The sequence below is a fragment of the Nonomuraea sp. NPDC003804 genome, from assembly GCF_040610675.1.
Lineage (GTDB): Bacteria > Actinomycetota > Actinomycetes > Streptosporangiales > Streptosporangiaceae > Nonomuraea.
Genome location: NZ_JBEXMT010000012.1, coordinates 170107 through 226041 on the forward strand (window position 1 = coordinate 170107; position 55935 = coordinate 226041).

The window sequence follows — 55935 nt, forward strand, 5'->3', positions numbered from 1 at the left end:
ACGCGAACTTCGTGTTGTTCGGCCGGTTCGGCGACCGGCGCACGATCTGGGAGGGGCTGCTCCAGCGAGGCGTCCTGATCCGCGAGGTCGGGCCGCCCGAGTGGCTGCGGGTGTCGATCGGCACCACTGAGGAGATGACGGCATTCCGTGCAGCCCTGGAGGGGGTCCTGTGAGTGAGCGCAGCGAGCGAACCGATCGACACAGCTCGGCATCGAGGGTGGCCGACGAAGGCGGCCGCGCTCGAGTCGGACGTGTCGAGCGGGTGACGAAGGAGACGTCGGTCCTGGTCGAGGTGAACCTCGACGGCACCGGCGTGGTCGACGTCGCCACCGGGGTCGGGTTCTACGACCACATGCTTGCCCAGCTCGGCAAGCACGGTCTGTTCGACCTGACCGTCAAGACCGAGGGCGACCTGCACATCGACTCGCACCACACCATCGAGGACACCGCGCTGGCACTGGGCGCCGCCTTCCGCGAGGCGCTGGGCGACAAGTCCGGCATCAGGCGCTACGGCAACGCGTCCTGCCCGCTGGACGAGGCGCTCGCCGAGGTGACCGTCGACCTGTCCGGACGCCCCTACCTGGTGCACTCCGAGCCCGACGGCATGGCCCCCATGATCGGTCCCGAGTACGACACGACGATGACCCGGCACATTCTCGAGTCGTTCGTCGCCCAGGCGGCCGTCTGCCTGCACGTGCGCGTGCCGTACGGGCGCAACGCCCACCACATCGTCGAGGCCCAGTTCAAGGCGCTGGCCAGAGCGCTGCGCGAGGCCAGCGAGCGCGACCCGCGCGCCATCGGCGTCCCGAGCACCAAGGGCGTGCTGTGACCGAGTGCCGCCGGACGACCGGGCCGGCACGGGGGGAGGCCGCATGAGCGACAACTGGACGGCGATCGTGATGGTCTTCATCGGCCTGTTCCTGGTCGGCGGCGTGGTGTCGTTGATCAAGCAGGGCCTGCGGATCGGCGCGGTGGTCTGCGGCGTCGGCGCCGCGATGGCGCTGGTGGCGGGGGTGTTGTGGTGGTGAGCAAGAACGTCGTCGTCCTCGACTACGGCTCGGGCAACCTGCGCTCGGCCGAACGGGCGCTGGCCAGGACCGGCGCCCAGGTGACGGTCACCGCCGACTACGACGCCGCCATGGCCGCCGACGGCCTCGTCGTGCCGGGCGTGGGCGCGTTCGCGGCGTGCATGGCGGGGCTGAAGAGCGTCATCGGCGACAGGATCATCGGCCGCCGCCTGTCGGCCGGCCGTCCCGTGCTGGGGATCTGCGTCGGCATGCAGATCCTGTTCGAGCGCGGCGTGGAGCACGGCGTGGTCACCGAGGGGTGCGGCGAGTGGCCCGGCACGGTCGAGCACCTGGAGGCCCCCGTGCTGCCGCACATGGGCTGGAACACCGTCAAGGCGCCCGATGGCAGCGTGCTGTTCGCCGGGATCGACGCCGACACCCGCTTCTACTTCGTCCACTCCTACGGCGTGCGCGAATGGGAGCTGCATCCGGGCGAGGGCTTCGCCCCACCGCTGGTCACCTGGGCCGAGCACGGCGTGCCGTTCGTGGCCGCGGTGGAGAACGGCCCGCTGATGGCCACCCAGTTCCATCCGGAGAAGTCAGGCGACGCGGGTGCGGCCCTGCTGAAGAACTGGGTCGGCACGCTGTGAACGGGCCGCGGTGATGGCGCCCCCGCCCACCGGCAGGTCGGGGGCGGTGCCGTGAGCAAGGAACGGGCCCGGCGCCGGGCCGCCCGCGAGGCCGAGCGCGAGCGCGCCGCCCTGCTGAACGCCGAGCGGATGGCGCGCAGGTCGCGCCGCAGCGCCCTGCTCGCCCGGCTGGTCCCGCGCCCGGTCCGCTACGCCCGGCAGGGCGGGCTCATCGCCCGCCGCCAGCGGGCGCAGAACGGCCTCGTCGCTCTGCTCTTCCTCGTCGCCCAGCTGCTGGTCTGGCTGCTGTGGTCGTCGTGGCAGGTCAGCCTGGCCGTGTTCGTGCTCTCCCTGCTGTTCGTCCCTGTGATCGTCACGCTCGCCTTTGACCGGAGGACCTGAGGAACATGTCGTTCGTACTGCTGCCCGCCGTGGATGTCGTCGACGGCCAGGCCGTACGCCTCGTGCAGGGGGAGGCCGGCACCGAGACGGGCTACGGCGACCCGCTGACCGCGGCACTGGCCTGGCAGGAGGCGGGCGCCGAGTGGATCCATCTGGTCGACCTCGACGCCGCCTTCGGCCGCGGCTCCAACAGGGAGCTGCTGGCCGACGTGGTCGGCAAGCTCGACATCAACGTGGAGCTGACCGGCGGCATCCGCGACGACGCCTCGCTGGCGGCGGCGCTGTCCACCGGCTGCCGCAGGGTCAACATCGGCACCGCGGCGCTGGAGAACCCGGACTGGTGCCGGCGCGTCATCGCCGAGCACGGTGACAAGATCGCGGTCGGGCTCGACGTGCGCGGTACCACACTCGCCGCCCGCGGCTGGACCGAGGAGGGCGGCGATCTCTGGGAGGTGCTCGACCGGCTCGATGCCGACGGCTGCCCCCGGTACGTGGTGACGGACGTGACCAAGGACGGAACACTGCGCGGACCGAACCTGGACCTGCTGCGCCAGGTCTGCGATCGAACCGACAAGCCCGTCGTCGCCAGCGGAGGGGTCTCCTCCCTCGACGACCTCGTCGCCCTCTCCTCTCTCGCGCCCCACGGCGTGGAGGGCGCGATCGTGGGCAAGGCACTGTACGCGCAGGCTTTCACGCTGGAAGACGCCCTGGCCGCGGTACGCGGCTAGGACCTGAGGGAGGGACGCGTGATGGGCCAGGCAGGCTGCGTGCGCGAAGGGACGAGGATCTTCTCCGGCGGCGTCTGGGAGGACAGGTACGGCTACGCCCGCGCCGTCGTGGCGGGGCCGCGGGTCGTGGTCTCCGGCTGCACGGCCACCGTCGACGGCGAGGTGCAGCACGAGGGCGACCCCTACCGGCAGGCCATGACCGCCTTCGACATCGCGCTCGACGCGGTGGAGGCGGCCGGGCTGACCAGGGAGGACGTGGTCATGGTGCGCTACTACGTGGTCGACGACGGCCACTACGACGCGGTCGGCACCGCGCTGTCGGAGGTGCTGGGGCACGTCAGGCCCGCGTGCACGGGCGTCAGGGTGGCCGGGCTGATCGACAAGCGGATGCTGGTGGAGATCGAGATCGAGGCGTTTCGAGCATGACTGTCGCGGTTCGAGTCATCCCGTGTCTGGACGTGGACGCGGGACGGGTGGTCAAGGGCGTCAACTTCGAGAACCTGCGCGACGCGGGTGATCCGGTGGAGCTGGCCCGCCGCTACGACGAGGAGGGCGCCGACGAGCTGACCTTCCTCGACATCACCGCCTCGTCGGGGGAGCGGGAGACGATGTTCGACGTGGTCCGCAGGACCGCCGAGCAGGTCTTCATCCCGCTGACCGTGGGTGGCGGTGTCCGTTCGGTCGACGACGTCGACAGGCTGCTGCGCGCCGGCGCGGACAAGGTGTCGCTCAACACCGCGGCCATCGCCCGGCCGGAGCTGCTGACCGAGGCCTCCCGGCGGTTCGGCGCCCAGTGCGTCGTGCTGTCGGTCGACGCCCGCAGGGCGCCGGGCACGCCCTCGGGCTTCGAGGTCACCACGCACGGCGGGCGGCGCGGCACCGGCATCGACGCGGTCGAGTGGGCGGCGCGCGGCCAGGAGCTCGGTGTGGGGGAGATCCTGCTCAACTCCATGGACGGCGACGGCACCCTTGACGGCTACGACCTGGAGATGCTGCGCGCCGTGCGGGCCGCGGTCAGCGTGCCGGTGATCGCCAGCGGCGGCGCCGGGCGGCTGGAGCACTTCCCGCCGGCCGTCGCCGCGGGCGCCGACGCGGTGCTGGCCGCGTCGGTGTTCCACTTCGGCACGCTGAAGATCTCCGAAGTGAAGGACAGCCTGCGCCAGGCCGGCCACCCGGTCAGGTAGCCGGCCGTCCCACGGTCGCGGACGGCCGGCGCCCTGGCGGCCGGCCGTCCTAGAAGACGCCCATGTGCCGGGCGACCTCGAAGGCAGCGTCGCGCTCCTTGAACGCGGCCGCCTCTGAGCGCTTGACCGCCAGGTAGGCGCCAGCGCGCAGCGGTCCGAGCGCCGCCATGAGCAGCGGGTCGGCCTCGAGGGCGTCGAGCGCCTCGTCGAGGGTGGCGGGCAGCCGCGGGTAGGCCCCCGGCCTGGTGTCGGGGTCGACGAGCACGGGGTCGCCGGGGTCGAGCTCCCGCCGGATCCCGTCGAGGCCGGCGTGGATGACCGCGCCGAGCGACAGGTAGGGGTTGGCCGAGGAGTCGGAGGGCTTGAGCTCCAGGTTGGCCGTGCCCTCCTCGCCGACCGGCGAGCAGACCCGCACCGCGGCCTCCCTGTTGTCGGGCCCGTAGACGGCGTAGGCGCTGGACCACATGCGCGGCGCCAGCCGCCGGAAGCTGTTGACGCTTCCGCAGGTCAGCGCCGTGAGCGCGGGCATGTGGGCGAGCAGCCCGCCGACGAAGCGGCTCATCAGCTCGGGCCGCTCGTCGAACAGGTTGGTGTGCAGCGAGGGGTCCCACAGCGACATGTGCAGGTGGGCGCCGTTGCCGGCCTGGTCGGCGATGGGCTTGGGAGCCAGCGACGCCCACAGGGACATGCGCGTGGCCACGCCGCGCACCGTCTCGCGGTAGAGGACGTGGTTGTCGGCGGCCCTGAGCGCGGGGGCGTGCCTTATCGACAGCTCCTGCTGGCCGTGGCCGAGCTCGGGGTGGTAGTGCTCCACCCGCAGCCCCTGGGTCTCCAGCGCGCGGACCAGCGTGATGGCGTAGTCGTGGGCCAGGTCGAAGCCGGTGGTGGAGTAGCAGAGGCTGTCGTCGAGCGGGACCAGCCGGTCGCCCCCGCCCGCCGGGTCGGGCAGGCGGCGGCCGAGGGTGAACTCGGGTTCGAAGGCGGCCACGAGCGCGTAGCCCTCGCTGCCGAGCTCGGCGATCGCCTCCTTGAGGAAGGTGCGGGGGCAGGCGCCCCACGGCGTGCCGTCCAGCTGGACCAGATCGGACACCATGGCGGCGGCGCCAGGAGAGTAGGGGAGAAGAACGAACGTCGACGGGTCCGGCATGATCCGGACCTCACCGACCGGCCCGAACTGCTCGACCTCCTGGAGCTGGTCGAGCATGTTCATCGCCATCATGGCCACCGTGTGACCGATGCCGGAGGCGAGCCGCTCGCCCAGCCGGGTGCGGGACACCGCCTTGCCGCGGATCACCCCACCGTGGTCGGCATAGAGGAACCGGACGAGCTCGACGCCCTCGGTCTCGGCCCGCTCGATGACGCTTCGGCGATCTCTCATCGATCGACTCTACGCTCTTCGATCTCAGGTCGGTGGCAACACGCGCGACCCGTGGTCAAGACGGGTCAACACGTCTGTCAGGTCACGACGTTGGTGAAGAAGACGGCCAATTGATTGGCTCCGTTGACGATGCCGTCGAACACACTGTTGACCGCCGCCGCCGCGTTCCTCGGCTGGGTGAACAGATAGAAGACGACGAAGGCCACGGCGAGATACGTGAGGACCTTCTTGACCTGCATGGGGGGCCTCCTGCAGTCCATTCCCAGCCGTATATACCCGGATCTGGGCGATCACTGGCATCTTCTATGAAGATGTTCTTGATCATAACCGGGGGGCGTCTTTACCTGGCCATCGTACGGCCATCGGCCCCGATTCGGGCGGCGGACTCGCTGCCGGATACGGAAATCCAGCCCTGGGGACGGCCTCGTGTGGGATGGATCACCACGTGCGTCGCCGACTAAGATAGTCCCGCTATCCAACAAGGGGGCTGGAAGACGTGCGAATGGCGGAGCTGAGCGAGGCGACGGGGATCCCCGTCCCGACGATCAAGTTCTACGTGCGGGAGGGGTTGCTGCCGCCGGGCCGCCCGGTCGGTCGCCGGCAGGCCGACTACGACGGGGGGCACGTGCGCAGGCTCAGGCTCGTACGGGCGCTGGCCGACTACGGCGGGCTGCCGATCGCGACGATCCGTGAGCTGGTCGGCCACCTGGACGGCGGCGACCGCTCCGGCTACGACCTGCTCGCCCTCACGCAGATGGCCATGACCGGACGCCAGGAGCCCCGGGGCGGCCCGCACCTGGCCGCGGCCGAGCGGCTGATGGGCGAGATGATGACCAGGAGGGGATGGAGCGGGTCCCAGACCGCCCATCCCGCGGTGCGGATGGCCGTCGGGGTGCTGGCCGCGCTGGGGGAGCTCGGGCGGCAGGACATGATCGCCGCGCTCGACGCCTACGCCGCCGCGGCCGACCGGATCGCCGCGGTCGACCTCGGCGTGCTGGGGCCGGCCGACGACAGGGAGCGCGCGATGGAACTGGTCGTGGTGGCCACCTCGCTCGGGGACGCGCTGGTCGCGGCGTTGCGCAGAATCGCCCAGGTGGAGAGGTCGCAGCCGCTCCGGACGGCCGGGCCCGCCGCCTGCTGAGCCCGCCCCGCGCGCGCCGGGCCCGGTCAGATGCCGAGCGGGGCGCGGGTGAGGCGGGCGACGGCGTCGGCGTCGCCGGTCAGGTCGACCCGGGTGTGCTCCTGGCGCCCGAAGCAGAACAGCAGCAGCTCGCTGCCCTTGCCGGTGACCTCCACCTTGGGGCCTTCCTTGGCGCCGCCGAGGGCCACCCCGCCGCCCAGGCGGTGGAGGACCACCCCGACCGGCGACCGGCGCAGCATGATCCTGGCCCCCATCTCCAGGCGCCGCCACAGCAGGCGCTCCAGCTCGTCGGGCAGCTCACGCGGCTCCCATCCGGGCTGGGCGCGGCGCACGTCCTCGTGGTGGACGAAGTACTCCAGCGTGTTGACCGCCTCGTCGAGCGGGGGCAGCAGGCCGTACACGCCGCCCGGCCTGCGCACGAGGCCGACCAGCTCGGAGAAGGAGTGCTTGGTCTTGAGGCCCTCCTGGACCGAGGCGGTGTAGCCCGCCAGCGGCTTGAGCGCGATGCCGGGGTTGGCGTCGATCCTCCGCTCGCGCAGCACGAGGTGGGCGGCCAGGTCGCGGGTGCTCCAGCCCGTGCACAGCGTGGGGGCATCGGGGCCGAGCGTATCGAGCAGGTCGCACAGTGCGGCGCGTTCGCCGCGGGCGTGAGTCACCAGACGATTCTACTGGGGCGGGGAATAAGCAGATGATCGACCATGATAGGGACTTAAGTACAAATATCCCCAGCGGAAGGATCTCCCTCGAGTGGCGACCAAGGTCACCTCAGCCGTGATGCGCCAGGGACTCCGCGTTCTCGGGGTCGCCATCCGCACGGAGAAGACGGTGTTCGCCGCCGCCGTGCTGAGCAGCGCCCTGTACGGCGGCATGACCGTCGCCTCGGCCTGGGCGCTCGGCTGGGCCACGGAGAACGCCGTCCTGCCCGCCTTCGCCAAGGGCGAGGTCACCGCGGGCGCGCTGTGGATCTCGGTCCTTCTCATCGTCGGCACCGCGCTGCTCAAGGCGCTCGGCGTGGCCGGCCGGCGCATCCTGGCGGGCGTCCTGCAGTACCGCATGCAGGCCCGCTCGCGCAGGGACGTCACCAAGCAGTACCTGCGCCTGCCGCTGTCGTGGCACCAGCAGCACCCCACGGGACAGCTGCTGTCCAACGCCAGCGCCGACGCCGAGGCCGCCTGGGCGCCGCTGGCGCCGCTGCCCATGGCCGTGGGCGTGATCGTCATGCTGGTCACCGCCGCGGTCGCGATGGTGGTCACCGACCCGGTGCTCGCCCTCGTCGGCTTCCTGATCTTCCCGGCCATCGCCGTCCTGAACCTGGTCTACCAGCGCAGGCTCAGCCCCCTGGCCACGCGCGCCCAGCAGCTGCGCGCCGAGGTCAGCGAGATCGCCCACGAGAGCTTCGACGGCGCCCTGGTCGTCAAGACCCTCGGCCGCGAGGACCTGGAGACCGCGCGGTTCGAGCGCAGGGCGCGCGAGCTGCGCGACGCCAACATCGCCGTCGGCCGGGTGCGCGGCCTGTTCGACCCGATGCTGGAGGCGCTGCCGACGCTCGGCGTGCTCATCGTGCTGATGGTCGGCGCGATGCGGCTGTCGGCCGCCTCCATCACCTCGGGCGAACTGGTTCAGGTCGCCTACCTGTTCACGCTGCTGGCCTTCCCGATCCGCGCGCTCGGCTGGGTGCTGGCCGAGCTGCCCCGCAGCGTCGTCGGCTGGCAGCGGGTGCAGGCGGTGCTCGACGCGACGGGCTCGATGGACTACGGCCGCTCGAGCGTGCCCGGTTCGGGCGCCGTGGGGCTGGCGGTCTCCGGCCTGTCCTACTCCTACGGCACGGCCGAGGTGCTGCACGACGTCACCTTCGAGGTGGCGGCGGGCCGTACCGTGGCGCTGGTCGGGCCCACGGGCTCCGGCAAGTCCACGCTCGTGCAGGCGCTGGGCCGCCTGGTCGACCCGGACAAGGGCGAGGTGCGCCTGGACGGCGTCGACCTGCGCGAGATCGCCTACGGCGGCATCGCCGACACGGTCGCGCTGGTGCCGCAGCAGACGTTCCTGTTCGACGACACCGTGCGCGGCAACATCACGCTCGGCCTCGACGTCTCCGAGGACCAGGTCTGGGCCGCCCTGCGCCTGGCCCAGGCCGACGGCTTCGTCGCCAAGCTGCCCGCCGGGCTCGACACCAAGGTCGGCGAGCGCGGCACCACCCTGTCGGGCGGCCAGCGCCAGCGCATCGCGCTGGCCCGCGCGGTCGTCCGCCGCCCGCGCCTGCTCATCCTCGACGACGCCACCTCCAGCGTCGACCCCCAGGTCGAGTCCAAGATCCTGTACGGCCTGCGCCACCTGAACGCGGCCGGGACCGGCGAGCAGGACGCGGCCGGCCGGCCGGACGACGCCTCGACGGTGGTCGTCATCGCCTACCGGCTGGCCACGATCGCGCTGGCCGACGAGGTGGTCTATCTCGACAGGGGCAACGTCGTCGACCGCGGCAGCCACGAGCAGCTACTCGAGCGCTGCCCCGGCTACCGGAACCTGGTCACCGCCTACGAGCGCGAAGAGGCCGAGCGGGCCGCGATCACGGCGGAAGAGGAAGAGGAAGAGGTCGTGGCATGAGCGTCGCTTTCCAGGACTCGGGGCGGTCGGCGCTCGCCACCGTGCGCCACGGGCTCTCGCTGACGCCCGAGTTCCACAAGGGCCTCGCGGGCACGCTCGTCCTGGCCGTCGTCGCCACCATCGGCAAGGTCATCGTGCCGATCGCCGTGCAGCAGACGATCGACACCGGCCTCAAGACCGGCACGCCGGACATCTCCTACATCTCGCGCGCGGTCCTGCTGTGCGCCGCGGCGGTCGTCATCACCGCCCTGTGCGGCTACGTGATGAACGTCCGCCTCTACAAGGCCACCGAGGCCTCCCTCGCCACGCTCAGGGTCCGCGGGTTCCGGCACGTCCACGACCTGTCCGTGCTCACCCAGAACTCCGAGCGCCGCGGCGCGCTGGTCTCCCGCGTCACCAACGACATCGACCAGATCAGCAACTTCATGCAGTGGGGCGGCCTGATGATCATCGTGGCGTTCGGCCAGCTGCTGGTCGCCACGGTGCTGATGTTCGTCTACTCCTGGCAGCTGACCCTGCTGGTCTGGGTCTGCTTCATCCCGCTGATGATCGCCCTGCCGCGCTTCCAGCGCTGGCTGTCGAACGCCTACACCATCGTCCGCGAGCGCACGGGCGACATGCTCGCCGCCGTGAGCGAGTCGGTCGTCGGCGCGGCCGTCATCCGCGCCTACGGCGCCGAGCGCCGGACCTCCGACCGCATCGACATCGCGATCAACGCCAACCGGAGCGCGCAGGTCAGGGCGCAGAAGATCGTCGGCCTGGTCTTCCCGCTGACCGAGATCGTGGCGGCCGCGGCCATCGCAGGGATCGTCCTGGTCGGCGTCAGACTGGGCCTGTCGGGAGACATCACCGCGGGCCGGCTGGTCGCCTTCCTGTTCCTGGTCACCCTGTTCGTCTCGCCGCTGCAGATCGCCACCGAGGTGCTGAACGAGGCGCAGAACGCGGTCGCCGGCTGGCGGCGCGTCCTCGGCGTGCTCGACACCCCGCCCGACGTCGCCGACCCCGGCGAGGAGGGCGTCAGCCTGCCCCGCGGGCCGATCTCCGTGGCCTTCGAGGACGTCCACTTCGCCTACCCCGGCGGCGCGCCGGTCCTGCGCGAGCTGTCGGTCGCCATCCCCCCGAGCGCCCGCGTCGCGGTCGTCGGCGAGACCGGGTCCGGCAAGACCACCTTCGCCAAGCTGCTGACCAGGCTGATGGACCCGGTGGACGGGCGCGTCACCATCGACGGCCATGACCTGCGCGACGTGCGCTTCTCCTCGCTGCGGGAGCGGATCGTCATGGTGCCGCAGGACGGCTTCCTGTTCGACGGGACACTCGCCGACAACGTCCGCTTCGGCAGGCCGTCGGCCACCGACGAGGAGATCGCGCTGGCGCTGACCGAGCTGGGCCTCGCCGACTGGCTGGAGGGCCTGCCCGAGGGGCTGTCCACCACGGTGGGACAGCGCGGCGAGTCACTGTCGGCGGGCGAGCGCCAGCTGGTCGCCCTCGCCCGCGCCTACCTCGCCGACCCCGACCTGCTGCTGCTGGACGAGGCGACCTCCGCCGTCGACCCGGCCACCGAGGTACGGCTCGCCCGCGCCCTCGACGGGGTCACCAGGGGGCGGACCGCCATCTCGATCGCGCACCGGCTGTCGACGGCCGAGAACGCCGACGAGGTCTTCGTCTTCGACGCCGGACGCCTCGTCCAGCGCGGCCCGCACGCCGACCTGGTCCGCGAGCCCGGCGTCTACGCCGACCTGCACGCCTCCTGGGTCTCCGCCGCCCGCTCCTGACCCGCCCCTGCCCGCGAGGCGCAGGGGCGCCGGCCGCCGCCCGCGGACGATGGGCGGCGGCCGGTGCCGTCCGAGGGCGGAAGGACGGGCGGGCGCCGGTGCCGTATGAGGGCGGTGGGGCGGGCGGTCGCCCGTGCAGGTTCACCGGCGGTGGCGGTGCGCCGGGGTGAGGGACGGCATCGCCGCCCGTGCCTGGTTGAATGGCCGCATGTCCCTCGACCCGAAGGTCGCCTCGCGACTGAAGCGCAATCCCGACGGGCTCGTGCCCGCCATCGTCCAGCAGTACGACACGGGCGAGGTCCTCATGCTCGCCTGGATGGACGACGAGGCGCTGCATCGCACCCTGACCACGGGCAGGGCCACCTACTGGTCGCGCAGCCGCGCCTCCTACTGGGTCAAGGGCGACACCTCCGGCCACGTCCAGCACGTCAAGTCCGTCGCGCTCGACTGCGACGGCGACACGATCCTGGTCAAGGTCGACCAGGTGGGCGCCGCCTGCCACACCGGCGACCGCACCTGCTTCGACGCCGATCCGCTGCCCCTGTCGTGAAACGAGAGCTCACCCTCTGGCTGCTGCTGTGCGCGGCGGGCGCCGGCCTGCCGCTGCTGGCCGCCGGCCGCGTCTGGACCACCGTCACGTACGGCGCGGGCGCGCCGGTCGAGCTGACCGGCGGCGAGCTGGCGCCGGCCGCGCAGCCGCTGGCCCTGGCCGGGCTGGCGGCGGTCGTGGCGCTGTTCGCGACCAGGGGCGTGTGGCGCAGGGTCGTCGGCGCGGTGCTGGCGCTGTGCGGGCTGGGCGCGGCGCTGTCGGCCTGGGTGGCGACGGCGGGCTCGGCGGCCCTGGAGCTCGCCGCCCGGCGCAATCCCGTCGGGGCGGCCACGCAGGACGCCGTGGCGATCGCCCACACCGCCTGGCCGTACGTGGCGGTGGCGGGCGGCGTGCTGCTCTGCGCGGGCGGCGTGCTGGCCGTGCTGCGCGCCACGGGGTGGGCGGGCATGTCGGCCCGCTACGACCGTCCGGGGCCGGCCGCGGGGCCCCGCGACGACAGGTCGCTCTGGGAGGCGATCGACAGGGGAGACGACCCCACCGAGGAGCGCTGACGGGAGCCGGGCACCTTCCCGCGCGGATCCCGGTCCGGACCGCGGTGGGACGGCGGTGCGGATCGCCGTGAGAGCCCGGCGCGGATCGCCCGGCGGCTCGGTCCCCGTGGGTCTCGGCCTGGCGCCGGTCGCGGGGCTAGGCTGCTGGGGAGGGCTCGGCGAGACGGCAGGGGGTCACGGTCGGCACGATCACGTAACCGGTGGGGCTCGGCGAGCGGCACGCCTGATCGCAGGATTACAAAAGGCCCACAAAACAGCGGCTTCTGCGCGTGGCGGACGGCTTCTCGCTAAGCTCGGCGGGCAATTCGCTATTCATGAGGAGTCGTCGGTATGAGCTACGGAAACCAGGGCGGTAGCGGGGGCTACGGCGAACAGCCGCCCGGGGGTGGCGGTTACGGCCCGCCGGCGGGTGGTCAGGGCTCCGGTGGTTACGGCGCGGGTCAGGGCTCGGGAGGGTACGGGGCCGGTTCAGGCGGCTACGGCGCGGGCCAGGGTTCCGGTGGTTACGGCGCCGGCCAGGGCTCGGGCGGGTACCAGCAGGGTGGCTACGGCTCGGGTGGTTACGGATCGCAGCCCGCCGGCGGCTACCCGCCTCCTCCCGGTGGCGGCTACGACCCCTACGGCTACGGCGGCCCGCAGCCGACGAAGACCAACGGCATGGCGATCGCCGCGCTGATCAGCGGCATCGTGGGTCTGATCACCTGTGGTGTGGCCTCCATCGTCGGGGTGATCCTCGGCCACATCTCGCTCGGCCAGATCAAGAAGACCGGCGAGGAGGGCAGGGGCATGGCCCTGGCCGGTCTCATCCTGTCCTACGTCGGCATCGCGGGCTGGGTGCTCTTCCTGATCTTCTGGATCGGCCTGTTCGGCTGGGCGGCCTCGGTGAGCGCCACCTACTAGGAACGTGGGAAGCGTGTTCACCGGCACGCGCGGCCGGAAAGCCGTCCTCGCACCGCTGGGCGTGGCCCTGGTGGCGGGGGCGGCTTTCGCCTACGTGGGGCTGGTCGACCCCAACCGGCCCGGTCACTATCCGGCGTGTCCCTTCCTCGCGCTCACCGGCTGGTACTGCCCGGGTTGCGGCGGGCTGCGGGCCGCCCACGCGCTCGCGCACCTCGACCCGGTGGCCGCGCTCGGCCTCAACCCGCTGATCGTGCTCGCGGTGCCGGTCCTGGCCTACTTCTGGACCAGATGGCTGGTCGCCGGATGGCGAGGGCGGCCCTGGCGGCCGCCCGCGCCGCGGCCCCTCCTGATCTGGTCGCTGCTGGCGCTCATCCTGGTCTTCTGGGTCGTCCGTAACCTGCCTTTCGGCGCGTTTCTTGCCCCGTAGCAGGGGGGCTGTGGCGAGGTGACCTCGGCGCGGCCGATACCATCGCAAGACAAGAAGGGGAGCGGACGCCGGCGCGAACTCCTCGTCGCCCCCACCACAGCCGACCGGAGGGATCTTGATCGCGTGAACGAGCGGAGCCTGAGCGGGACCGTTCTCGACGACATCCTGGCCGGTGTGCGAGAAGATCTTGCCGAACGGCAGAAAGCGGTGTCGCTCGACGAGCTGAAGGAGCGCGCCAGGCGCGCCCCGGCCGCCAAGGACGCCTACGCGGCGCTCGGCGGCGACAAGGTCTCGGTCATCGCTGAGGTCAAGCGGTCGAGCCCGTCCAAGGGCGCGCTGGCCGCCATCGCCGACCCCGCGGCGCTCGCCGCCGACTACGAAGAGGGCGGCGCCCACGTCATCAGCGTCCTGACCGAACGGCGCCGCTTCGGCGGCAGCCTCGAGGACCTGGCCTCGGTCCGCGCCAGGGTCGACATCCCGATCCTGCGCAAGGACTTCATCGTCACCTCCTACCAGCTGTGGGAGGCGCGGGCCCACGGCGCCGACCTGGTCCTGCTCATGGTGGTCTCGCTGGAGCAGCCCGCGCTGGTCTCCCTCATCGAGCGCGCCGAGTCGATCGGCCTGACGCCGCTCGTCGAGGTCCACACCGAGGAGGAGGTGGAGCGGGCGGTCGCGGCGGGCGCCAGGATCATCGGCGTCAACGCGCGCAACCTCAAGACCCTGGAGGTCGACCGTGACGTCTTCGCCAAGCTCGCGCCCAAGATTCCCGACGGGATCATCAAGATCGCCGAGTCGGGCGTTCGCGGCCCGCACGACCTGCTAGCGTACGCGCGGGCGGGGGCTGACGCGGTCCTGGTCGGCGAGAGCCTGGTGACCGGCAAGGACCCGCGCAAGGCGGTCGAGGCCCTGGTGACGGCCGGCGCCCACCCCGCCACGCGACCCGACCACGGATCAGAGGGATGAGATGACTGTCCTGACCGCCGCCGACCTGGCTGGCAACGGAGCCCGCGGCGACGACCCCGACGCCGCCGGCAAGTTCGGCATCTTCGGCGGCAGATTCGTCCCCGAGGCGCTGATCCCGGCCCTCGACGAGGTCGCCGCCGTCTACGCCGCGGCCAGGACCGACCCGGCCTTCATCGCCGAGTTCGACCAGCTGCTGCGCACCTACGCGGGCCGCCCCACGACGCTGACCGAGGTGCCGCGCTTCGCCGAGCACGCCGGCGGCGCCAGGATCGTGCTCAAGCGTGAGGACCTCACCCACACCGGCGCCCACAAGATCAACAACGTGCTCGGCCAGGCGCTGCTCACCAAGCGGCTCGGCAAGAGCCGGGTGATCGCCGAGACCGGCGCGGGCCAGCACGGCGTGGCCACGGCCACGGCCGCCGCCCTCATGGGCCTGGAGTGCGTGATCTACATGGGCGCCGTCGACTGCGAGCGCCAGGCGCTCAACGTCGCCAGGATGAAGCTGCTCGGCGCCAGGGTCGTGCCCGTCACCAACGGCAGCCAGACCCTCAAGGACGCCATCAACGAGGCCTTCCGCGACTGGGTCACCAACGTCGACACCACGCACTACCTGTTCGGCACCATCGCGGGCCCGCACCCCTTCCCCGAGATCGTCCGCGACTTCGCGCGGATCATCGGCGTCGAGGCCCGCCGCCAGATGCTCGAGCTGACCGGTGGGCTGCCCGACGCGATCTGCGCCGCGGTGGGCGGCGGGAGCAACGCCATCGGCATCTTCCACGCCTTCCTCGACGACCACGACGTGGCCCTGCACGGCTACGAGGCCGCCGGCCGGGGGCTGGAGACCGGCGAGCACGCGCTCACGCTCACCGCCGGCTCGGTCGGCGTGCTGCACGGCTCGCGCACCTACGTGCTGCAGGACGACGAGGGCCAGACCATCGAGTCCCACTCCATCTCGGCGGGGCTCGACTATCCCGGCGTCGGCCCCGAGCACGCCTGGCTCAAGGACACCGGCCGCGCGACCTACCACGGCATCACCGACGCCGAGGCCATGGACGCCTTCGCCCTGCTGGCCAGGACCGAGGGCATCATCCCGGCCATCGAGTCCTCCCACGCCCTGGCGGGCGCGCTGCAGCTCGGCCGCGAGCTCGGCCCCGAGGCCACGATCCTGGTCAACCTGTCCGGCCGCGGTGACAAGGACATGGGCACCGCCATGAAGTACTTTGGGCTGTGAGATGACGACTCTTCAGACGGTGTTCGCCAAGGCCAAGGCCGACAACAGGGCGGCGCTCGTCGGCTACCTGCCCGCGGGGTTCCCGACCAAGGAAGGCGCGGTCGAGGCCGCCACCGCCATGGTCGAGGCCGGTTGCGACGTCATCGAGATCGGCCTGCCGTACTCCGATCCGCTCATGGACGGCCCGACCATCCAGGACGCGGTGCACCGGTCGCTGGTCAACGGCACGCGCATCGCCGACGTGCTGCGCACGGTCGAGGGCGTGGCCAGGACCGGCGCGGCGACGCTGGTCATGACCTACTGGAACCCGATCGACCGCTACGGCGTCGAGCGCTTCGCCCGCGACCTGGCCGACGCCGGCGGCGTGGGCACCATCACGCCTGACCTCACGCCCGAGGAGGCAGGCCCGTGGCGGGCGGCCTCCGCCGAGGCGGGCATCGACACGGTGTTCCTGGTGGCCCCCAGCTCGACGGAGGAGCGCATCAAGGCCGTCGTGGAGTGCTGCACGGGCTTCGTCTACGCGGCCTCGCTGATGGGTGTCACGGGCGCCAGGGAGACCGTGAACGTGGCCGCCGAGGGCCTGGTGGCCCGCACGCGGGCGCACACCTCACTGCCCGTGTGCGTGGGCCTGGGCGTCGGCACGGGCGCGCAGGCGGCCGAGGTGGCCGGCTACGCCGACGGCGTCATCGTGGGTTCGGCCTTCATCCGCCGCCTGCTCGACGCACCTGACCAGGCCGCCGGTCTGGCCGACGTGCGTACGCTGGCCGCTGAGATGCGCGCGGGCGTCGCCGCCCGCTGACCGCCCGCCACCGCAGGAGGCGAGCGGCCGTCCCGGCGTGCCGCCGTCCCCTCCGTGGGGTGCCGCCACGCTGACGGCGACCGCCGTACGCCCGCATGGCGATGGCTCCTACAGGCCCGCATGGAAGTCACAGATGCGACGCGGCTGTCGTAACAAGACAGCCGCGTTTCTGTTTCTGTGCGATATCGCCGACCTCTGAACACGTAAGTGCAAGGGCTGCTCATCGTTTGTCCATGGCTCCCGACCGGCACGCGGGCCAAGGTTACGGGCATCGGACGCGGGTGGTGCACCCGCGTGGCCTGGAGGGAAAGACGATGGGCAAGTCAAGGACGATCCTGGGCGCCGCGGGCGCGCTGGTCTGTGTGTCGCTGGTGGCCGCGTGCGGCGGCCAGGCGGAAACCGCGAGCTCGGCGGCGCCCTCCGCCGCCGCGCCGACCGGCGCCAAGGGCGGGCCCGTGACGCTGGAGTTCTGGGGCTGGGCGCCCGGCTACGAGGACGCCGTCAAGGCGTGGAACGCCACCCACCCCGACGTCCAGGTGACGTTCACCCAGACGCAGCCGGGCTCCCAGGGCGGCTACCAGCGGATGCTCGCCGCCGTGAAGGCCGGCAACGCGCCGTGCCTGGCGCAGGTGGGGGCCGAGACGCTGCCCAGCTTCCTGGTCGAGGGCGCGCTCGAGGACATCACCGCCCACGCGCAGCCGTACAACGCCAAGTTCCAGCCCTGGACGCTCAAGACGGTCACCTTCGGCGGCAAGCAGTTCGGCGTCCCCGTCGACTCGGGCCCGATGGGCATGTTCTACCGCAAGGACATCTTCGACAAGCACGGCATCGAGGTGCCGAAGACCTGGGACGAGTTCGCCGCCGCCGGCGAGAAGCTGCGCAAGGCCGACCCCGAGGTCTCCATCACCACCTTCACCCCCGACGACATGTACCTGTTCGCCGGGTACGCCCAGCAGGCCGGCGCCAAGTGGTTCGGCATCGAGGGCGACGCCTGGCACGTCAAGATGAACGACCCCGCGTCGGTCAAGGTCGCCGACTACTGGCAGGGCCTGATCGACAAGAAGGTCGTCGACGTGCTGCCCGGCTGGTCCGACGCGATGTGGAAGAACTACGCCGACGGCAAGAGCGCCACGGTCGTCGGCGCCGTCTGGATGACCAAGGTCCTCGAGGACTCCGTCCCCAAGACCACGGGCAAGTGGGCGGTCGCGCCGATGCCGGTGTGGGACCCGGCCAGCCCCGCCGTCGGCAACGCGGGCGGCTCGCCCAGCGCCGTACTGAAGGGCTGCCGGAACGTCAAGGAGGCGGTCGACTTCGCCGCCTGGATGTCGACCGACGCCGCCGCCTTCGACGGCCTGATCGCCAAGGGCGGCCTGTTCCCGGTCACCGTCGACGGCGGCTCGCTGCCGAACATGAACGCGGGCCGGCCCTTCTACGCCGACCAGAAGGTCTTCCAGACCTTCGCCGAGGCGAGCAAGAACGTCAGCCCCGACTTCGGGTGGGGCCCGACGATGCCGGCGGTGAACGCCGTCTTCGGCGAGGAGTTCGCCAAGGCCGCCAACGGCAAGGGCGGCACGCTCGGCTCGGCGCTGGCGACCATCCAGGAGAAGGCGGTGGCCACCGTGAAGGACAAGGGCCTGACCGTCGCCCCCTGACGCGCCGCCCGCGCCCCCCCCGACGACACCCACAGCTTCGACCGTGCGAGACCGTCACCGCCCCGACCGGCGGTGACGTGGAGGACCGATGGCAGCAATCCAGCTCCGAGCCGACGAGACCAGAGCCGCCCCCGCCCGCAGACGCGGCAGGCCGACCAGCAACAAGGCGGCGTTCGTCTTCCTGCTGCCGTTCACGGTGCTGTTCGTCGTCTTCTTCCTGGTCCCGATCGGCTACGCGATCAACGAGAGCTTCTACCGGGTGAAGCGCTCAGGGCTCGGCTTCGGCACCCCGGAGCGGGTCTTCTCCGGGCTGGACAACTTCACCGCCGTCTTCGCCGACGGCAGCTTCGTGGCCGGCGTCGGCAGGCTGCTGCTGTTCGGCGTCGTCCAGGTGCCGATCATGCTGGGACTCTCGCTGGTGCTCGCCCTCCTGCTCGACAGCGCGAGCGCCCGGTTCAAGGGCTTCTTCCGGCTGACCTACTTCCTGCCGTACGCGGTGCCGGGCGTGATCGCCGCCATCGTCTGGTCGTTCCTCTACACCCCCGACATCTCCCCGGTGGCCGACCTGCTCCCCTTCGACCTGCTGTCGGACAACGTGGTGATGTGGTCGATGGCCAACATCGTCACCTGGACCTGGGTCGGCTTCAACATGCTGGTCATCTACGCGGCGCTGCAGTCGATCCCCTCCTCGCTGTACGAGGCGGCCGAGCTGGACGGCGCCGGCGGCTGGAAGACCGCCTGGTACGTCAAGATCCCGCTGGTGCGCCCTTCGCTGGTGCTCACCGGAGTGTTCTCCATCATCGGCACCCTGCAGCTGTTCAACGAACCGATGGTGCTCAGCAGGATCACCCCCGCCGTCGGCAGGGACTACACGCCGCTGATGCGGTCGCTGCAGGTCGCCCTCGACAACAACGACTACGGCCAGGGCACGGCCATCGCGCTCACGCTCGCGGTGCTCGCGGCCGGCCTGTCCTACCTGTTCATCCGACTGTCGGCCTGGCTGACCGCCCGGGGAGTGAACCGATGAAGCCGACCGTGCGCTCGCGCACGCTGACCACCGCGTTCATGTTCCTCGTCGCGGTCTACATCCTGCTGCCGATCTGGTGGCTGCTGGTCTCGGCCACCAAGTCGGGCGGCGACCTGTTCGACACGCCCGCGCTGTGGTTCGGCGACCTCAACCTCGGCACCAACCTCGCCAGGCTGATGGAGCAGGACGGCGGGGTCTACCCCCGCTGGATGCTCAACACGGTCGTCTACTCCGTCGGCGGCGCGCTCGGCGCGACCGTGATCTCCGCCATGGCGGGCTACGCGCTGTCGAAGTACCCCTTCAGGGGGCGCGGCGCCGTCTTCGCCACGATCATGTTCGCGGTGCTCATCCCCATCCCGCTGCTGGGCCTGCCGCTGTACCTGCTGCTCACCCAGATCGGCCTGCTCAACACCATGTGGGCGGTGCTGCTGCCGAGCATGGTCAGCCCGTTCGGCGTCTACCTCGCCAGGGTCTACGCCGACGCGGCGGTGCCCGGCGAGCTGCTGGAGGCGGGCCGGCTGGACGGCGCCGGCGAACTGCGCATCTTCTTCACCGTCGCCATCAGGCTGATGGCCCCCGCCCTCGTCACGCTCTTCCTGTTCCAGTTCGTCGCGATCTGGAACAACTTCTTCCTGCCGATGATCGTCCTGAACGACGAGTCGCTGTGGCCGATCACGCTCGGCCTGGTCAAGTGGAACAGCCTGCGCTACGGCTTCTACCGCGACATGGTCATCACCGGCGCGTTCGTGTCCGTCATCCCCGTCATCCTCGCCTTCATCGGCCTGCAGAGGTTCTGGAAAGCGGACCTCGCCGCGGGCGGCGTCAAGCTCTGAGCCTGCTCCACCCTCTTCTCACCCCCAACACCCCCCTAATGCGCAGGAGCGATGCCCATGCGTCTGCTTTCGGCTGCCCTGGCGGGCGGCCTCACGCTGTCCGGATTAGCACTCACGCCAACGGCCGCCGCCGAGGAGGTGATCACCCTCACCTCGCCGGAGCTCACCGTCGCCGTGGCGAGCGACTTCCCCCGCGTGCTCGGCTACACCGCCCCCGGCGGCGACAGGCTCGGCGGCTCGGCCGCCCCTGTCACCGACGTGGTGCTGAACGGCAAGCCGTACCCGGTCAAGGGCGTCTCCACCGGGAGCGACGCCGCGGCGGCCCGGTACCGGCTGACCTTCGACGCGCTGCCCGGCGTCGAACTGGAGGCCAGCATCGCCCTGGACGGCCGGACCACCACGTTCAGGATCGACGCCGTCAAGGACACCGAGGCCTTCAGGGTCGGCACGATCGACATCCCGGGGCACGACCTGGTGTCGGTCTCCAGCGACCAGGCGGGCGCCGCCACCGCCTTCACCAGGCTCGACCCCGACTCCACCCGCACCGCGGACAGGTTCGCGCAGGTCACCCCCGCCACCCCGGCCGAGGCGGCCCCCGTGGGCGCCACCTACGCCATCGTGAACACCGGCGGGCTCGCCGCCGCGATCGAGTCGAACTCCAGCTACGACCAGCCCTCGGGCTCCACCAACGTGGACGCGGCCAGGTTCTGGCACCAGGCCCGCAAGGACGCGGCCGGCCGGGTCACCGTCGGGGTGTGGAGCGGCCAGTGGACCTACCGGGCCGCGGGCGCGCCGTTCACCGAGGAACTGCCGTGGGCCAAGGTCGTCGTCACCCCCGACGCCAACGGCGACGGCGGCGTCGACTGGCAGGACGGCGCCGTCGCCTTCAGGGAGATCGGCGTCAAGCCGCCCGGCGCCGACCAGACCCGCGACCGCGTGGCCATCCACATCCCCTTCAACTTCGCCAGCCAGGCCACCCACCCGTTCCTGCGCACGCTCGACGACATCAAGCGCATCTCGCTGGCCACCGACGGCCTCGGCCAGCTGGCCATCCTCAAGGGCTACCAGTCGGAGGGCCACGACTCCGCCCACCCCGACTACGGCGGCAACTACAACAAGCGCGCGGGCGGGCTGAAGGACCTCAACACGCTGCTGCGCGCCGGCAAGGACTGGAACGCCGCCTTCGGCGTGCACGTCAACGCCACCGAGGCCTACGCCGAGGCCGGCGCCTTCGACGAGAACCTGGTCGACAAGAACGCCCGCGGCTGGGACTGGCTCGGCCAGTCGTACTACATCGACCAGCGCCACGACCTGGCCACGGGCAACCTGGCCCAGCGCTTCAAGCAGCTGCGCGAGGAGACCGACCGCAACCTCGCGCTGCTCTACCTCGACGTCTACTACACCCACGGCTGGGTGGCCGACCGCACCCTGGCCGAACTGCGCGAGCAGGGCTGGCAGGTCTCCAGCGAGTGGGCCGACAAGCTGGAGCGGGCCTCGCTGTGGTCGCACTGGGCCGCCGACCTCAACTACGGCGGCGCCACCAACAAGGGGCTCAACTCCCAGATCATCCGCTTCATCCGCAACCAGGAGAAGGACGTCTGGAACAACCACCCCATCCTGGGCAACGCCCGCATCGAGGAGTTCGAGGGCTGGACGGGCGAGGTCGACTGGACCCCCTTCTACCGCAACATCTGGGAGAACAACCTCCCCGCCAAGTACCTCCAGCACTTCCCGATCATGGATTGGAACGCCGACGGCATCGTCTTCGGCGACGGCGTGCGCGCCACGGCCGTCGGCGGTAAGCGCGAGGTCTACGCCGGCACCGCCAAGGTGATCGACGGCGGCACCTACCTGATCCCGTGGGAGGGCAGGTACTACCACTACAACCCGGCGGGCGGGACGACCACGTGGGACGCCACCACCACGATGCGCGTCTACAAGCTCACCACCCAGGGCAGGGTTGCGGCCGGCACCGTCACCCCGGTCGACGGCAAGATCACCCTGACCGCCGAGGCGGGCGTGCCGTACGTGCTCTACCCCGGCAAGGCGCCCGAGCAGGACCGCCCGCGCTGGGGTGAGGGCGGCGGCGTCGCCGACCCCGGCTTCAACGGCGACCTCACCGGCGCGTGGGAGACCGGCGGCGCGGTCAGCGTCGAGACCACCGCCACGGGCCAGCGGGTGGCGCTGCTCGGCGGCGGCGAGCGCGCCGAGCTGCGGCAGCGGCTCAAGGGCCTGACCCCTGGCGCCACCTACAGCCTCTCGGCGTGGATCGAGGTCCAGCCGGGCGCCTCGCGGCGCACCACGCTCACCGTGGACGGCGGCCGCGGACTGAACGTCTCCGCCTCCCTCGACCGCTCGACCGTCAAGAACCACGTCGCCGCCGACGAGAAGCACGACACCTACTTCCAGCGGGTCAAGGTGGTCTTCACCGCGCCCAAGGACAAGGCGACCGTGCACGTCACCGCCGAGGCGGGACAGGCGGCCGTGCGCGTCGACGACGTACGGCTGGTGCGCACCGAGCCCACCGGCAAGGTCGAGGACTTCGAGCACGTCGACCAGGGCTGGGGCCCGTTCGTCAAGGGCGACGCCGGCGGCAGCACCGACCCGCGCACCCACATCGCCCAGAAGCACGCCCCCTACACCCAGGCCGGCTGGAACGGCAAGGCCGTCGACGACGTCATCGGCGGGCAGGAGTCGCTGAAGGCGCACGAGGAGCGCAGGGGACTGGTCTACCGGACCGTGCCGTGGAGCACCAGGTTCGAGCCGGGACACGCCTACGAGGTGTCCTTCCGCCACCAGAACGCGCTGCCGAACACCTTCGCCTGGGTGACCGGCTACGACAAGGCCGGCCAGACGGTCGAGCTGCGCCAGACCCCGCTGGAGCAGAAGCTGACCACCGCCACGTTCGCCGAGCGGGTCGTCGCGGGCTGCGGCGACGTCTGGGTGGGTCTGCGCTCGCTGCAGGCCGAAAGGGACGGCGCCGACTTCGTCCTCGACGACTTCTCCGTCACCGACCTCGGCCCCGCCCAGGACCAGCTCGCCTGCGCCTCGCTGGCGGTCCGCCCGGCCGCCGAGACGCTGGAGCCCGGCCTGCCCAACGACGTGACCACCGTGTTCGCCAACCTGGAGGACACCGCCGCGCGTGACGTCTCGGTACGGCTGACCGCGCCGCAGGGCTGGACCGTCACCGGCGAGGGCACCGCCGCCGCCGTCGAGCCGGGCCGGCAGCTGTCCACCGCGTGGAAGGTCACGCCGCCCGTCGACGCGCCGTACCAGCCCTACCAGCTCAAGGCGACCCTCACCTACGAGGTGGGCGGGGTCGTCAAGACGCTGGAGGCCGGCGCCGCCGTACGGACGATGCCGCCGCCGCCCACCAGCGACGTGTACGTCAGCGACATCGACTGGACCGCGGCCACCAACGGCTGGGGGCCCGTCGAGCGCGACCAGTCCAACGGCGAGCAGGGCCAGGGCGACGGCAGGCCGATCACGATCGGCGGCCGGTCCTTCGCCAAGGGTCTGGGCACCCACGCTCCCGCCACGATCACCTACTTCCTCGGCGGGCGCTGCACCGCCCTGTCCGCCTGGGTCGGCGTCGACGACGTGCAGACCACGCGCGGGTCGGTCCAGTACTCCGTCGTGGCCGACGGCACGGTGGTGGCGCAGAGCCCGGTGCTGCGCGCCGCCGACCCCGCCTACGAGCTGAAGGCCGACGTCACCGGCGCCAGGAACGTGCAGCTGCGCGTCGCCGACGGCGGCGACGGCAACGGCAACGACCACGCCGACTGGGGCGACGCCAGGCTCTCCTGCCGCTGACCCCTGACACGCGCCGGGCCCCAGGGGAGGTTCCCCTGGGGCCCGCCTCATGTGACCGCTAGCCCAGGTCGGGCTCGGGACGCAGCTCGAGCTCCGGCGACCCCGCGCGGTCCAGCTCCAGGATCACCACCTCGTTCGCGCCCGCCCGCAGCAGCGGCCACGGCACGTACAGCGTGCGCTGCGGGCCCCTGTCCCAGTAACGGCCGAGCAGGAAACCGTTCACCCACACGTATCCCTTGCCCCACCCGGGCAGGGCGAGGAAGGCGTCGGCCGGCTCGGCCGCCTCGAACGCGCCGCGGAAGAAGGCGGGCACCTGCGCGCCCGGCCCCTCCCCGTACGGCAGGGCGGGCAGCTCGTCCAGCGGGATCGGCCTGGCCGTCACGCCGTGCAGGTACTGCCGGTCGTGCATGGGCGGCGCCATGAGGCCCTTGCGCTCGCCGAGCGCGGGCCCGTAGTTCGTCCTGCCCATCGACTCCACCAGCAGCTCCAGCCGCGCCGGGCCCGGCACCTCCAGCACCGGCTCCTCGCCGTCGCGCTCCAGCACCGCCGCCAGCTCGCCGTCCACGTACAGGTGGGCGCGGTCGTGCACGCTGCCCACCCGCAGCCGGTACGGCCTGCGCGGCCCCGGCACCTCCACCTGGTACAGCACCAGACCGTGGGCCAGGCCGAGATCCTCGAAGGACGGCGGCAGCGGAGCGGTCACCGCGGGACCCGCCACCTCGTCCAGGACGTCGCGCAGCCGTACGGACTCGGCCAGCGGCACCACGGAGGGCGGGAGCACGGGCGGCAGTCCGGGCACGTCCGGCGGCGACGGGTTGTACCGGGACAGGATCTCGCGGAAGCGCCAGAACTTCTCCGTCGGGGCGCCGCGCTCGTCGATCGGGGCGTCGTAGTCGTAGGAGGTGACCGTGGGCCGGTACTCGCCGCGGGCCAGCTCGCCGACCCGGTTGGCGCCGGCGGTGGTGCCGAAGTTGGTGCCGCCGTGGGCCATGTACAGGTTCACCGACGCGCCCGCGGCCAGGATCCGCTCCAGGTTGTCGGCGGCGTCGGCGGCGTCGCGGGTGACGTGCGGCTGTCCCCAGTGGTCGAACCACCCGCACCAGAACTCCATGCACATCAGCGGGTCGTCGGGGCGGTGCTCGCGCAGCTTGGCGAAGGCCGCCTCGGGACCGGAGCCGAAGTTCACGGTCGCCAGCACGCCGGGCACGGTGCCGCCGGTCAGGTAGAAGTCGTCGGCGCCGTCGGAGGTGAACAGGGGCACCTCGACGCCGTGCGCGATCAGGTCGTCGGCCAGGTGGCGCAGGTAGACGGCGTCGCTGCCGTAGGAGCCGTACTCGTTCTCGACCTGCACCATGATCACGTTGCCGCCCCTGGTGACCTGCCGATCGGCGATCAGCGGGACGACCTCGTCGAAGAAGCGCTCGACGTGGGAGAGGTACTCGGCGTCCCTGGTGCGCACCCGGGGGCCGAGCTCGGCGGTCAGCCACGAGGGCAGGCCGCCGTTGTCCCACTCCGCGCAGATGTACGGCCCGGGCCTGACGATGGCCAGCAGCCCCTCGGCCGCCGCGGCGTCGAGGAAGGCGCCCAGCTCGTCGAGCCTGCGGAACTCTCCCTTGCGGGGCTCGTGCAGGTCCCACGGCACGTAGGTCTCCACCGTGTTGAGGCCCATGGCCCTCAGCATCCTCAGCCGGTGGCTCCACTGCTCGGGAAGGACGCGGAAGTAGTGCAGGGCGCCTGACAGCACCCTGAACTCCTCGCCGTCCAGCCGAAAAGCGCCCCCATTTATCGTGAAATATCGCATCTTGCCCCTTGGGATAGGATTCCGCGCGTAGCAGCTTGCCGATTCCCCAGCTCAGGGGCCATGGACAAAGCTGGTGAAGTTGTTGGACGGAAGGGGGGAGCGGATGGCCGAAGACTTCCGGCGGTGGATGCACTACCTCACCCCAGGCCCCGCTCACCGCAGGCTCGGCCTCGTCTGCCTCGGCGTCGGCCACCTGGAGGGCCGGCTGCCCACCGTGGGCCCGCGCGCGCTCGACCACCACGTCGCCGTCGTCGTCACCCAGGGCAACGGCTGGTTCTCCCATGCCGGCGGCGTGCCCGTGGAGGTCATCGCCCCGTCGGTCCTGTGGCTGCTGCCCGGCGTCAAGCACCACTACGCGCCGCACGACACCGGCTGGGTCGAATGGTTCGTCGACTTCACCGGGCCCGCCGCCACCGCCTACCAGGACCTCGGCTTCGTCGACACGGCCACGCCCGTCACCCCGCTGACCACCGCCGAGCCCGCCGCGCACGCCATCGGCCGCATCGCGCAGGCCATCCGCAGGGGCAGCCCCTACCTGGAGGTCGAGACCTCCGCGCTGGTCCACGAGGTCCTCGTCGCGCTCCGGCACGCCAGGGCCGACGAGGACGCCACCGGCCACCCGGTGCTGGCGGGCCTGGCCAGGGACGCCTGCCTGCCCATCTCCGTCGCCGAGCACGCCAAACGGCTCGGCATGACGGTCGGCGACCTGCGCGTGGTGGTACGCCGCCTGGCCGGCTGCAGCCCCAAGGACTACCTGCTGTCGATCAGGCTCAACCGGGCCAAGGACCTGCTGGCCGGCTCGGAGCTGCCGGTCGCCGCGATCGCCAGGCGGGTCGGCTACGACGACCCCGCCTACTTCACCAGGATCTTCACCCGCAGGGCGGGCCTGCCGCCCAGCGAGTTCCGCGCTCAGCAACACGGCGGTCTGGTGACCGCCGACCTTAGTTGAGCCTTATTCAGCACGTGATCAGATGACACCCAGGTACTGTGCGCATTCCCAGGTGCGACAACAGAGGAGAGGCATGTGACCGCGTTGCAACCGCTACAGCGTGCGAGGGTGGCGATACCCTGGGTGACGACCGTCGCTCGACTGGTCCTGGGTGGAGTGCTGATCGTGGCCGGCGGCCTGAAGATCGGTAGCATCTACAACTCCGTCCTGGCCGTCAAGGCCTACCAGCTGCTGCCCGAGGCGATCGCCACGGCAGTGGGCTACGCCCTGCCGATCGTGGAGATCGTCGTCGGCGTGCTGCTGGTGGCCGGCCTGCTCACCAGGGTGGCCGCGGTGGTGGGCGGGCTCCTCATGCTGGCCTTCGTCTTCGGTATCGCGTGGGCGTGGGCCAACGGGTTGCGGATCGACTGCGGCTGCTTCGGCGGCGGCGGCGAGCTCAAGGCGTGGGAGGAGCCGAGCTACCTGCTCGACATCGTCCGCGACTTCGGCCTGGTGCTGCTGGCCGCGTGGACCGTTCGCTTCCCTCCGGGGCGGTTCGCCCTGGACGCCGCCCTCGGGCTGGCGGGGGGAAGCGGGCACAGTGATGACTTCGAAGGGGACGACGATGAGTAAGGCCCAGCGGGAACAGTCCGCGCGGGACAGGATCAAGGCGCAGCGCGAGGCCGACAAGAAGCAGGACCAGCGCAAGCGCATGGCCACCTACGTCACCGTGGGCGTCGTCGCCCTCGCGGCCGTCGGCGCCGGGTGGCTGTACGCGGCCAACCAGAGCCAGTCGGAGCAGGCCGGCGACAACCTCGCGCCCATCGCGCTGCAGAGCGACGGCACGGCCGTGATGGCCAACCCGGGCGTGACCGCCCCCGTCATCGACATCTACGAAGACTTCCAGTGCCCCGCCTGCAAGCAGCTGGAGAAGACCAGCGGCGCCACGTTCAAGAACCTGGCCGCCGAGGGCAAGGCCAAGGTCGTCTACCACCCGCTGACGATCTTCCCGCCGCAGATGAACAAGGGCGTCACCCGGAGCAACTCGGTACGCGCCGGTGCCGCGGCCCGCTGCGTCACCGACGGCAAGCAGTGGATGGCCTTCCACGACAAGCTCTTCGAGAAGCAGCCCCAGGAGCACGTCGAGGGCTTCACCACCGCCGAGCTGGTCGAGCTCGGCAAGGAGGCCGGCGTCACCGCCCCCGACTTCGCCACCTGCGTGACCTCGCAGAAGCACGCCCAGACCCACATCGCCGACAGCGACAAGGCCCTCGCCGCGGCCAAGATCGAGGGCACGCCGACGGTCAAGCTCAACGGCACCAAGATGGAGCAGGACGTCGCCTTCGTGCCCAGCGAGCTGCGCAGGGTCGTTCTCGATGCCGGCAAGTAGCCCTCGGCTCGATGCCGCCAACTAGCCCTCGGTCCGCTACTCTCCACTGACATGCCCCTTGCCTCGATTCCCAGCCCCTCCCAGGGGGTCTGGTACCTCGGCCCGATCCCGATCAGGGCCTACGCCCTGTGCATCGTCCTGGGCGTCATCGTCGCGGTCTGGATCAGCGAGCGTCGCTGGCGGGCTCGCGGCGGCACGCCCGGAACGATCGTCGACATCGCCGTCCCGGCGGTGATCTTCGGCCTGATCGGCGGCCGCCTCTACCACGTCATCACCGACTGGCAGCTCTACTTCGGTGACCGGGCGCCCAACGAGCCGTACGAGGCGCTGTTCATCTGGAACGGCGGGCTCGGCATCTGGGGGGCGATCGCGCTCGGCGGCGTGGGCGTCTGGCTGGCCTGCCGCAAGCGGGGGCTGTCGCTGGGCGCGGTGGCCGACACCGTCGCGCCCGGCATCGCCTTCGCCCAGGCCATCGGCCGGTGGGGCAACTACTTCAACCAGGAGCTGTTCGGCAGCCCGACGACGCTGCCCTGGGGGCTGGAGATCGAGCCGGGCAAGGCGGGCACGATCGAGGGCTACACCGGGCTCTACCACCCGACGTTCCTGTACGAGTCGCTGTGGAACGTCGCGCTCGGCTTCCTGCTGATCTGGGTGGGCAAGCGGTTCACGCTGCGCCACGGCAGGCTGTTCGCGCTCTACGTGGCCGGCTACACCCTCGGCCGGTTCTGGATCGAGGGGCTGCGGGTCGACCCCGTCGGCGGCGTCGACCACGCCGTCCACTTCCTCGGCCTGCGCATCAACCAGTGGACCGCGCTCGTGCTGTTCGTCGGCGCCCTGGTCTACTTCTGGGCCACCAGGAACAAGGAAACCGAGGAGATCGTCGTCTCGCCCTCGGCCGACCCGTCCGGCGGCGTCACCGCCGCCGAGCAGGCGCCGCCCGCCGGTGAGGAGGACAGCGCGGGGAGCGAGCGGAACGACGACGAGGACAAGGCGCCCGACGGGGAAGGGGACGGCAAGGCCCAGGCCGTACCGGAGGAAGAGAAGTCCTGATGAGCGGGCGCGCGGAGATCCACCACCAGCATCGTGACGTCAACGGCGGATGGCTGCGCCCGTCGGTCTTCGGCGCGATGGACGGGCTGGTGTCCAACTTCGCGCTCATCGCCGGTGTCGCGGGCGGCACCGGCGACACCAAGGTGATCGCGCTCGCCGGCATCGCGGGGCTGGCCGCGGGCGCGTTCTCCATGGCGGGCGGCGAGTACGTCTCGGTGGCCAGCCAGCGCGAGCTGGCCCTCGCCGAGATCGACGTCGAACGGCGCGAGCTCGCCCGGCATCCCGAGGCCGAGCAGGAAGAGCTCGCCCAGGCCTACATCGACAAGGGCGTCGACCCGGAGCTCGCCGCCGAGGTGGCCAGGCAGATCTCCCGCGACCCGCACCGGGCGCTGGAGGTCCACACCCAGGCCGAGCTGGGCGTCACCGCTGCCGACCTGCCCTCACCCAAGACCGCCGCGGTGTCGTCGTTCCTGTCCTTCAGCGTGGGCGCGCTCCTGCCGCTGCTGCCGTACCTGCTCGGCGTCACGAGCCTGACCGCCTCGGCCGTGCTGTCGTGCCTGGCGCTGTTCGGGGCGGGCGCGCTGGTCTCCACCGTCACCGCCCGCAGCTGGTGGTACTCCGGCCTGCGCCAGCTCGTCGTCGGGGTCGTGGCGGCGGGCCTCACCTTCGGACTCGGCCACCTGATCGGAGGAACGGGCGGGCTGTGAGCACCAGGAAACGACGGAAGACACCGCCGCCCGACTGGAACCTCCCCCTGCTGACCGACTGGGGGCTGAAGCCGGAGCAGCAGCGCCTGCTGGTGATCATCGCCTGCGTCGCGGGCGTGCTCGTCGCCGCCGTGACGCTCACCTCCGTCGTCGCCGCGCTCGGCGCCGACGCCAGGACCGAGCCGCAGCAGGCCGCCGGGCTGACCGTCGAGGGGCTACGGCCGGAGCGGTTCGAGGGATGGGCCTCGCCCAAGGTGTTCGAGCCCATCGCCGAGCGGGCCAAGGACGCCAAGCCGTTCACCGCCAAGGAGCTGTTCCCCGGCAGGACCCTCACCGGGGCGCACAAGGTCACCTTCAAACTCTCGGAGAAGGTCGTCGACGCCGACTGCGCGGCCGCCCTCTGGGGCGCGGAGCTGGTCACCCAGGCCGCCGAGGCGGGCTGCTCGCAGGCCGCGCGCGCCGCCTACACCAGCGCCGACGGCCGCTACCTGGCCCAGTTCACGCTGCTCAACCTCAACGACGCCAAGGTCGCGGGCGAGCTGGTCGAGTCGCTGAAGTCGCTGCACAGGGGCGGCTGGGTGCGTCCGGTCACCGCCTTCCCCCCTGACGCCTACACCGAGGGCGGCGCCTACGCGCTCGGCCACTACGTGGCGCTGGTGTGGCTGGCGCGCGCCGACGGCGCCGAGCCCGCACCCAGGGACGACTTCGCCAACCTCGCCCTGACCGTGCGGGCCGCCGAGAAGGCTCTGTTCAAGCGGGTCGTGGCGCTCACCGGCACCTCCTAGGCTTGATGACCGTGCCGCGCCGCGTTCTCATCCCCGTCCTGGTCGCCCTGGTGGCGCTCGCCGCCGCCACGGCCTATCTCTTCCTGCGCGGCGACGGGCCGCGACCCGGGGTCTTCGCCGGCGAGCGGACCTCGGCGCAGTACGCCGTCATCGACACCGCCGCGCTCGACCCCACGCCGCTCACCGTGGCCGAGGTCCTCGGCCCGCAGACCACGACGCTCGCCTCTGGCGGGGTCACCATGGTGCGCGGCTCCTCCGGCCTGCTGGACGACTGCGGCGAGATGCTGGCGGGCGTGGCGGCCGAGGGTTGCACGCAGGTCCTGCACGCCGCCTACACCAGCGCGGACCGGACGGTCGCGGGCCAGTTCCTGCTGTTCAACCTGACCGACGGACGGGCCGCCGACGCGCTGGTGTCCGCGCTGGGATCGAGCGGTTTCGTCCGGCAGACAGTCGCCTTCGACGCCGCCCGCAGCAGGGCGCAGGCCCGGGCCCTCGGCCACTTCGTGACGGTGAGCTGGGTCGGGCCGGTCGGCGGCGGCGACCACGACCTCGTCCACCCGCAGATCGCGCTCGACGGCCTGGCCCGCGCGGTCGTCGCGGACCGCGTCATCGCCGCCACCTGAGCCCGCCTGAGGCCCGCCACCTGAGCCCGCCTGAGCCCGCCTGAGGCCCGCCCCACCTGAGCCGCCGCCTGAGGCCGCCCGGTCGCGCGACCTGAGCTCGGTGCGGGGCCGCGCCGCCCGGCACCTTGTCCCGCGGCGGAGGCGGGCGCCGGGCCCGTCAGCGGGGGAGGGCCGCGAGGGTGGCGGCGACCGCCTCGGGCAGCGACTCCAGGCGGTGGAGCGGCAGCTCCAGCACGGTGACCGACTCCACCCACGGGGCGGCCGCCCGGATGAGCGCCCTGGCGTCGTTCTTGGTCAGCGTCACGCCCCTGGCCGCGGCGGCGGCGATCAGCCCCTCCCGCCAGGTGTTGGCCGCCTTGCCGTGGGCGTTGTCCAGGACCCGGCGCACCAGCCGGCCCGTCTCGTCGGCGGGCGGCGGCAGCCGTACCGCGTCCAGGACCGGGCCGTCCATGGTGATCTCGTAGACGTCCGGGAGCCGCGGCAGGTCGCGCGGCGGCTGGGCCAGGTGGACCCGCACGCGCGCGGCGCGGCCGGCCAGCAGCAGGCGGGGGAGCGCGGCCTCGAGCCCCGCCGGCACCGCGATCGCCACCGTCGAGGGCGCGGTCGCGTGCGGCTTGGTCAGCCAGGTGGCCAGCCTGGCGCGCGGCTGGGGCAGCTCCTTGGGCCAGTCGCCGACGAGCAGGTCGGGCGCGAACCCGGGCGCGAGGTCGGGCCCCGTGCCCGGACCGCCCTGGGGTTTCCCGGCCCCCTTGGGCGCCGACTCGATCGACTGCGGCCCGTGGGTGTAGATCGCGGTCGCGAGCTTGTCGACGCGGGCCGCGACGGCGGGGCGGGTCTTCGTCGTGGGCCGCAGGATGTACAGGTCGGCGGCCGAGCCGATCGCCTCCGCGCCGAAGTAGCGGTTGAAGTCGGGGTAGACCGCCTCGTAGGCGAGGTTGAGTGCCGACAGCGTGTGCTGCACCTTGAGCGCGAGCATGGGCGTGCGCTCGCTCGCGCCGTAGGCCAGCAGGATCCGGCCGTCGTCCTTCAGCCCCTCGACGGCGCGGCCCACGAACAGCCCCACCCCCTCCGGCGTGTACGGCGGGTCGGTGACGGCCAGGTCGTGCTCGCGCACCGAGGCGGGCAGCCCGAGCCGCAGGTCGGCCCACCGCGTGGACACGCCCAGGTCCTGGGCGTCGATGTAGGCCAGGATGCGCTCGTCGATGTCGACCACCGTCACCTCGGCCTCGGGATGCACCAGCCGTACGGCGAGGGAGGTCAGGTCGTGGTCGCCGACGCACAGCACGCGCGCGCCCGGCAGCCAGAACCTGGCGCCGAGCAGCAGGGCGCGGCGGACGACGGTCTCGGCGGTGGCGGAGACGTGGTCGAGCGCCTGCCGCGCGGCGGGGGCATGCCTGATCAGGTGGTGCATGCGCTTGACCACGTGCTCGTAGTGGGGGAGCAGGTGGGCGACGGGGTCGGCGGGCGGCTCGCTGACCGCGAACAGGTCCTGGTAGTCGGGGGTGTGGGGGAGCGGCACCCGGAAGCGCTCGCCCTGCCGTTCGAGCCTGATCTCGCGCAGGAGCGCCTCGACGGAGCGTCTGGAGGTGGCGCTCGCCCTGACCAGGTCGGCCAGGGTCCACCACTGGCTGTCGCACACGAGCATGAGAGCGTGGCGCAGCCGCTTGCCGTCGGCGCCCGCGCTCGCCAGCAGGGCTTCGAGGCCGTCGCGTTCCATGGAGCAACCTTAGCCGCGCGATGGGGGAGCGCCTGCGCGCCCGGCGCCGGCGACTGGGCGGACATCAGTGAGGAATATGTGGAAGGTATCGCGTGTTGGGACACCTGAGTCCACATGCCGAAATATTGTGAATGTTCGCGATGTGGACCGGGTGGGCACTAATCCGGCAGGGTGCGATACCCTCTACCCACCGAACAGCAGCAGGGCCAACGTCGTCCCCGCCTGCAACACCAAAGCAGACGATGACGACGGGAGGGATTCAATGCCTGCTGCCCACATCGGGTTCCCCGCCCCCCAGGGCCTCTACCACCCCGCCAACGAGCACGACGCCTGCGGTGTCGCCATGGTCGCGGACGCGAACGGGCGCCGAGACCACGGGATCGTCGTGAAGGCCCTGACGGCGCTGTGCAATCTCGACCACCGGGGGGCCAAGGGTAGTGAGCCGGACACCGGCGACGGCGCCGGCATCCTGACGCAGATCCCCGACGCCTTCCTGCGGGCCGTCACCGGCTTCCCGCTGCCCCAGCCCGGCCACTACGCCGTGGGCATGGCCTTCCTGCCCGTCGACGGCCAGGCCCGGCAGAGCGCCGTGCGGCTCATCGAGGAGATCGCGGCGCAGGAGGGTCTGACGGTCCTCGGCTGGCGCGAGGTCCCCGTGGACACCTCGAACGCGGGCCCGAGCGCCCGCGCCGTCATGCCCCACTTCAGCCAGCTGTTCGTCGCCGACCCGAACGGCGGCAGCGGCCTGGAGCTGGACCGGCTCGCCTTCTGCCTGCGCAAGCGGGCCGAGCACGAGGCGGACGTCTACTTCCCCTCACTGTCCAGCCGCACCCTGGTCTACAAGGGCATGCTCACCCCGCTGCAGGTCGAGCCGTTCTTCCCCGACCTGTCCGACGAGCGCTACGACACCGCCATCGCGCTGGTGCACTCGCGCTTCTCGACCAATACCTTCCCGAGCTGGCCGCTGGCCCACCCCTACCGCTACGTCGCCCACAACGGCGAGATCAACACGGTCAAGGGCAACCGCAACTGGATGCGCGCCCGCGAGGCGATGCTGGCCTCCGACCTCATCCCCGGCGACCTGGAGCGGCTCTTCCCGATCTGCGACCCGGACGGCTCCGACACCGCCTCCTTCGACGAGACGCTGGAGCTGCTGCACCTGGGCGGGCGCTCGCTGCCGCACGCGGTGCTGATGATGATCCCCGAGGCGTGGGAGAACCACACCGAGATGGACCCGCAGCGCCGGGCCTTCTACGAGTTCCACTCCTCGATGATGGAGGCCTGGGACGGCCCCGCCTCGATCACCTTCACCGACGGCACGCTGGCCGGAGCCGTCCTCGACCGCAACGGGCTGCGCCCCGGCCGGTTCTGGGTGACCACCGACGGCCTGGTCGTGCTGGCCTCCGAGGCCGGTGTGCTCGACTTCGCGCCGGAGGACGTCGTCCGCAAGGGCCGCCTGCAGCCCGGCCGCATGTTCCTCATCGACACCGCCCGCGGCAAGATCATCGAGGACGACGAGATCAAGGCCGAGCTGGCCTCGGCGCACCCGTACGAGGACTGGCTGCACGCGGGTCTGGTGCGCTTCGAGGAGCTGCCCGCCCGCGCCCACGAGCTGCCCACCCACGAGACGCTGGTCAAGCGGCAGCAGACCTTCGGCTACACCGAGGAAGAGCTGCGGATCATCCTGGGCCCCATGGCCAGGACCGGCCAGGAGCCGATCGGCTCGATGGGCACCGACACGCCCGTCGCCGTGCTGAGCGAGAAGCCCAGGCTGCTGTTCGACTACTTCAGCCAGCTGTTCGCCCAGGTCACCAACCCGCCGCTGGACGCCATCCGCGAGGAGCTGGTCACCTCGCTGGCCAGCACGCTCGGCCCCGAGGGCAACCTGCTCGAGCCCGGCCCCGCCTCGTGCCGGCAGCTGGTCCTGCCGTACCCGGTGATCGACAACGACGAGCTCGCCAAGATCATCCACATCAACGACGAGGGCCACCTGCCCGGCTTCCACCCCTACGTCGTCAGCGGCCTGTACGAGGTGGCCGGCGGCGGGCAGGCGCTGCGCGACCGGCTGGCCGCCATCTGCGCCGAGGTCTCCGAGGCGATCGCGGGCGGCGCGCGCGTCATCGTGCTGTCCGACCGCGGCTTCTCCGAGCGGCTCGCGCCGATCCCGTCGCTGCTGCTGACCGGCGCCGTCCACCACCACCTCATCGCCGAGAAGACCCGCACCAAGATCGGCCTGGTCATCGAGACCGGCGAGGCGCGCGAGTGCCACCACATGGCGCTGCTCATCGGGTACGGCGCCGGCGCCGTCAACCCCTACCTCGCCATCGAGACCGTCGAGGACATGGTCGACACCGGCATGCTCCAGGTCGACAAGCCGAAGGCCGTGCGCAACCTGATCAAGGCCTACGGCAAGGGTGTCATCAAGGTCATGTCCAAGATGGGCGTGTCCACGGTGGCCAGCTACACCGGCGCGCAGATCTTCGAGGCGCTCGGCCTGGGCGAGGAGGTCGTCGACACCTGCTTCGTCGGCACCACCTCGCGCCTGGGCGGCGTCGGCTTCGACGTGCTCGCCGAGGAGGCCGCCGCCCGCCACCGCCACGCCTACCCGCGCGTCGAGAACGCCCATCGGCGGCTCAACGTGGGCGGCGAGTACCAGTGGCGGCGCGAGGGCGAGCCGCACCTGTTCAACCCCGAGACGGTCTTCAAGCTGCAGCACGCCACGCGCAGCCGCCGCTACGAGATCTTCAAGGAGTACACCGGCCTGGTCGACTCGCAGGCCGAGAAGCTGATGACGCTGCGCGGCCTGTTCACCTTCAGGTCCGACCGGGCGCCCGTGCCGCTGGAGGAGGTCGAGCCGGTCTCGGAGATCGTCAAGCGCTTCTCCACCGGCGCCATGTCCTACGGCTCCATCTCGATGGAGGCGCACCAGACGCTCGCCATCGCGATGAACAGGCTCGGCGGCAAGTCCAACACCGGTGAGGGCGGCGAGGAGCCCGAGCGCCTGTACGACCCCGCCCGGCGCAGCGCGATCAAGCAGGTGGCCAGCGGCCGGTTCGGCGTGACCAGCGAGTACCTGGTCAACGCCGACGACCTGCAGATCAAGATGGCCCAGGGCGCCAAGCCCGGTGAGGGCGGCCAGCTGCCCGGCCACAAGGTCTACCCGTGGATCGCCAAGACCAGGCACTCCACGCCCGGCGTCGGCCTCATCTCGCCGCCGCCGCACCACGACATCTACTCCATCGAGGACCTGGCCCAGCTCATCCACGACCTGAAGAACGCCAACCCGGTCTCCAGGGTCCACGTGAAGCTGGTGGCCGAGGTCGGCGTCGGCACGGTCGCCGCGGGCGTCTCCAAGGCGCACGCCGACGTCGTGCTGATCTCCGGCCACGACGGCGGCACCGGCGCCTCCCCGCTGACCTCGCTCAAGCACGCGGGCGCCCCGTGGGAGCTCGGCCTGGCCGAGACCCAGCAGACGCTCCTGCTGAACGGCCTGCGCGACCGCATCGTCGTCCAGGTCGACGGCCAGCTCAAGACGGGCCGCGACGTGGTCATCGCCGCCCTGCTCGGCGCCGAGGAGTACGGCTTCGCCACCGCTCCGCTGGTCGTGTCCGGCTGCGTCATGATGCGTGTCTGCCACCTCGACACCTGCCCCGTGGGCGTCGCCACCCAGAACCCCGAGCTGCGCAGCCGCTTCAGCGGCAAGCCCGAGTTCGTGGTGAACTTCTTCGAGTTCATCGCCGAGGAGATCCGCGAATACCTCGCCGAGCTGGGCTTCCGCTCGCTCGACGAGGCGATCGGGCACGTCGAGATGCTCGACATGAGCGCGGCCGAGGACCACTGGAAGGCCAACGGCCTGGACCTGTCGCCGATCCTGCACCGGCCCGAGCTGCCCGAGGGCACGCCGCTGCGCCGTACCGTGGCCCAGGACCACGGCCTGGAGCAGGCGCTCGACAACACGCTCATCGCCCTGGCCGAGGGCGCGCTGGAGCACGGCACCCCGGTCACGCTCGACCTGCCGATCCGCAACGTCAACCGCACCGTCGGCACCATGCTCGGCTACGAGGTGACCAGGCGGTACGGCGGCGCGGGCCTGCCCGACGACACGATCGACGTGAGCTTCACCGGCTCGGCGGGCAACTCCTTCGGCGCGTTCGTGCCGCGCGGCGTGACCCTGCGGCTGACCGGCGACGCCAACGACTACCTGGGCAAGGGCCTGTCCGGCGGCCGGATCACGCTCCGCCCGCACGACACCGCCCCGCTGGACGGCCACATCATTTCCGGAAATGTCGCCCTGTACGGCGCGACGTCGGGAGAGGTGTTCATCCGCGGCGTGGTCGGCGAGCGCTTCTGCGTCCGCAACTCCGGCGCCACCGCGGTCGTCGAGGGCGTCGGCGACCACGGCTGCGAGTACATGACGGGCGGCAAGGTCGTCGTGCTCGGCCCGACCGGGCGCAACTTCGCCGCCGGCATGTCGGGCGGTGTCGCCTACCTGCTCGACCTGCGGGCCGAGCGGGTCAACCGCGAGATGGTCGCCATCGAGCCGCTGACCGACAAGGACGCCGCCTTCCTGCACGAGACCGTCGGCAGGCACTTCGAGGAGACGGGCTCCCCCGTCGCCAAGGAACTGCTGGCCGACTGGGACGGCGCGCTCACCAGGTTCGGCAAGGTCATGCCGACCGACTACAAGCGGGTGCTGCAGGCCGCCGAGGCCGCCCGCATCGAAGGCAGGGACATCGACGAGGCGGTCATGGCCGCCGCGGTTCAGGGTTAAGGAGGCGCACACCATGGCCGACCCCAAGGGTTTCCTCACGCACGACCGGGAGCTGCCGGCGCGCCGTCCCGTCGACGTCCGCATCCGCGACTGGCGGGAGGTCTACGAGGACTTCCCCGCGCCGAAGCTGACCAAGCAGGCCGCCCGCTGCATGGACTGCGGCATCCCGTTCTGCCACAACGGCTGCCCGCTCGGCAACCTCGTCCCCGAGTGGAACGACCTCGTCTACCGCCACGACTGGCGTGAGGCGATCGAGCGGCTGCACGCCACCAACAACTTCCCCGAGTTCACCGGCAGGCTCTGCCCCGCACCGTGCGAGGCGGCCTGCGTGCTCGGCATCAACTCCGACCCCGTGGCGATCAAGCGGGTCGAGGTCGAGATCATCGACCGCGCCTTCACCGAGGGGTGGGTGACGCCGCAGCCCCCCGCCGTGAAGACCGGTAAGAAGGTCGCGGTCGTCGGCTCGGGCCCCGCGGGCCTGGCCGCCGCCCAGCAGCTCACCCGCGCCGGCCACGACGTCGTGGTCTTCGAGCGGGCCGACGCCGTCGGCGGGCTGCTGCGCTACGGCATCCCCGAGTTCAAGATGGAGAAGCGCCACATCGACCGGCGCCTGGAGCAGATGCGCGCCGAGGGCACCGAGTTCAGGACCTCGGTGAACGTCGGCGTCGACATCACCGCCGCCCAGCTGCGCGAGGAGTTCGACGCGATCGTGCTGTCGGGCGGCGCCACCGCCTGGCGCGACCTGCCGGTCGCCGGACGCGACCTCAAGGGCGTCCACCAGGCGATGGAGTACCTCCCGCCGGCCAACAGGGACTTCGACGATTCCCCGATCAACGCCCGCGGCAAGCACGTCGTGGTGATCGGCGGCGGCGACACCGGAGCCGACTGCATCGGCACCGCGATCCGCCAGGGGGCCGCCTCGGTGACCCAGCTGGAGATCATGCCCCAGCCGCCCGCCGCGCGGCCCGGCTCGCAGCCCTGGCCGACGTTCCCCATCCTGTTCAAGATGGAGAGCGCCCACGAGGAGCTGGCCGACGCGGACGGCGGACGGGTCTACGCGGTCTCCACGACCGAGTTCGTCGGCGACGCCGACGGCAACGTCAGGGCACTGCGCCTGGTCGAGGTCGAGGGGCCGCAGGCCGGATTCAAGCCGATCCCCGGCACCGAGCGGGAGATCCCCGCCGAGCTGGTCACCCTGTCGATGGGCTTCGTCGGCCCCGAGAAGGGGGCGCTGCTGCAGGACCTCGGCGTGGACTACGACGCCAGGGGCAACGTGGCGCGCGACAAGACCTACATGACCAACGTCGACGGCGTGTTCGTCGCCGGGGACATGGGACGCGGCCAGTCGCTCATCGTGTGGGCCATCGCCGAGGGGCGGGCGGCCGCGTCCGGCGTGGACCGCTTCCTGACCGGCGAGACGGCGCTGCCGTACCCGATCCTGCCGACGGCGCGCCCGCTGGTGTGACGCGGCCGAGGTCAACGACGAACGCCCGCCCGGGCTTCCCGGGCGGGCGTTCTCGTCGTCTCCCGTACGGCGCTGCGCCGCCGCCCTCGCCATCGCGGTGGCCGGCACGGCCCCGGCCGGATCGTCCGGCGCACACCACGGCGATGATGTACGCCTACGCGGCGTGGCGCGCTGGCGCACGTGACCAACATGCAGCAAAGATCGCGATAAAACACACAAAGGGGTGAATAAGTTGCAGACGGGGAATGGTCTCGACAAGATGCTCCCCTCGTATGCGGCGACCGAAAACGGGGGTTTCTATGCGGCGTATCACCTTGGGACTTCTCACGGCAGCGATGGCGATGTCGGTGACCGCATGCACGACCGCCGCCACGCTCGCGCGGCCGGTCTCCTCCGCGGACGCCGACTACCTGGTCTTCTACGCCGCGGGCAGGCAGGCCCAGGCCGTCGCCGCGATCGCCGCCCACGGCGGCCGTGCCGTGTCGGTCGAGCCCAAGCTCGGATACGTGGTGGCGAAGGGAACCGGAGGCGCGTTCGTCGACACGCTCGCCCGTGACGCGGCGATCGTGGGAGTCTCCAGCGACCGCCCGATCGGCTTCGCCTCGGCCGCCGCCCAGGACCGATGGGCCGCCCTCCACCCCGAAGCGGGACGCGCCGACGCCTCCGCCCGGGACCAGTGGGCCGCCCTCCGTCCAGGACAAGGGCAGGCCGGGGTGGCAGCGGGGCGCGCCGACGTCTCGGCCCCGGACCGACGGGCTGCCCTCCGCCCGGGACAGGCCGGGATGGCAGCCGGACGCGCCGACGCCTCCGCCCTCCCCGACCGGCCCCTGTCGGCCCGCCCCGCTGTCATGCCGGACATGAGAGCGCCCGGCACCCGGGCCGCCGAACCGCTGGCCTCCCGCCAGTGGGACATGAAGATGATCGGTGCCGACCGTGCCAACGCGATCGCGCCCGGCGACAAGAAGGTGCTCGTCGGCGTCATCGACACCGGCATCGACGGCAAACACCCCGACATCGCCCCCAACTTCAACCGGGAGCTCAGCCGCAACTTCGTCACCGACCGGCCCAAGGACCCCAAGGGCCAGCCCCTCGACGGACCCTGCGAGGTCAAGAGCTGCAAGGACCCCGTGGACGTCGACGACGACGGGCACGGCACCCACGTCGCCAGCACCATCGGCTCCCCGATCAACGGCAAGGGCATCGCGGGCGTCGCCCCCAACGTGCAGCTGCTCAACCTGCGGGCGGGCCAGGACTCCGGCATGTTCTTCCTCAAGCCCAGCCTCGACGCGCTCACCTACGCCGCCGACGCCGGCGTCGACGTGGTGAACATGAGCTACTACCTCGATCCGTGGATGTTCAACTGTCCGAACAACAAGGCCGACAGCCAACGCGAACGGACGGAGCAGCGCGCCATCATCACCGGTATGCAGCGCGCCATCGACTACGCCCGCAGCAAGGGCGTCACGGTGATCGCCGCCCTCGGCAACGGCTCCACCGATCTGGGCCACCCGCGCACCGACGACAAGAGCCCCAACTACCCCAAGGACTCCCAGCGGTCCCGCACGATCGACAACACCTGCCTGAACGTGCCGGTCGAGTCGAACGGCGTCATCTCCATCGCCGCGCTCGGCCCGTCGGGACGCAAGGCGGTCTACTCCGACTACGGCATCGAGCAGACCGACCTGTCCGCGCCCGGCGGCGACTCGCTCGACGGCGGCGGCATCTCGCCCACCAGGTCCATCCTGGCCGCGGCACCCACCGCCGCGATGCGCGCGACGAACAAGATCGACGCGGCGGGCATGCCCAAGACCGCGGAGGTCGTCCGTGACTGCCACGATGGCAGGTGCGCCTACTACCAGTACCTGGACGGCACCTCGATGGCCGCGCCGCACGCCACCGGCGTCGCCGCGATCCTCATCAGCCGCTTCGGCCGCCCGGGCCCCGGCGGGGTGACCATGGACGCGGCCTCGGTCGAGCGACTGATGTACTCGAGCGCGACACCGAAGCCGTGCCCGTCGCCGCGCGCCTTCCAGTACAAGTACTTCGGGCAGACAGAGACCCACGTCTGCGAGGGCGACACGGCGAAGAACGGGTTCTACGGCAGAGGCGTCGTCAACGCCTACAAGGCGGCGACGCTCGCGCCCTGAATGACGCTCGCGCCCTGAATGACGCTCGCGCGTTGGATGACGCTCGCGCCTTGGAAGAAGATCGGGTCTGAAAGGGCGCGGATCTGATCCGGCACAGACGGGGCGCGAGGCGGGCCGGCGAGGTAGAACATGAGGTAAGGGTTCGGTTTCCGACCTGACGTCTTCACGGTCGCGGCCTCCTGGGTCGCGGTCCCGTGAAGTCCGGTGGATCAGTGGCTCGGTGGACCGGCGGCCCTCGGTCCGACGGTCCGTGGTCCGTGGGTTACGTGGTCCGTGGGTCCGGCGTTCCGTGGATCGTGGGTTAGGTGGTTCGCGGGTTACGTGGTCCGGGGTCCGTGGGTTCGGCGGTCCGTGGTCCGGCGGCCTGGCAGTCCGTGGGGTCGGCGGCACCTGGGCCGGTGGGCTGCGGATTCATCGGTCCGTGGTCCGGCTGCCCCGTGGTCACGCGCCCCGGCGGCCCTGTGTCGGGGGTCTCCGGATCGCGGGCCCCGGCTCGACGGCTCGCGAGCGGTCAGCCCTGTGGACCGCGACACCGGTGGACTCACCGGATCGCGGGGCGGTCGGCACACGGGCCAGGCGGTCGGCGGATCCGTGGTTCGTTCGGCGCTCGGCCAGGCGATCTGCGGGTGATGTGACGGCGGCCCGCCGTCGCGCCCGAGTGGCGTCGACCGGGCAGACGTCAGCCGGTGACCACGGAGGAGCTATCTCGTGCTTGCCGTACTGGATGGGACGCTACCGGACGGGACGCTGCTGGACAGGACCGTACTGGACGGCATGCTGTACCGGCTGGTCGCGGACGCCGCGATGACCACGCACTTCCTGTTCCTCGCCTACCTGGCGGTGGGCGGCTTCCTCGCGTGGCGGTGGCCGCGCTCCATCTGGGCGCACCTGGCGGTCGCCGGCTGGGGAGTGCTGTCGATCATCACCGGCGTCGAGTGCCCGCTGACCGTCGCCGAGGACTGGGGGCGTCGTCGGGCCGGGATGGCGGGGCTGCCGGCGTCCGGGTTCATCGACCACTACATCGAGGGCGTCATCTATCCGGAGAAATACACTGATCTCGTACGGCTCGGCGTGGCCGTCCTTGTAGTTATCTCCTGGGTCGGGTACCTGTGGAGACGTCGTCACCGGGATTTCTCCCGCGCGTGACTGCCAAGTGGTCTGTACCAATTAAGGTAGGACACGTGACTCGTCGCGCGAAAATCGTCTGTACCCTCGGTCCTGCCACCTCCACGCCCGACCGGCTCCGCGAGCTGATCGGCGCCGGCATGGACGTCGCCCGCTTCAACCTCAGCCACGGCTCCCACGAGCTGCACAAGGAGGTCTTCGACCGCGTGCGGGAGGTGGCGGCCGACCTCGGCCGCGGTGTAGGCGTGCTCGCCGACCTGCAGGGCCCCAAGATCCGGGTGGGCAAGTTCGAGGAAGGCCCGGTGCGCCTGGGCTTCGGTGACGTGTTCACCGTCACCACCGAGGAGGTCCCCGGCGACCGCGAGCAGGTCTCCACGACCTACAAGGGCCTGCCGAACGACGTGCGGCCCGGCGACACGATCCTCGTCGACGACGGGCGCGTGGTCCTGGAGGTCACCCGCGTCGACGGCCCGCGCGTCACCACCCGCGTCGTCATCGGCGGCATGATCTCCGACAACAAGGGGCTCAACCTGCCGGGTGTCAACGTCAGCGCCCCCGCCCTCACCGACAAGGACGAGGCCGACCTGCGCTGGGCGCTGCGCACCGGGTTCGACATGATCGCCCTGTCGTTCGTGCGCCGCCCCTCCGACGCCGACGTGGTCCGCAACATCATGGAGCAGGAGGCCGTACGGCTCCCGCTGCTCGCCAAGATCGAGAAGCCGCAGGCCGTCGAGCGGCTGCCCGAGATCGTCGAGGCGTTCGACGGCATCATGGTCGCCCGCGGCGACCTCGGCGTCGAGCTGCCTCTCGAAGAGGTGCCGATCGTCCAGAAGCGCATCATCGAGCTGTGCCGCGAGAAGGCCCGCCCGGTCATCGTGGCCACCCAGATGCTCGACTCGATGATGAACGCCCCGCGTCCCACCCGCGCCGAGGCCTCCGACGTCGCCTACGCCGTCATGGACGGCGCCGACGCGGTCATGCTGTCCGGCGAGACCTCGGTCGGCAGCTTCCCCGTCGAGTCCGTCGCCACCATGGACCGCATCGCCTGCGCCGCGGAGAAGTCGTCGCTGCGCGCCACCCACAGCCTCGACCGTCTCCCCGAGACCACCGGCGGCGCCATCGCCCGCGCCGCGGCCGAGGTCGGCGCGATCGTCGGGGCGAAGGCGCTGGTCGCGTTCACGATGTCCGGCGAGACCGCGCGCCGCCTGGCCCGCTACCGTTCGCCGATCCCGCTGCTGGCCTTCACCTCCGCGCCCCACGTGCGCGGACAGCTGTCGCTGACGTGGGGAGTGGAGACGTTCCAGGTGCCGTTCGTGCACCACACCGACGACATGGTCAGGCAGGTGGAGGCGTCCCTGCTGTCAACCGGCCGGCTGGAGAAGGGCGACAAGGTCGTCATCGTCGCGGGTTCGCCTCCCGGCACGCCCGGCTCGACGAACGCGCTGCGCGTCCACACGATCGGCTCCGCCGTCTCCCACGCCCACTGACAACACGCCCCTTCACCCGGGCGCCCGTGCCGTCCCGATACGGACGTGACGGGCGAACCCCAGGCGAGCGGTACGGTCACCCGCCTGGCGCCCTCGGCTGTGTCTCCCCGGACGCGCATCCTCCGGGGAGCCACCGCGCAGGCGCGCTCCTCGCCTTCGGCTGTCGATTTCAGGAGTGTGCTCCCGCGGTGCCTCGCGCCTTCCTCGAAGGCAATATCGATATACGGAGCGTAGTGCGAGCAAACTTTCGGTAATCTACCGGCCATGGGTCTCGGCGCTGCCGGAGGCCGCCCGCAAGCATCTGGAGGAATTGATGGCTGTGGGAACGTACGAGTACAAGAGCGACTTCGCTCGAAAGTATCAGGCCGAAGGGAGGATTGAAGGGAAGGCCGAGGCCATCCTGAAGATCCTCGCCAGGCGGAAGCTCGTCGTCTCGGAGCAGGCGCGGGAGCGGATCCTCGCCTGCCACGATCCCGATCTCGCGGACGCGTGGATCGACCGGGCGTTCGACGTCACCACCGTGGACGAGTTGTTCGACTGACGTCGCCGACCGGCCATGGCTCCGGTCGGCGACACAGAAGGGTCCGGGGTCAGTCGTTGGCGTGCAGGGCCGCGTTCAGTTCGATGCCCGTTCCGGTGCGCGGAACCGCCTCCACCGCTCCCGTCTGCGAGTTCCTGCGCAGCAGCAGCCCGCTCGAGCCGGACAGCTCCTTGCCCTTCACCACGCGCCCGTCGGGGAGGGCCACCTTGGTGCCGGCCGTGACATACAGCCCGGCCTCCACCACGCAGTCGTCGCCGAGCGAGATCCCGATGCCCGCGTTCGCGCCGAGCAGGCAGCGCTCGCCGATCGAGATGACTTCCTTGCCGCCACCGGACAGGGTGCCCATGATCGAGGCGCCGCCGCCGACGTCGGAGCCGTCGCCGACCATGACGCCGGCCGAGATCCGCCCTTCGACCATCGACGCGCCGAGCGTTCCGGCGTTGAAGTTCACGAAGCCCTCGTGCATGACCGTGGTGCCGCTGGCCAGGTGGGCGCCGAGCCGTACCCGGTCGGCGTCGGCCACGCGCACCCCGGACGGCACCACGTAGTCGACCATCCGCGGGAACTTGTCCACGCCGTAGACGGTCACCGTGCCCTTGGCGCGCAGCCGTACCCTGGTCTGCTCGAAGCCGTCGACGGCGCACGGGCCGTGATTGGTCCACACGACGTTGGCCAGCTTGCCGAACACGCCGTCCAGGTTCAGCCCGTGCGGGCGGACCAGTCGGGCCGACAGCAGGTGCAGGCGCAGGTAGGCGTCGTGGGCGTCGGCGGGCGCCTCCGACAGCTTGGCGATGCCGGTGCGGACGGCGACCACCTCGACCCCACGGGCGTCGTCCCTGCCGGTCAGCGCGGCGAGGTCGCCGGCCTCCTCGGCGGACAGGCGCCGCGTGCCCACGGAGGGCGGTTCACCCAACGCGGGGGCGGGGAACCAGGTGTCGAGAACCGTGCCGTCGGCGGCAATCGTGGCAAGCCCGACGCCGTACGCGCCGGTGCTGGTGGGATCGATAGCAGTCACATGGCACAAAATACCGGAGCGTCAGATGGTGCCCAGGTCAGCCGACAGCCAGCGCTCGGGACGCATGTGGAAGGTCACCAGCGCTGAGAGGTTCGACTGGGCGACGTAGCCCTCGACGGCGTCCTCGTGCAGGTAACGCGCGGCGATCTTGGCCATCTCCTCCACGGTCGTCGGGTTGGCGGAGATGACGGGGCCCTCGACCGAGACGTAGCGGTAGGTGGGGATCATCCGCTGGGCGAGCATGGTGAACCGCCCGGCCTTGGTGATCAGCGCGGCTTTGCGGGAGTCGCCGTCGGTCAGGAACGCCACCTCGCCGCCGGGCGTGTAGTGGTACCAGACCGGCACGGCCAGCGGCCCGCGCCCTTCCTCCTCATGTACGGCCAGCGCCCCGATGTGTGGTTCTGCCAGGAACGCCTCACGGTCCGACACGGTCAGCGTCATCCCTGCCCCCCTCCAGTGATCACGTCGATGGAGAACATCCCCGCCCAGCGCGATCCCAACCGAGCCGCCGCCGACATCTCGGGGCGCAGAACCCCGTGTGCAGCGCGATATGTCGCGATATAGTCGCCGAATAGTACAGATATATCGGAGAGGGGTGCCGTGAACATCATCACCCGCGCGTTGCGTTCCCGGCTGTTCGTCACCGGCGAGATCGTGGCGGCCGAACAGGTCGCCCCCAGGATGCGCAGGCTCAGGATCGCCGGGCAGGCCGTCGCCGGCCTGGCCTGGACACCGGGACAACACGTCCGCGTCCTCGTCGACGCCCCGCTGACGCTGCGCACGTACTCCGTCTGGCAGCACGACCCCACATGGGAGTGCATCGACCTAGTCGGATACGACCACGGCGCCGACGCGCCCGGCGCCACCTGGGTCAGGACCGCCCGCCCCGGCCAGGAGGTCGCCTTCACCAAACCCGAAGGCAAGCTCACCGTACGGCAGGGCGCGCCGTACCACCTGTTCGCGGGGGAGGAGACGGCCGCCGTGGCGTTCGGGGCGATGCTGCGTGCCGTACCGGCGGACGCGGCGGTCTTCGGCGCGGTGGAGGCCGAGGAGGGCGGCGACCATCTCGACCTGCCGCGCGACCTGGTCAGGGTGTGCAGGAGCGGCGCCCCCGCGGCCGGCTCCGAGACGCTGGTGAAGGCGGTGGCGGCGCTGGACCTGCCCGACGCGCCCGGCGTCGCCTACCTGGCGGGCGAGGCGCGCACCATCCAGGCCGTCCGCGCGCACCTGGTCGGCGAGCGGGGCTGGCCGCGGCGGGACGTCATCACCAAGCCGTTCTGGACCCCGGGCAGGAAAGGCCTCGACTGACCCGGGGCCGCGGGCGAGCCGGGACAAGGGGCCGCGACCGGGCCGCCGGTCGGCCCGGGCGCCGACGGGCAGGGCTCAGTACTTGGGGCCGACATGAAGATCCAGCCGAGCGACGGCCTCGCGCCTGGCCACCGAGATGTCGTTGCGGTTGCTGTAGCGCCACGCCACCCGCAGCAGGTCGAGCGCCTCCCCGCAGAGCCGGAGGATGTCGGCCGACTCGTTCTTGAAGTGGTAGCGCGGATATTCGTACCACCGAACCCCGCTGGGAAGCACGCGCCTGACCCGGTTGACGCCGCGGCAGCCGTCGGCGTGCATCAGCCCCCGCACGAACCGGCCTGGATGCGCCTCGACGATCTCCTTCTGCCAGGGGACCAGCACGATGGCACGCAGGTGCTTGGGGCCGGGCCCGTGCTGGGGGAACAGGCATGCCCAGTGGGTGGACTGGCTCGTCACCTCCGTGCCGCCTCTGCGTGAGCGACGGTGGACCGCCGAGGTCGGCATGACACGTGACATGACCGAGGCTGTCTCCTCGATCAGGCCGGGCCAGTCGTCGGCACAGGAGATCGACAGCCGGTAGACCCCTTTGCGCCCCAGGGCGAGGTGGCCGTCGCCCAGATAGAGACCGAGCAACTGGGCGTAGGAGGTGACGTCCATCGGGCGGTCGTGACATCGCGGGCAGTCGCGGCGCCGCCGTCGGTCGGCCTCGTCGCGGGCCCGCCGCTCGCCCGTGCGCCACTTCCTGACGGCGCCGACGGAGACGCCGCATCGCGCGGCCACCTCCCTGTCGCTCACGCCATGGGCGGACAGGGAAAGGGCGCGGTCCACGGTGTCGCGAGGGTGCATGCCGCCAGCATGGCGACCGTCACCGACAGTTCCGGGATGGTGGCTCTACGGAGGGGTGGGATCGGAGGGTCGGCGGTGATGGTGCCCCGAGTGGGATTCGAACCCACACTCGATGGTGTTTGAGACCATTTCCTCTGCCGTTGGGATATCGGGGCATTTTTCGGACTTGTCCGGTTCTGCTGTCCAGAGTCTACCCACAGCGGTGGATCAGCCCCGGACGCCAGCGTGGATCTAATCTAGCGGACGTCGGTAGGCTTCTGCTCGTGAGTACGCAGCGGCGAGTGGTGATCGCGGAAGACGAGGCGCTGATCCGCCTCGACCTCAAGGAGATGCTCCAGGAGGACGGCTACGTCGTCGTGGGCGAGGCCGGTGACGGCGAGCACGCGATCAAGCTGGCCACCGAGCTCCGTCCCGACCTGGTGATCCTCGATGTGAAGATGCCCATCCTCGACGGCATCTCCGCCGCCGAGCGGATCGTGGCCGACAGGGTCGCGCCCTGCCTCATCCTCACCGCCTTCTCCCAGCGTGACCTGGTGGAGCGGGCGCGTGACGCGGGCGCCATGGCCTACCTGGTCAAGCCGTTCACCAAGGCCGACCTCGTGCCGGCGATCGAGATGGCGGTCAGCAGGCACGAGGAGATGGTGGCGCTGGCGGCCGAGGTGTCGTCGCTGTCGGGCCGGCTGGAGACCCGCAAGCTCGTCGAGCGGGCCAAGGGTCTGCTGATGGCCCAGCACGGCTGGAGCGAGCCCCAGGCGTTCAGGTGGATCCAGAAGGCCTCGATGGACCGCCGGCTGAGCATGCGCGAGGTGGCGCAGATCGTCGTGGACGACGCCGCCAAGCAGGGGTGAGGAATCGGCCGGATTCCCGACCGCCACAGCGTCATCCGCCGACCGATTTCACATCAGCATGCCCTCTGATGTGCGGAAGTGTCTACTGGTCGTTTCATACTGTGGAACGTTCCTTTGAGGTTGTTTGACCTTTCAATTCGCTGCGGTAGCCGTAAAGGATCGGTGTAATAACGAAGCGGTAACGAGGCTGTTCGCTGTACCAACCCGTGACATCTCCTGGCTGTACTAACCGTCACAACCCCCCTGGGTCGGCCCAGCATGGGTATGACTCTGTGATTCCGGTCCTGACAAAGGATCAGGCGAAAGGAAGGCAGCCTTGCGGCCAAAGATTGCTCGCTTCGGCGGCGCGCTTGCCGTTGGTATGGCTCTCACGCTCGGGCTCGCCGCGTGCGGCGGCGGCTCCGGCGCTCCCGCGGGAGCGCCCACTGGTGGCGGTGAAGCGGCGCCCACCACTGTCAAGATTGGCTTCATGGGCGACCTGACTGGCTCCAACGCGGGCATCGTGATCCCGCCCAGGAACGGCGCGAAGCTGGCCATCGACCAGTACAACGCGACCAACCCCAAGGTCAAGATCGAGATGGTGGAGTACGACAGCCAGGCTGACGCCACCAAGGCGGTCGGCCTCGCCCAGCAGGCCATCAAGACCGACAAGATCGTGGCTCTGGTCGGCCCCGCGTTCTCCGGTGAGTCCGCCCAGGTGGCTCCGGTGCTTGAAGAGGCCAAGATTCCGAGTGTCTCGGCTTCGGCGACCAACGCCGCGCTGGCACAGAACGGCTGGAAGTACTGGCACCGCGTGCTGCCGAACGACAGCGTGCAGGGTCCCGGCATCGCCGACTTCATCGCCGGCGCCGCCGCGGCCAAGAACGTCTTCGTGATCGACGACAAGTCCGAGTACGGCAAGCCGCTGGCCGACGCTGTCCGCGCGCAGCTGAAGTCCAAGGGCGTGACCGTCACCGACGACTCGCTCGACCCGGCGGAGAGCGACTTCTCCTCGGTGGTCAACAAGGTGGCCGCGGGCAAGCCCGACGCCATCTTCTTCGGCGGCTACTACGCGGCGGCCGGTCCGCTGCTCAAGCAGCTGCGTGACAAGGGTGTGAAGGACGCCAAGTTCTTCAGCGGCGACGGTTCGCTGGACAAGGGTCTCATCGAGGGCGCCGGCGCGGCCAACGCCGAGGGTGCGCTCGTGGGCTGCCCCTGCTACATCGCCACGCCTGACGTGACCGACGAGAAGGTCAAGAAGTTCGCGGCGGACTACAAGGCCGCCTACAGCGCCGACCCCGCCATCTACGCCACCGAGGGCTTCGACGCCGCCTCGGTCTTCATCGAGGCCGTCAAGGCCGGCAAGGTGACGCCCGAGGACATCAACACCTTCATCCAGACGGTCGACTTCCCCGGCGTTTCCAAGCAGGTGAAGTTCGAGTCCAATGGTGAGGTCGTGGCCAAGGACATTTACATGTACCAGGTCAAGGGTGGCAACATCAGCCTGCTCGGCAAGGCTTCCGAGGCCAAGCTCGGGTAACGGTCTCCCGCCTGTCTCTCAGGTGAGATCGGGTAGCTGATGAACGCGGGGAGCGGGATCGCCGCGAGCGGTCCCGCTCCTTTCGCGCATTCGCTACCGGCAGTGCTGGAGAACCCTCGCCTAGAAGTGGTTATCGTCAAGTGTTCAATGACTTCTTTGCTCAGTTCTGGCCGCAAACCATTGACGGCCTTGCCTTCGGATCCATTTACGCGCTGATCGCGCTCGGATACACGATGGTGTACGGCGTGCTGCGGCTGATCAACTTCGCGCACTCCGAAGTGTTCATGATCGGCACTTTCGGCGCGATGTACGTGCCGTTCGCGCTCGGCATCAACTCGCCCCTGACCGGTGTCGCGTTGGTCGGCCTCGTCGTGGCCATGATCGCGGCCGGTGCGCTCGCCTCGGCGGGCACCGCCGCGGCGCTCGAGCGGATCGCCTACCGCCCGCTGCGCAAGCGTGGCGCCTCCCGCCTGGCCGCGCTCATCTCGGCCATCGGCGCCTCCATCTTCCTTCAGGAGCTGTTCGCGCTCCTGATCATCCCTACCGTCTTCGACAGGCCTGAGCGCGGCCGCATTCAGATGGGCCTGCCGCGCATCATGGAGCGCACGGAGCTGTTCTCGATCTTCGGTCACAAGGTGATGGCTCACCAGGTGTTCGTGGTCGTGTCCGCGCTGCTGATGATGATCCTGCTGGAGCGGTTGGTCAACCGGACCAAGATCGGCCGTGGTATTCGCGCGACCGCGCAGAATCCCGAGGCCGCGGTGCTCATGGGCGTCGACATCAACAAGATCGTCCAGATGACGTTCTTGATCGGCGGCGCGATGGCCGGTGTGGCCGGCGCGCTGTATCTGCTCGCGTACGAGAACACCAACTACTACATCGGTTTTCTCTTCGGCATCAAAGCCTTCACCGCAGCCGTTCTCGGCGGCATCGGAAACCTTCGTGGCGCCTTGGTCGGCGGAATCGCGCTGGGGTTGGTGGAGAACTACGGCGCCATCATCTTCGGCTCCGACTGGAAGCACGTGATCTCGTTCACGGTCCTCGTCTTGGTCCTGATGTTCCGGCCCACCGGTCTTCTCGGTGAATCACTCCAGCAGGCGCGCGCATGAACCAGAAGAACGCAATGTCAAACATCCGTTCCGCGTGGGGCGGTTTCACCGACCGCCTGCACCACGCGTGGGCCGTGGCTCCCTGGTGGCAGCGCTGGGCGGTCTACATCCTGCTCATCGTCGCCGCGCTGCTCCTCCCGTCGGACTCGCTGGCGCCGATCATGTCGCCGTACTCCGACTGGGCGAGCGTGCTGTTCTTCCCGATCGGCACCTTCGTGGTGCTGGCGATCGGCCTCAACGTGGTGGTCGGCCAGGCCGGCCTGCTCGACCTCGGGTACGTCGCCTTCTACGCGGTGGGCGGCTACGCGATGGGCCTGCTGGGCACCAGGCTGGGCTGGAACTTCTGGGAGATCCTGGTCGTCGGCATCCTCATCTGCGCCCTGTCCGGCGTCGTGCTGGGAGCGCCGACGCTGCGGCTGCGCGGTGACTACCTGGCGATCGTCACGCTGGGCTTCGGTGAGATCATCCGCATCACGGCCCGCAACACCGACGCGATCGGCGGCCCGAACGGTATCCGCGGCATCCCGCACCCGCCGAGCATCGAGGGTGTGGAGCTGTTCGGCATCCAGATCTTCAAGTACGGCGTGCTGGACCCGCGGCCGTACTACTACATGCTGGTCGCGCTCGCGGTCGTCGTGATCATCCTGGTGAAGCGCTGGGAGAAGAGCCGCGTCGGCCGGGCCTGGGCGGCCATCCGGGAGGACGAGGACGCCGCCGAGGTCATGGGCGTGCCGACCTTCAGGTTCAAGATGCTCGCCTTCGCCATCGGCGCCTCGATCGGTGGCGCGATGGGCGTGGTCTGGGCGGCCAAGGTCATCTCGCTGAACCCGAACGACTTCCTGTTCCTGCTGTCGGCGACGATCCTGGCCGCGGTGGTCATGGGTGGCGCGGGCAACCTTCCGGGTGTCATGCTGGGCGCGTTCATCGTCGCGTGGCTGCCCGAGCGCTTCCGTGGCCTGCAGGAGTACCGCATGCTGATCTTCGGTGCGGTGCTGGTCGCTCTGATGATCTTCAGGCCGGAGGGTCTGCTGCCCTCCAGACAACGCAAGGCCGAGCTGAAGGAAGGTTCGGGCGGCATGGGCAGTCTCGGTGCCGAGGTCGCGGGGCCCGAGGCCAAGCCCGAGGTCGTTGAGGGGGCCAGCAAGTGAACCAGGAGAAGAAGGCCCTGCTCGAGCTGCGAGGGCTCACGATGCGCTTCGGCGGCGTGACGGCGCTGCGCGGCGTCGAGCTCACCGTCAACGAGGGCGAGATCTTCGCGCTGATCGGCCCGAACGGCGCCGGCAAGACCACGGTGTTCAACGTGGTCACCGGCGTCTATCAGCCGACCGAGGGCGAGGTGCGCTTCGAGGGCGAGAAGATCAGCGGCCTGAAGCGCTTCAAGATCACCAAGCGGGGCATCGCCCGTACGTTCCAGAACATCCGGCTCTTCCACAACATGTCGGCGCTGGAGAACGTCATGGTGGGCGCCGACGCGCACCACAGGTCGGGCATGGTCAGCGTGGCTCTCGGCCTGCCGTGGCACCGCAAGGCCGAGCGCGAGGGCCGCGAGCTGGCGATGGAGCTGCTGGAGTTCTGCGGCGTGGCCAGCCGGGCCGGCGACTACGCCAAGAATCTCGCCTACGGTGACCAGCGCCGGCTGGAGATCGCCAGGGCGCTGGCCACCAAGCCGAAGCTGCTGCTGCTCGACGAGCCCGCGGCGGGCATGAACCCCGCGGAGAAGGAGTCGCTGCAGCAGCTCATCAGGAAGATCCGGGACGCGGGACGCACCGTCCTGCTGATCGAGCACGACATGAGCCTCGTCATGGGCATCAGCGACCGCATCGGCGTCATCGACTTCGGTCAGAAGATCGCGGACGGCCTGCCCGACGAGGTGCGGAACGACCCTCGGGTCATCGAGGCGTACTTGGGGGCACCCGCAGATGCTTCTTGAGGTCAAGGACATCCACGTCCACTACGGCAAGATCGAGGCGATCAAGGGCATCTCGGTCGAGGTCAACGAGGGCGAGATCGTCACACTCATCGGTGCCAACGGCGCGGGCAAGACGACCACGCTGAAGACCATCTCGGGCCTGCGCCCGCTGTCGTCGGGCTCGATCGTCTTCGACGGCAAGGACATCAGCAAGCTGGCCGGCCACAAGCGGGTCGAGGCGGGCCTGGGCCAGGCGCCCGAGGGCCGCGGCATCTTCCCCGGCATGTCGGTCCACGACAACCTGCTGATGGGCGCCTACTCGCGCGGCGGCGACATCGCCCCAGAGCTGAACGAGGCCTACGAGCTGTTCCCCAGGCTCGCCGAGCGGCGCAACCAGGCCGCGGGCACGATGTCCGGCGGTGAGCAGCAGATGCTGGCGATCGGCAGGGCGCTGATGGCCAAGCCGAAGGTGCTCCTGCTCGACGAGCCCTCGATGGGTCTGGCGCCGCTGCTGGTCAAGCAGATCTTCGACATCATCGAGGAGATCAACCGCAGGGGCACGACGGTCCTGCTGGTGGAGCAGAACGCCCAGCAGGCGCTGCAACTGGCCCACCGGGCCTACGTGCTGGAGACCGGGAAGATCGTCAAGAGCGCTCCGGCGCACGACCTTCTCAACGACCCGGCCGTGCGCGCCGCCTACCTGGGCGGCGACCTGGGCGAGACCAGCGCCAACGGCCAGCAGCACTGACGTACGGCGCGGGCGGGGCCGTCCAGGTTCCGCCCGCGCTCACCTCACCCTCATGTGAGCGCCACCTGGACGCCGTCGGTGGTGGGATAGCCGATGGGCGGGTCACCGTACAGCTTGACGGCGGTGGGCCTGGCGTCCTTGGGGATGTCGAACCAGAGGTCCATCTCCATGCGCACGCCGGCGCCCACCGGGATCTCGACGGGCTGGCGTTTGGTGATCTGCGCGGTGTCGCTGATGGGGAACGCCCGCCCGTCGGCCGTGACGAGCCGCTGCTTGCGCGCGTCGAACCGGGACGTGGATCTTCCCGGGTTCTCCACCACGACACGGACAGTGACGAACTGTCCCTTGGCGGGCCACTCCGCGTGGCTGCCTGAGAGGCTGGCCTGGCCGGTCTGCAGGCCGATCACCTGGAATCGCGTGTCGCCGTCGGTGACGGGCGCCGCGTGGATCGGCACCTCGTTGACGCGGACCGGGCGGGCCGGCAGGTCGTAGGTCGGGCTAGCCTGAGGCTTCGCCGGTGGAGGTGCGGGGCTGCAGGCGGACAGGAGGGCGCTCAGCGCCACGAGGGCGCACGCGGTGAGGACGGGTCGGCGCACGTCGCCACCGTACGAGGAGGGCGGGCAATGTGACAGGTGTCCGCCGCAAGAGATGTTGAGCCGATATTCGGTCTTCATCGAAAGACTTACGCTTGTAGGAAGTTGTCCGATTGTGTCTGAGCGGTGATCTGCCTGGTGACAAGCTTGCGGGAGCATCTCTGCGACAAGACCAGGAACCGAAGGGGACCGTTGTGAGTATGGGTACTCTTTCCCGCCGCGCGCTCGCGGCTGGCACGTTCGTCGTCGCGGGCGCGCTGACGCTCACGGCCTGTGGTGGCGGAGGCGGCACCACTGCCGCCAGTCCGGCGGCCACGGCGGCAACCGGGGCCTCCTCGGCGGCGGCCAGCCCGCAGAGCACGCTGGCGGCGATGGTGCCCGACGCCATCAAGTCGGACGGCAAGCTGATCGTCGGTGTCGACGCCTCCTACCCGCCGAACGAGTCGGTCGACCCCGCCACGCAGAAGATCGTGGGCTGGGACGTCGAGCTGGTGGAGGCCGTCGCGGGCAAGCTCGGCCTGACCGCCGAGTTCCAGAACGCCGGCTTCGACACGATCATCCCGGGCCTGCAGTCGGGCAAGTACGAGCTGGGCGCCTCCTCCTTCACGGACAACAAGGAGCGGGAGAAGGTCGTCGACTTCGTCACCTACTACTCCGCGGGCACCTCCTGGGCCACCCAGACGGGCAACCCGAAGGCGGTCAACCCCGCCGACGCCTGCGGCAAGAAGATCGGTGTGCAGCAGGGCACCGTGCAGGTCGACGACATCAAGGCCAAGAGCGAGGAGTGCACAAAGGCGGGCAAGCCCGCCATCGAGCAGGTCGTGCGCAAGCAGCAGACCGAGGTCAACGCCGACCTGGTGTCGGGCAAGATCGACGGCATGCTCGCCGACTCGCCCATCGTCGGTTACGCGGTCAAGCAGACCGGCGGCAAGCTGGAGATCATCGGCCAGGCCTACGACACCGCGCCCTACGGCTACGCCATCGGCAAGAACTCCGCGACCTTCAAGGACGCGTGGCTCGGCGCGCTGAAGGAGCTCATCGCGGACGGCACCTACAAGTCGATCCTCGACAAGTGGGGCGTCGGCGACGGTGCCATCACGGACCCGGTCATCAACGGAGCACAGGGATAACCCATGAGCGACACGGAGAGGGCACGCCCTGAGGTGATCAGGGCCGTGCCCGTCCGGCACCCCGGCCGGTGGGTGGCGGCGGCCGTCATCGTGGTGCTCGCCGCGATGCTGGTGAGCAACCTCATCACCAACCCGAACTACAACTGGCCCGAGCAGTGGCGGTACTTCCTGTCCGCGCCGGTCCTGAACGGCGTGCGCAACACGATCTGGCTCACGCTCGTGGCCATGGTCGGCGGCATCGGCCTGGGCGTCGTGCTCGCGCTGATGCGGATGTCGCCCAACCCGCTGATGCGCGGCACGGCGTGGGTGTACCTGTGGATCTTCCGCGGCACCCCGCTCTACACCCAGCTGCTGATCTGGAGCGCCATCGGGGCGCTGTTCCCGACGTTGAGCCTCGGCATCCCCTTCGGGCCGGAGTTCATCAGCTTCAGCACGCAGGCGCTGGTGGGGAATCTGGCCCTGGTGGCGGCGATCGGCCTGATCCTGAACGAGGCCGCCTACATGGCCGAGATCATCAGGGCCGGCATCGTGTCGGTCGATCCCGGCCAGCAGGAGGCCTCCCAGGCGCTGGGCATGACCCGCATGCAGACGATGCGCAGGATCGTCCTGCCGCAGGCGATGCGTGTCATCGTGCCGCCGACGGGCAACGAGGCCATCTCGATGCTGAAGAACACCTCGCTGGTGGCGGCCGTGCCGTACCTCGAGCTGACCTTCACCGCGCAGACGATCTACGCCTCGACCTATCAGGTCATCCCGATGCTGATCATGGCGTGCATCTGGTACCTGAT

The 55935-nt window shown here is 70.7% G+C and carries 54 protein-coding genes and 1 tRNA gene (2 of these 55 cut by a window edge); 44 read left to right on the forward strand and 11 right to left on the reverse strand.

The genetic code is table 11. From position 1 onward, the window contains the following. The 8 genes in view from ABZX22_RS18760 to hisF are tightly spaced (at most 51 nt apart) and all read left to right on the forward strand, a layout consistent with a single transcriptional unit that may run on beyond the window. A protein-coding gene (locus ABZX22_RS18760; RefSeq protein WP_354910392.1) for a histidinol-phosphate transaminase crosses the window boundary here: on the forward strand, positions 1 to 173 show its 3' portion. The gene continues 898 nt to the left of window position 1, outside the view; the window shows 173 of its 1071 coding nt (coding positions 899–1071); the start codon falls outside the window, past its left edge; it ends in the stop codon at positions 171 to 173. 44 nt (positions 174 to 217) lie between these two features. Further along, the gene (gene hisB, locus ABZX22_RS18765) at positions 218 to 829 is read left to right on the forward strand and encodes an imidazoleglycerol-phosphate dehydratase HisB (protein ID WP_354910535.1); all 612 of its coding nucleotides are present in this window, start codon (positions 218 to 220) and stop codon (positions 827 to 829) included. Between the two features lie 43 nt (positions 830 to 872). Further along, entirely contained in the window at positions 873 to 1028 is a 156-nt protein-coding gene (locus ABZX22_RS18770; RefSeq protein ID WP_354910395.1) for a hypothetical protein, read from the forward strand. Further along, the gene (hisH, locus tag ABZX22_RS18775; protein WP_354910398.1) at positions 1025 to 1657 is read left to right on the forward strand and encodes an imidazole glycerol phosphate synthase subunit HisH; all 633 of its coding nucleotides are present in this window, start codon (positions 1025 to 1027) and stop codon (positions 1655 to 1657) included. The genes ABZX22_RS18770 and hisH overlap by 4 nt, the downstream gene beginning before the upstream one ends. A 51-nt stretch (positions 1658 to 1708) precedes the next feature. Continuing rightward, positions 1709 to 2038, forward strand: coding sequence for a hypothetical protein (locus tag ABZX22_RS18780; RefSeq protein ID WP_354910399.1), 330 nt, complete (start codon positions 1709 to 1711; stop codon positions 2036 to 2038). A 5-nt stretch (positions 2039 to 2043) separates the two neighbouring features. After that, positions 2044 to 2766, forward strand: coding sequence for a bifunctional 1-(5-phosphoribosyl)-5-((5-phosphoribosylamino)methylideneamino)imidazole-4-carboxamide isomerase/phosphoribosylanthranilate isomerase PriA (priA, locus tag ABZX22_RS18785; RefSeq protein ID WP_354910400.1), 723 nt, complete (start codon positions 2044 to 2046; stop codon positions 2764 to 2766). Positions 2767 to 2787: 21 nt separating this feature from the next. Beyond that, the gene (locus ABZX22_RS18790) at positions 2788 to 3192 is read left to right on the forward strand and encodes a Rid family hydrolase (protein ID WP_354910537.1); all 405 of its coding nucleotides are present in this window, start codon (positions 2788 to 2790) and stop codon (positions 3190 to 3192) included. After that, complete coding sequence (hisF, locus tag ABZX22_RS18795; protein WP_354910403.1) at positions 3189 to 3950, forward strand: imidazole glycerol phosphate synthase subunit HisF; 762 nt, start codon at positions 3189 to 3191, stop codon at positions 3948 to 3950. Before ABZX22_RS18790 ends, hisF begins: the two co-directional genes overlap by 4 nt. A 49-nt stretch (positions 3951 to 3999) precedes the next feature. On the opposite strand, the gene ABZX22_RS18800 is transcribed toward hisF, so the two are convergent. Continuing rightward, complete coding sequence (locus ABZX22_RS18800) at positions 4000 to 5328, reverse strand: glutamine synthetase family protein (RefSeq protein WP_354910406.1); 1329 nt, start codon at positions 5326 to 5328, stop codon at positions 4000 to 4002. Positions 5329 to 5405: 77 nt separating this feature from the next. Further along, on the reverse strand, positions 5406 to 5567 hold the full coding sequence (locus ABZX22_RS18805; protein ID WP_354910408.1) for a hypothetical protein: 162 nt from the start codon (positions 5565 to 5567) through the stop codon (positions 5406 to 5408). A 263-nt stretch (positions 5568 to 5830) separates the two neighbouring features. On the opposite strand from ABZX22_RS18805, the gene ABZX22_RS18810 reads away from it, so the two are divergent. Next, positions 5831 to 6469 carry a MerR family transcriptional regulator gene (locus tag ABZX22_RS18810; protein WP_354910410.1) on the forward strand — a complete coding sequence of 213 codons (639 nt, stop codon included), beginning with the start codon at positions 5831 to 5833 and terminating at the stop codon, positions 6467 to 6469. Positions 6470 to 6495: 26 nt separating this feature from the next. On the opposite strand, the gene ABZX22_RS18815 is transcribed toward ABZX22_RS18810, so the two are convergent. Then, positions 6496 to 7125, reverse strand: coding sequence for a TIGR03085 family metal-binding protein (locus ABZX22_RS18815; protein WP_354910413.1), 630 nt, complete (start codon positions 7123 to 7125; stop codon positions 6496 to 6498). Positions 7126 to 7243: 118 nt separating this feature from the next. On the opposite strand from ABZX22_RS18815, the gene ABZX22_RS18820 reads away from it, so the two are divergent. The 13 genes from ABZX22_RS18820 (at position 7244) to ABZX22_RS18880 (ending at position 23588) form a co-directional block, all read left to right on the forward strand. Then, positions 7244 to 9070, forward strand: a complete 1827-nt coding sequence (locus tag ABZX22_RS18820) for an ABC transporter ATP-binding protein (RefSeq protein ID WP_354910540.1) — start codon at positions 7244 to 7246, stop codon at positions 9068 to 9070. Continuing rightward, positions 9067 to 10842 carry an ABC transporter ATP-binding protein gene (locus tag ABZX22_RS18825; protein ID WP_354910415.1) on the forward strand — a complete coding sequence of 592 codons (1776 nt, stop codon included), beginning with the start codon at positions 9067 to 9069 and terminating at the stop codon, positions 10840 to 10842. The genes ABZX22_RS18820 and ABZX22_RS18825 overlap by 4 nt, the downstream gene beginning before the upstream one ends. Before the next feature lie 208 nt (positions 10843 to 11050). Further along, complete coding sequence (gene hisI, locus ABZX22_RS18830) at positions 11051 to 11392, forward strand: phosphoribosyl-AMP cyclohydrolase (RefSeq protein ID WP_354910418.1); 342 nt, start codon at positions 11051 to 11053, stop codon at positions 11390 to 11392. Further along, positions 11389 to 11943 (forward strand): Trp biosynthesis-associated membrane protein, encoded by a 555-nt coding sequence (locus ABZX22_RS18835; protein WP_354910420.1) that lies wholly within the window; start codon positions 11389 to 11391, stop codon positions 11941 to 11943. The genes hisI and ABZX22_RS18835 overlap by 4 nt, the downstream gene beginning before the upstream one ends. 330 nt (positions 11944 to 12273) lie before the next feature. Then, entirely contained in the window at positions 12274 to 12843 is a 570-nt protein-coding gene (locus tag ABZX22_RS18840; protein WP_354910421.1) for a DUF4190 domain-containing protein, read from the forward strand. A 4-nt stretch (positions 12844 to 12847) separates the two neighbouring features. Next, complete coding sequence (locus ABZX22_RS18845; protein WP_354910424.1) at positions 12848 to 13270, forward strand: DUF2752 domain-containing protein; 423 nt, start codon at positions 12848 to 12850, stop codon at positions 13268 to 13270. Between the two features lie 123 nt (positions 13271 to 13393). Then, positions 13394 to 14233 carry an indole-3-glycerol phosphate synthase TrpC gene (gene trpC, locus ABZX22_RS18850; protein WP_354910426.1) on the forward strand — a complete coding sequence of 280 codons (840 nt, stop codon included), beginning with the start codon at positions 13394 to 13396 and terminating at the stop codon, positions 14231 to 14233. 1 nt (position 14234) lies between these two features. Next, a complete protein-coding gene (trpB, locus tag ABZX22_RS18855) occupies positions 14235 to 15464 on the forward strand; it encodes a tryptophan synthase subunit beta (protein WP_354910429.1) in 1230 nt (409 codons plus the stop codon). A gap of 1 nt (position 15465) precedes the next feature. After that, positions 15466 to 16263, forward strand: coding sequence for a tryptophan synthase subunit alpha (gene trpA / locus ABZX22_RS18860; RefSeq protein WP_354910431.1), 798 nt, complete (start codon positions 15466 to 15468; stop codon positions 16261 to 16263). A gap of 314 nt (positions 16264 to 16577) precedes the next feature. Further along, positions 16578 to 17915 (forward strand): sugar ABC transporter substrate-binding protein, encoded by a 1338-nt coding sequence (locus ABZX22_RS18865; RefSeq protein ID WP_354910433.1) that lies wholly within the window; start codon positions 16578 to 16580, stop codon positions 17913 to 17915. 88 nt (positions 17916 to 18003) lie between these two features. Next, the gene (locus ABZX22_RS18870; RefSeq protein WP_354910435.1) at positions 18004 to 18942 is read left to right on the forward strand and encodes a sugar ABC transporter permease; all 939 of its coding nucleotides are present in this window, start codon (positions 18004 to 18006) and stop codon (positions 18940 to 18942) included. Continuing rightward, entirely contained in the window at positions 18939 to 19775 is an 837-nt protein-coding gene (locus tag ABZX22_RS18875) for a carbohydrate ABC transporter permease (RefSeq protein ID WP_354910437.1), read from the forward strand. Before ABZX22_RS18870 ends, ABZX22_RS18875 begins: the two co-directional genes overlap by 4 nt. Positions 19776 to 19832: 57 nt before the next feature. Then, positions 19833 to 23588, forward strand: a complete 3756-nt coding sequence (locus ABZX22_RS18880) for an endo-alpha-N-acetylgalactosaminidase family protein (protein ID WP_354910439.1) — start codon at positions 19833 to 19835, stop codon at positions 23586 to 23588. A gap of 58 nt (positions 23589 to 23646) precedes the next feature. Here the strand turns inward: ABZX22_RS18880 and ABZX22_RS18885 are convergent, their stop codons facing one another. Beyond that, positions 23647 to 25389: a beta-galactosidase family protein gene (locus ABZX22_RS18885; RefSeq protein WP_354910441.1), complete on the reverse strand. Its 1743-nt coding sequence runs from the start codon at positions 25387 to 25389 to the stop codon at positions 23647 to 23649. 103 nt (positions 25390 to 25492) lie between these two features. Here ABZX22_RS18885 and ABZX22_RS18890 point away from each other — a divergent pair, with 103 nt between their 5' ends. The 7 genes from ABZX22_RS18890 to ABZX22_RS18920 all read left to right on the forward strand — a co-directional run bounded on the left by ABZX22_RS18890 (position 25493) and on the right by ABZX22_RS18920 (position 30872). Continuing rightward, positions 25493 to 26338 carry an AraC family transcriptional regulator gene (locus tag ABZX22_RS18890; protein WP_354910443.1) on the forward strand — a complete coding sequence of 282 codons (846 nt, stop codon included), beginning with the start codon at positions 25493 to 25495 and terminating at the stop codon, positions 26336 to 26338. A 123-nt stretch (positions 26339 to 26461) separates the two neighbouring features. After that, entirely contained in the window at positions 26462 to 26950 is a 489-nt protein-coding gene (locus ABZX22_RS18895; protein ID WP_354910445.1) for a MauE/DoxX family redox-associated membrane protein, read from the forward strand. After that, the gene (locus tag ABZX22_RS18900; protein ID WP_354910447.1) at positions 26943 to 27707 is read left to right on the forward strand and encodes a thioredoxin domain-containing protein; all 765 of its coding nucleotides are present in this window, start codon (positions 26943 to 26945) and stop codon (positions 27705 to 27707) included. Before ABZX22_RS18895 ends, ABZX22_RS18900 begins: the two co-directional genes overlap by 8 nt. Before the next feature lie 51 nt (positions 27708 to 27758). Further along, positions 27759 to 28757 carry a prolipoprotein diacylglyceryl transferase gene (gene lgt / locus ABZX22_RS18905; protein ID WP_354910449.1) on the forward strand — a complete coding sequence of 333 codons (999 nt, stop codon included), beginning with the start codon at positions 27759 to 27761 and terminating at the stop codon, positions 28755 to 28757. Next, entirely contained in the window at positions 28757 to 29464 is a 708-nt protein-coding gene (locus tag ABZX22_RS18910) for a VIT1/CCC1 transporter family protein (protein WP_354910451.1), read from the forward strand. The genes lgt and ABZX22_RS18910 overlap by 1 nt, the downstream gene beginning before the upstream one ends. Continuing rightward, entirely contained in the window at positions 29461 to 30249 is a 789-nt protein-coding gene (locus ABZX22_RS18915; protein ID WP_354910453.1) for a hypothetical protein, read from the forward strand. The genes ABZX22_RS18910 and ABZX22_RS18915 overlap by 4 nt, the downstream gene beginning before the upstream one ends. Before the next feature lie 11 nt (positions 30250 to 30260). Continuing rightward, positions 30261 to 30872 carry a hypothetical protein gene (locus ABZX22_RS18920; RefSeq protein WP_354910455.1) on the forward strand — a complete coding sequence of 204 codons (612 nt, stop codon included), beginning with the start codon at positions 30261 to 30263 and terminating at the stop codon, positions 30870 to 30872. Positions 30873 to 31029: 157 nt separating this feature from the next. Here ABZX22_RS18920 and ABZX22_RS18925 read toward each other — a convergent pair whose 3' ends face one another. Next, on the reverse strand, positions 31030 to 32589 hold the full coding sequence (locus tag ABZX22_RS18925) for a bis-aminopropyl spermidine synthase family protein (RefSeq protein ID WP_354910458.1): 1560 nt from the start codon (positions 32587 to 32589) through the stop codon (positions 31030 to 31032). 262 nt (positions 32590 to 32851) lie between these two features. Between ABZX22_RS18925 and gltB the strand changes: the two genes are divergently transcribed. The 3 genes from gltB (at position 32852) to ABZX22_RS18940 (ending at position 40972) form a co-directional block, all read left to right on the forward strand. Further along, positions 32852 to 37360 carry a glutamate synthase large subunit gene (gltB, locus tag ABZX22_RS18930; RefSeq protein WP_354910461.1) on the forward strand — a complete coding sequence of 1503 codons (4509 nt, stop codon included), beginning with the start codon at positions 32852 to 32854 and terminating at the stop codon, positions 37358 to 37360. 13 nt (positions 37361 to 37373) lie between these two features. Beyond that, positions 37374 to 38825 carry a glutamate synthase subunit beta gene (locus ABZX22_RS18935; RefSeq protein ID WP_354910463.1) on the forward strand — a complete coding sequence of 484 codons (1452 nt, stop codon included), beginning with the start codon at positions 37374 to 37376 and terminating at the stop codon, positions 38823 to 38825. 347 nt (positions 38826 to 39172) lie between these two features. Then, entirely contained in the window at positions 39173 to 40972 is a 1800-nt protein-coding gene (locus tag ABZX22_RS18940) for a S8 family serine peptidase (RefSeq protein ID WP_354910466.1), read from the forward strand. Here the strand turns inward: ABZX22_RS18940 and ABZX22_RS18945 are convergent. Further along, the gene (locus tag ABZX22_RS18945; protein WP_354910468.1) at positions 40945 to 41103 is read right to left on the reverse strand and encodes a hypothetical protein; all 159 of its coding nucleotides are present in this window, start codon (positions 41101 to 41103) and stop codon (positions 40945 to 40947) included. The two genes, ABZX22_RS18940 and ABZX22_RS18945, sit on opposite strands and share 28 nt — an antisense overlap. Positions 41104 to 41680: 577 nt before the next feature. Here ABZX22_RS18945 and ABZX22_RS18950 point away from each other — a divergent pair. From ABZX22_RS18950 to ABZX22_RS18960, 3 genes are all read left to right on the forward strand, one after another. Continuing rightward, on the forward strand, positions 41681 to 42118 hold the full coding sequence (locus tag ABZX22_RS18950) for a DUF2784 domain-containing protein (protein WP_354910471.1): 438 nt from the start codon (positions 41681 to 41683) through the stop codon (positions 42116 to 42118). 35 nt (positions 42119 to 42153) lie between these two features. Continuing rightward, positions 42154 to 43584 carry a pyruvate kinase gene (pyk, locus tag ABZX22_RS18955; protein WP_354910472.1) on the forward strand — a complete coding sequence of 477 codons (1431 nt, stop codon included), beginning with the start codon at positions 42154 to 42156 and terminating at the stop codon, positions 43582 to 43584. A gap of 313 nt (positions 43585 to 43897) precedes the next feature. Continuing rightward, the gene (locus tag ABZX22_RS18960; RefSeq protein WP_354910474.1) at positions 43898 to 44125 is read left to right on the forward strand and encodes a hypothetical protein; all 228 of its coding nucleotides are present in this window, start codon (positions 43898 to 43900) and stop codon (positions 44123 to 44125) included. A gap of 49 nt (positions 44126 to 44174) precedes the next feature. Here the strand turns inward: ABZX22_RS18960 and dapD are convergent, their stop codons facing one another. Both dapD and ABZX22_RS18970 read right to left on the reverse strand, forming a co-directional pair. Next, complete coding sequence (dapD, locus tag ABZX22_RS18965) at positions 44175 to 45140, reverse strand: 2,3,4,5-tetrahydropyridine-2,6-dicarboxylate N-succinyltransferase (RefSeq protein ID WP_354910476.1); 966 nt, start codon at positions 45138 to 45140, stop codon at positions 44175 to 44177. A 21-nt stretch (positions 45141 to 45161) separates the two neighbouring features. Then, on the reverse strand, positions 45162 to 45581 hold the full coding sequence (locus tag ABZX22_RS18970; protein WP_354910478.1) for a pyridoxamine 5'-phosphate oxidase family protein: 420 nt from the start codon (positions 45579 to 45581) through the stop codon (positions 45162 to 45164). Between the two features lie 159 nt (positions 45582 to 45740). On the opposite strand from ABZX22_RS18970, the gene ABZX22_RS18975 reads away from it, so the two are divergent. Beyond that, positions 45741 to 46448: a siderophore-interacting protein gene (locus ABZX22_RS18975; RefSeq protein WP_354910480.1), complete on the forward strand. Its 708-nt coding sequence runs from the start codon at positions 45741 to 45743 to the stop codon at positions 46446 to 46448. 75 nt (positions 46449 to 46523) lie between these two features. On the opposite strand, the gene ABZX22_RS18980 is transcribed toward ABZX22_RS18975, so the two are convergent. Together ABZX22_RS18980 and ABZX22_RS18985 are read right to left on the reverse strand one after the other, a co-directional pair. Beyond that, positions 46524 to 47291: a helix-turn-helix domain-containing protein gene (locus ABZX22_RS18980; protein WP_354910482.1), complete on the reverse strand. Its 768-nt coding sequence runs from the start codon at positions 47289 to 47291 to the stop codon at positions 46524 to 46526. Between the two features lie 79 nt (positions 47292 to 47370). Next, positions 47371 to 47446: transfer RNA gene (locus ABZX22_RS18985), tRNA-Leu, on the reverse strand. Between the two features lie 108 nt (positions 47447 to 47554). On the opposite strand from ABZX22_RS18985, the gene ABZX22_RS18990 reads away from it, so the two are divergent. The 6 genes from ABZX22_RS18990 to ABZX22_RS19015 all read left to right on the forward strand — a co-directional run bounded on the left by ABZX22_RS18990 (position 47555) and on the right by ABZX22_RS19015 (position 53424). After that, positions 47555 to 48139 carry a response regulator gene (locus tag ABZX22_RS18990; protein WP_354910483.1) on the forward strand — a complete coding sequence of 195 codons (585 nt, stop codon included), beginning with the start codon at positions 47555 to 47557 and terminating at the stop codon, positions 48137 to 48139. Positions 48140 to 48500: 361 nt separating this feature from the next. Continuing rightward, positions 48501 to 49658, forward strand: a complete 1158-nt coding sequence (locus tag ABZX22_RS18995; protein WP_354910485.1) for a branched-chain amino acid ABC transporter substrate-binding protein — start codon at positions 48501 to 48503, stop codon at positions 49656 to 49658. Positions 49659 to 49798: 140 nt separating this feature from the next. Continuing rightward, entirely contained in the window at positions 49799 to 50767 is a 969-nt protein-coding gene (locus ABZX22_RS19000) for a branched-chain amino acid ABC transporter permease (RefSeq protein ID WP_354910487.1), read from the forward strand. 14 nt (positions 50768 to 50781) lie between these two features. Next, the gene (locus ABZX22_RS19005; protein WP_354910490.1) at positions 50782 to 51915 is read left to right on the forward strand and encodes a branched-chain amino acid ABC transporter permease; all 1134 of its coding nucleotides are present in this window, start codon (positions 50782 to 50784) and stop codon (positions 51913 to 51915) included. A gap of 41 nt (positions 51916 to 51956) precedes the next feature. Then, positions 51957 to 52697 (forward strand): ABC transporter ATP-binding protein, encoded by a 741-nt coding sequence (locus ABZX22_RS19010; RefSeq protein ID WP_354910542.1) that lies wholly within the window; start codon positions 51957 to 51959, stop codon positions 52695 to 52697. Further along, positions 52687 to 53424: an ABC transporter ATP-binding protein gene (locus tag ABZX22_RS19015; RefSeq protein ID WP_354910492.1), complete on the forward strand. Its 738-nt coding sequence runs from the start codon at positions 52687 to 52689 to the stop codon at positions 53422 to 53424. The genes ABZX22_RS19010 and ABZX22_RS19015 overlap by 11 nt, the downstream gene beginning before the upstream one ends. A 50-nt stretch (positions 53425 to 53474) precedes the next feature. Here the strand turns inward: ABZX22_RS19015 and ABZX22_RS19020 are convergent, their stop codons facing one another. Then, a complete protein-coding gene (locus ABZX22_RS19020) occupies positions 53475 to 54020 on the reverse strand; it encodes a DUF4352 domain-containing protein (protein ID WP_354910495.1) in 546 nt (181 codons plus the stop codon). Between the two features lie 197 nt (positions 54021 to 54217). Between ABZX22_RS19020 and ABZX22_RS19025 the strand changes: the two genes are divergently transcribed. Next, complete coding sequence (locus ABZX22_RS19025) at positions 54218 to 55147, forward strand: ABC transporter substrate-binding protein (protein WP_354910497.1); 930 nt, start codon at positions 54218 to 54220, stop codon at positions 55145 to 55147. Positions 55148 to 55150: 3 nt separating this feature from the next. After that, positions 55151 to 55935, forward strand: the 5' portion of a protein-coding gene (locus ABZX22_RS19030; protein ID WP_354910499.1) for an amino acid ABC transporter permease. The gene runs 106 nt beyond the window's last position; only the first 785 of its 891 coding nucleotides appear in the window; it begins with the start codon at positions 55151 to 55153; the stop codon falls past the right edge of the window.

Excerpts from the sequence above, each read along its gene's own strand:
- ABZX22_RS18770 (WP_354910395.1), top strand. The coding sequence starts at position 873 with ATGAGCGACAACTGGACGGCGATCGTGATGGTCTTCATCGGCCTGTTC.
- priA (WP_354910400.1), top strand. The coding sequence starts at position 2,044 with ATGTCGTTCGTACTGCTGCCCGCCGTGGATGTCGTCGACGGCCAGGCC.
- ABZX22_RS18790 (WP_354910537.1), top strand. The coding sequence starts at position 2,788 with ATGGGCCAGGCAGGCTGCGTGCGCGAAGGGACGAGGATCTTCTCCGGC.
- hisF (WP_354910403.1), top strand. The coding sequence starts at position 3,189 with ATGACTGTCGCGGTTCGAGTCATCCCGTGTCTGGACGTGGACGCGGGA.
- ABZX22_RS18800 (WP_354910406.1), bottom strand. The coding sequence starts at position 5,328 with ATGAGAGATCGCCGAAGCGTCATCGAGCGGGCCGAGACCGAGGGCGTC.
- ABZX22_RS18805 (WP_354910408.1), bottom strand. The coding sequence starts at position 5,567 with ATGCAGGTCAAGAAGGTCCTCACGTATCTCGCCGTGGCCTTCGTCGTC.
- ABZX22_RS18810 (WP_354910410.1), top strand. The coding sequence starts at position 5,831 with ATGGCGGAGCTGAGCGAGGCGACGGGGATCCCCGTCCCGACGATCAAG.
- ABZX22_RS18820 (WP_354910540.1), top strand. The coding sequence starts at position 7,244 with ATGCGCCAGGGACTCCGCGTTCTCGGGGTCGCCATCCGCACGGAGAAG.
- ABZX22_RS18825 (WP_354910415.1), top strand. The coding sequence starts at position 9,067 with ATGAGCGTCGCTTTCCAGGACTCGGGGCGGTCGGCGCTCGCCACCGTG.
- hisI (WP_354910418.1), top strand. The coding sequence starts at position 11,051 with ATGTCCCTCGACCCGAAGGTCGCCTCGCGACTGAAGCGCAATCCCGAC.
- ABZX22_RS18840 (WP_354910421.1), top strand. The coding sequence starts at position 12,274 with ATGAGCTACGGAAACCAGGGCGGTAGCGGGGGCTACGGCGAACAGCCG.
- trpB (WP_354910429.1), top strand. The coding sequence starts at position 14,235 with ATGACTGTCCTGACCGCCGCCGACCTGGCTGGCAACGGAGCCCGCGGC.
- trpA (WP_354910431.1), top strand. The coding sequence starts at position 15,466 with ATGACGACTCTTCAGACGGTGTTCGCCAAGGCCAAGGCCGACAACAGG.
- ABZX22_RS18865 (WP_354910433.1), top strand. The coding sequence starts at position 16,578 with ATGGGCAAGTCAAGGACGATCCTGGGCGCCGCGGGCGCGCTGGTCTGT.
- ABZX22_RS18870 (WP_354910435.1), top strand. The coding sequence starts at position 18,004 with ATGGCAGCAATCCAGCTCCGAGCCGACGAGACCAGAGCCGCCCCCGCC.
- ABZX22_RS18875 (WP_354910437.1), top strand. The coding sequence starts at position 18,939 with ATGAAGCCGACCGTGCGCTCGCGCACGCTGACCACCGCGTTCATGTTC.
- ABZX22_RS18880 (WP_354910439.1), top strand. The coding sequence starts at position 19,833 with ATGCGTCTGCTTTCGGCTGCCCTGGCGGGCGGCCTCACGCTGTCCGGA.
- ABZX22_RS18885 (WP_354910441.1), bottom strand. The coding sequence starts at position 25,389 with ATGCGATATTTCACGATAAATGGGGGCGCTTTTCGGCTGGACGGCGAG.
- ABZX22_RS18890 (WP_354910443.1), top strand. The coding sequence starts at position 25,493 with ATGGCCGAAGACTTCCGGCGGTGGATGCACTACCTCACCCCAGGCCCC.
- ABZX22_RS18900 (WP_354910447.1), top strand. The coding sequence starts at position 26,943 with ATGAGTAAGGCCCAGCGGGAACAGTCCGCGCGGGACAGGATCAAGGCG.
- lgt (WP_354910449.1), top strand. The coding sequence starts at position 27,759 with ATGCCCCTTGCCTCGATTCCCAGCCCCTCCCAGGGGGTCTGGTACCTC.
- ABZX22_RS18910 (WP_354910451.1), top strand. The coding sequence starts at position 28,757 with ATGAGCGGGCGCGCGGAGATCCACCACCAGCATCGTGACGTCAACGGC.
- ABZX22_RS18925 (WP_354910458.1), bottom strand. The coding sequence starts at position 32,589 with ATGGAACGCGACGGCCTCGAAGCCCTGCTGGCGAGCGCGGGCGCCGAC.
- gltB (WP_354910461.1), top strand. The coding sequence starts at position 32,852 with ATGCCTGCTGCCCACATCGGGTTCCCCGCCCCCCAGGGCCTCTACCAC.
- ABZX22_RS18935 (WP_354910463.1), top strand. The coding sequence starts at position 37,374 with ATGGCCGACCCCAAGGGTTTCCTCACGCACGACCGGGAGCTGCCGGCG.
- ABZX22_RS18945 (WP_354910468.1), bottom strand. The coding sequence starts at position 41,103 with ATGTTCTACCTCGCCGGCCCGCCTCGCGCCCCGTCTGTGCCGGATCAG.
- ABZX22_RS18960 (WP_354910474.1), top strand. The coding sequence starts at position 43,898 with ATGGCTGTGGGAACGTACGAGTACAAGAGCGACTTCGCTCGAAAGTAT.
- ABZX22_RS18970 (WP_354910478.1), bottom strand. The coding sequence starts at position 45,581 with ATGACGCTGACCGTGTCGGACCGTGAGGCGTTCCTGGCAGAACCACAC.
- ABZX22_RS18980 (WP_354910482.1), bottom strand. The coding sequence starts at position 47,291 with ATGCACCCTCGCGACACCGTGGACCGCGCCCTTTCCCTGTCCGCCCAT.
- ABZX22_RS18995 (WP_354910485.1), top strand. The coding sequence starts at position 48,501 with ATGGCTCTCACGCTCGGGCTCGCCGCGTGCGGCGGCGGCTCCGGCGCT.
- ABZX22_RS19005 (WP_354910490.1), top strand. The coding sequence starts at position 50,782 with ATGTCAAACATCCGTTCCGCGTGGGGCGGTTTCACCGACCGCCTGCAC.
- ABZX22_RS19010 (WP_354910542.1), top strand. The coding sequence starts at position 51,957 with ATGCGCTTCGGCGGCGTGACGGCGCTGCGCGGCGTCGAGCTCACCGTC.
- ABZX22_RS19015 (WP_354910492.1), top strand. The coding sequence starts at position 52,687 with ATGCTTCTTGAGGTCAAGGACATCCACGTCCACTACGGCAAGATCGAG.
- ABZX22_RS19025 (WP_354910497.1), top strand. The coding sequence starts at position 54,218 with ATGGGTACTCTTTCCCGCCGCGCGCTCGCGGCTGGCACGTTCGTCGTC.